Genomic DNA, 55,658 nt, shown 5'->3' with positions numbered 1-55,658 from the left:
ATATATATTTATCGAAGATACGCAGCGCTGACCTGAACAGTAATCGCAAATTAATCAAAACCTTTCTTTAAAAATAATTAAATCTTATCTGCTAATAACTCCTCTTATAATCATCTTGAAAGAAAAGCTTATAAGGAGAAAAAAATGGCGATTAAAGATATGATTCAAAAAAATACTGTCATCATAAATTCCAATGCGACTTTGAAAGACGCTGCTAAGCAGATGTATGAGAAACATGTGGGCGCTATCGTTGTTGTGGATAATGTTACAGGAAAGAAGAACACGCCTATTGGAATTTTAACCGATAGAGACATCGCTATTTCATTTGGCAAAGAAGGAAAGATTGAACCAAATTCAAAAGTGAGTGAAATCATGACTCAAAATGTTGTTCTATGTACACCAAAAGATAGCGTGGTCGATACGATTAAAAAAATGCAGGCCAATGGTGTGAAGCGCCTTCCAGTTGTTAATGGAAGAGATCAGATTGTAGGAATTATTTCGTCTGATGACATTATTCAAACAATTGGCAATGAGCTCTATGACTTATCTCAAATTGTGAAATTAGAAATTGAGAAAGAATCTGCTATCCAATGTCCAATCGATGAAAAGCGACAAGTTAAGATTGCCTAAGAGGAAGTGAAGATGTTCAAGAGTCGAAACGAGGCAGGCAAACTACTTGCTGAAGAATACAAAGATAAAATACTCGCAGATAGTAATACTGTGGTGATTGCACTTCCTAGAGGCGGTGTTCCAGTTGCCTATGAGATTGCAAAAAGATTCGAGTTACCTCTCGATGTGTTCTGTGTAAAGAAAATTGGGGCGCCAAGAAATCAAGAGTTGGCAATTGGTGCTGTTACTGAGTTAGGTGATATTTATTACAATAAAGAGTTAGTAAGTCACTTTGGCCTCAATGATCTACAGCTACGACGATTAACTAATGAAAAAAAGCAAGAGGCAATTGAGCAAGCGAAGTTATTGAGAAAGAACCATACGCCAATGGATCCTTCCGGTCGCGATATTCTCATCGTCGACGACGGTATTGCAACTGGTGCGACAGTAAGGGCCGCGATTAAATTGATCAAACAGCACCAACCGAACAAAATACAAGTTGTTGCTCCAGTGTGCTCAAGAGAGGCATGGAGTAATATCACAAATTTAGTAGACGATATGCTTATTCTTGAGACACCTCACAATTTTCTTTCAGTTGGTGAATTCTATCTAGAGTTTCCACAAGTAACCAATACACAAGCTCGAGAGTACTTAGATGAGATTTACTCCTTAACTCAAGAGAAACGCAAACAAGAACAACTTGAGAGATTTGAAAATGAGGGTGGGCCAATAAAGAAGAGCAGGAATTAATCTTTACTTCTCGCTAATGCAAGGCCAAAAAATAAAAAAGCTGAACCGCTTAATATTTCAACAATGCGCTTAGTTCTCCCCTTTTCAAAATGGCCCTTAAAGAAAGTAATAAAGCTTCCAAATAGGAAAAGCCAAGCTAGATTTAAGCTAATATGAACTAGCGACAAGCCTATTGATTGAGTAAGTGGATTTGAATTAATATCAATAAATTGAGGAAGAAAAGTTAAATAGAAGATTGCAACTTTTGGATTCAATATATTTGTTAAGAGTCCTTTACGGAATTCACTTGAGACAGAGACTTGTCTCTCTTCACACCTAGAACCGAATACTAAGTTTGAATTACTACCAGTAAACCATGCTTCATATAAAGCACGTACACCTAAATAGATTAGATAGCCTGCACCAATCATTTTAACAACGTGAAACAGTTCAGCAGATTGTTGTAAGATTGCAGAGAGCCCGAGAGATGACATCACAGCGTGAATAAAAAGCCCTGAACAAATCCCCAAAATAGTGGCCATAATATTTTTTCGATTACCACTTATTGAACTTTTTAAAACTAATGCGGTATCTGAACCAGGAGTAATAGTTAAGATAAAACACAAAAATAAAAAAGCACTAAAAGAGTTTTCCATTTGGACATACTACATTCGATAAAGTGTTAGAGTCAATATCTTACAACTTTGCCTCATACTCCTTTTTTGGTGTTTCAATTGTTCTCATCCACTTAACTGAACGCACTTCCCAATTGGGATCGTTTTCTTTTAAAAGTTCAAGAACACCTGAGAAATGTTTTGCACCGTAAGTGATGAAAATCTTTTTATTAGAATCATTGATAATTCTTTTAGCAAGTTCACGATTTCTGTAGTCCAAAATAACAGGCTCAATACTTAACACTTTTCCAGATTCCGATTTCCCCATATTCTTAGACATAAAACCACGGCATACAATTCCAGCTAATTTCTTTTGACCTTCGCTTCCAGATTTTAAAAATGATACAAGTGCAGCACTTGGATCATCACCACTTCCCTGCTCAGCAACTTTAAAGAAGTCTTTATTGTTCTTTGCAAATTGTTTATCAGTTTTCATTAAACGTTCAAACTCAGCTTTTAACTCAAGTGCATCAACATCGGCAGTAATATGCCTTTCAGGATGCTCTTTCTTATCAGCTTCAAGAAGTTGAAAGTAATCCAATTGAAATTTTAGACCACAAGCTTTACCAATTGCAGAGTATGTTTCAGCTAAGTTTTTTTGCCCACCGGTAATCCCGGCTGTCATCTTCTCAAAGAAGTCTTTTGATTCAGGCGAATTAGTTTGAACGCCCTCATAGTAAATAACAAAGCCATTTGCGAGAGCTTCTTCAACATCATAAATAACAGATTTATAAAAATTTTCAGAACCAATATGTTGCATCCCTTGGAATGTAACTGTTTTATCACCGTTAACTAAAACAGTCTGTGGCTGAAGAGCGGGATTAGTTTCTGTTATGACAATTGAATAATAGATTGGTAATGAAACAATCCCAGTAGAAAAGAAAAATAGCCCTAGCGAACAACGTAGCCAATTTGTTTTAAGAGTATGTGAATTACAAATTTTTGTCATTAGCCAGCCGAGTGGTAAAGCTAAAAAGAAACTGGCTATCAATATATAGATATACATTGTAGGCCAATTTAGAATTACAGGTAGACTTGAAAAAAAGCCGAGAATTAGCACAAGCCAAATTATAGTTTGTAGACGAATTTTCCAAAATACTTTTGTATGACTTTGCATTATCTCTCCCGAAGTTAATTCAGGAGAGATTAAACAATATTAAACGATATTAGTAAAGCTCGTTACTATTCATCGTCAGCAAGATATTCAGTTCCAAGGTGAGCAAAACTCGTCCATGGGAAAATATCTGAAGCGACCTCTTTAACACTTTCGTTAATACTTTCAGTATCTTCGATAAGAATTTGAGTATTCTTTAAATCAAAGAATGAATTCTCTACTTGTTTTGAAACGATACCAAATACCGATAAGCTTTTCTTTCTTGAAGATGTTTTTGAGTTAACAGCTGCAAAATGATTCTTGAAGTCGCAAATATAGACAGCGTTATTCACAACGGTAGTCAGTTGAGAAAAGACTTCAACATTTGGAACAGACTTAAACTCTTCACTAATCATCTCGAGGAAATTTCCATTACCTTCAAAGAATAAGAATGTTGGCGGTTGATTTCCTCTTAATTCATCAAGAGTTGCAACGATCTTCTTCTTATCACTAAAGCTTCCAACAAAGAAGCGCGCCTTCGTGTCTGGTGACTTAATATCAAAGCTCTTTTGGAATGAGCGGTCAATGCGAGTCATCGCTGTTCCAGAGTTAAGGAATGACATTTTAATTTTGTTCTTAATCTCTTCCGCTCTTTCAGAAAGATTATTAAGAGCAGGTTTTTCAACAAAGTCACATGCACCATTGTTAAGAGTTTCTTGGGCGTAGCGAGTATCTTCTCGACTGGCACTTGAAACAACAATGACATTTGGGTGACCCATACGATAGTTCTTTTTAAGGTATTCAACACCATCCATCTCAGGCATGTGAATATCAAGCGTCATGGCATCGACCTTATTACTTCTAAGAAATTCTTGTGCCTCAACACCATTAGCGGCCGTTCCAACAACTTCAAAGTCCTCGTCTTTTTCAAAGATTTTTGTCAGTAGCTTCACAACTGAAGAACTATCATCCACAATTAGCATACGAATAGGCTTTGGAATGGATGAAAGAATTGAACTCGGTCTTGAAGTCGTTCTCGTAATTGGTGTACCACCATCTTTAACAAGGCTAAGTGTTCTCTCAGTTTTAGCTGGTGCTGACGGATCAAGACAGTAAACACTAGGTGCTAATGTTTGAACTTTTAAGCTAGTCCCTTTAAGAGACTCACTAATCCCCGTGACAAATAGAGCATCCTTATGAAGATACTTCTTAAAATTTACGACGATATTTTCAATTGATTTTTGGTCGAAATAGATAAAAACGTTGCGACAAAAAATCACATCAAATTTCTTACTTCCTAAGAACTTCTCAGGTGAAAGTAAATTCATAACACCAAATTGACAGTTATCCTTGATATTAGCATTCACTTTTGCGAACTTTGAGATTTCACCAGAGCCACGCATCCAATTTCCAGTTAAGTATACTGTAGGAATTGATTTAATTTCACGGTAGCGATAGACACCATTCTTAGCAATCTTTACACTTTCCGGATCAATATCAGTTCCGATAATTTCAAAGCGCATACCTGGGTAATTCTTTAGGTGGTGATTGAAGAACATTCCAAGAGAATACACTTCTTGTCCACGACTACAAGCGGCCGAAAGAATTCTAATGGTTGAATCTCCACGCTTCTTAGCATTTGCAACAATGCTATCAATATTTTTTAGGAGATATTCAAAGTGTGAAAACTCTCTAAAGAAGTAAGTATGGTGAGTCGTCAGCATCGAAATGAGATGAGACGATTCCTTATTATAATTCTTCGTAAGGTAACTATAGTAATCTTCCGGAGTCGAACAACCTAAGGTCATCATTCTCTTTTTTAGACGACTTGTTACCATCGATTGTTGTGCTGGCCCTAAAATGTTTCCACTTTCTTTTGAAACAATTTCTGACACATAATTAGCAAGACTGATAATATCCCACTCAATACCTTTCTTAAAAGCTTCGCTCACATAGTTCTCCGAAATATAAAAAATCCCCATAGATGAAAAATCTATATCTCTACTTATCGACAACTATTACAATTTCTTAACAGTAATTTCAGATAGTTAAATTATAAAATGTAATCGGAACAAAATTTATATCAATCTCGAACTAAGATACTGAAAACTCACTTTTGAATTTAAATTAACCTGTCAGATGTCATGATTTCAACTCCACTTTCTCCCTCAATTGCGGCCATTAACATGGCATTTGCAATTGATGAAGCAGGGTTAATACGCAACTTTTTTGGTAAGACATAGTGTAGTGACTTTAAAATTATTTTCCCAAGGAGCTCACCAGGACGAAACTCTTTTCTCTCTCCACCAATGAGCCCAGGCCTTATGAGATAGAGAGATCTGAACTTTAATTCTTTTAAGGCATTTTCTATTCTCCCCTTAACTTGGTTATAGAAGAACCTTGAGTTTTCGTCTGCACCCATTGCTGAGTTTAAAACAAAGATTTCAACGCCGGCCTCATTTGCACATTTTGCAAATGAGAGAGGGTATTCATAATCGACTTTTGAAAAAGCTTCCCTACTCCCGGCCACTTTAATGGTTGTCCCAAGAGCACAAATGACTGCATCAATATTCCATTCCTTAAGCATAGCTGTCGTTATATGATCAAAGTCGATAATAGGTGCACTTAGTTTAGTGTGTGAACCAATTTCTCGGCGTACGGGTGCAACCACAAAATCAACACTTTGATTCTCTAATGCTTGTTTTAATATTTGGCCGCCAACCAGTCCTGTAGCACCTAAAAGAAGTATTCTCATAAACTATCCTTATCAGCATTTCGTTTACATATTCACGACAATAAAGTTTAATTTATATAAATAAAATTAGACTTAAACATAGCGAGACATTAATGCAAAGATTTGCGCTTTTAATTGCCTTTATATTATCAACTTCTTTTCATACATTGGCCCAACATAATTGGGCAAATACTCAAAGCCCCCCTCAAAATTGGTCAACGGTAGAAAATGAGTTTGTTCAAGTTATCTATCCAACAGGCTTTAAAGATAATGCAATTTATATGGCAAATCTTATGGAGCACTACTCAAAATATGTTGGACTTTCATATGGCCTACAAAAACCAAAGCAAGTTAGCTTAATTTATCGTCCACAGATGGGTGACCCAAATGGTTTTGTTACTCTTGCACCTAGAAGAACAGAGTGGTTCGATTCAACGAACTTTTTTGCTCACGTTAGTACAGTTGAATGGCACGAAAATTTATCCATTCATGAGTATCGCCACATTATCCAACAAGATATTTTCAACAAGAAAACGGTTAAAGCTTTTGATGTACTGATGGGAGATTCTGGCCAAGCGATATTAAGTTATGTAGCTAGAAAACCATGGTATATGGAAGGTGACGCCGTTTACGCTGAAACAAAGTATACTCAGTCAGGGCGTGGACGCTCTTCTCGCTTTATGGCAAGACTTAAGGCAATCCTCTTAAAAGGAGAAACACCAACATATGACCAATTTGTAAATGGTACATACAATGACCAACTCGTGAGTTGGTATATTTATGGTTATGTTCTTATTTCTCATGGTTACAAAAAGTACGGTGATAATTTTTGGGACGTTGTTATGGACAATGTGACAGCAAGGCCATATCCAAATGGTATTGTTGGTGCAATCGAAAATGCTTCTGGTGTCGACTTTTACGACTTCTACTACGAAGCATTTGAAGAACTTAGAAAGAAGTGGAAAAAAGACAGCTTTCCAGAATTAAAAACAACAGAATTTAAGATTAAGACTAACCAATTTAAAAATGGTGATGATTTATATTACTTAGAATATGACCTTAATAGCTTCTATCGTTTAATTAGAGAATCTAATGGGGAAAAAGAAGTTCTTACAGATATCCCCTACAGCGAAGATTTAACACGACTTGATTATAGTAAGACTCATGCTATTCAGTCTCACTTTTTACCACATTGGCGCTATGGATTTAAAAGCTATTCTGATTTAAGTATTATCGATTTAAAAGATGGCAGCAAAAAATATATTACTTCAGGACAGCGATTATATAACCCTCATTTTAATAAAGCTGGAGATAAAATCACTGCGATTAATTTTGACTCAAAAAACAAGTGGCTTGTCCAAGAGATTGATCTTGCGGGAAATATGTTACGTCACATTAAAAATGAGAAGTATAAATTTCTTGAAGCAGTGGCCATTAACAGCAATGAAGTTATCGCTCTAGTAACAGTCGACACAGGTGGAAAGGGAATTGTAAAAGCAAATTTTGAAACACAACAAGTAACACCTTTAATACCAATTAGTTTTAACAATCTATACTGGCTACAATCAGATTTTAAAAATAATATTTTATTTGAAGGGCAATACAACGGTGCGGTAGAAGTTTTCAAATTCAATTTTGATACCAACTCATTAGCGAAGTGTACAACTTCTAAAATCGCGGCCTACGCACCGACAATGACTAATGGTGAAATTCTATTTTCTGAACAAACAATCAATGGAAAAAGAATTAGTAAAGTGACAACAGATAATTGCCAGTCCATTCCTATTTCATACCTTACAGATCCCAATAAATACTACTCTAAAGATAGTCCTAGTGATCGTTTAAATAACTTTGAAAGAGTTGATTTTAAAGATCGTAAAGAAGTCGCAACTAAGAACTATGAACAATACAAAGAAAAAGATTACTCAGGATTTGATTGGAGGGCCTTCACACCTCACTCATGGAGCTTCTTTGTTGGACAAGGTTATGGCCTATCCCTGTGGGCAGACAACTATCTAAGAGACTTTGGTTGGAATGTTAACCTTGGCTATGAAGCTTCTGAGAATACACCTTATTCTTCACTACAAATAGACTTTAAGAGGTATTGGCCAATCTTTAGCTTACTTGCTGACTTAAGAGAAAGAGAAGTAAGTCGTCTCGGTACAGATAATGATGATTACGGTTGGGATGAGAATGCTGTTGGAGCTCAAGTACAACTCCCATTTGTTTCTCGCCATAACTTATACAATCTAAATATCACATTGGGTTACAGTGCAGAGTACGTGCAAACAAAAGACTATAATTCAAATGATATTGATATTAGTGGTGACGCCGATTTAATTCGTCAAACGACATCGCTGAATATTGAACTTTATAAAGACTTCACTGCAAGATCAATTATTTCTCCATGGAGTTTCTCGCTACTAGGTATGTATCAAGATGCAAGCACGGATGATACGACTGGACTTGTTGGAGATTATCGCTGGTTTGGTGATATCACACTAACAACGCCAGGCCTGTTTAGAAATAACGGATTTAAATTTTCAGTCACTGGGGAAGAATATGGAAATGGAACGAGTTATCGTTTCCAACCAACATCACAAGAGATTATGGGATATGTATTTTCTCGTGGATATGATTATTTCGCATCAAAGAGATATATTAAAACAAGTTCAAATTACCTATTCCCTCTTTTCTATCCGGATTACAATATTGCAGCTCTTATCTACTTTAAGCGTATCTATATGAATCTCTTCTATGATAATACGAAAGTCTATCCAATTTCAGCGGACAATGGATTTCATATCAGTAGCTATGGGGCAGAGATTGTCTTTAATACGTCTATCTTTAGGGCAATACCTGTCGACTTTGGGTATCGTTTTGTTAGAACACATGAAACAGAAGAAAGTATTAATGAAGTATTCTTAGGAATTGGACTTACATTCTAAAATAAAAAGGCCCTCTTTTGAGGGCCTCTTTTTTATCGCTCTTCTAATTTATGATTTAGTTTTAGCTTCTTACGTACACTCTTTTTAATACTTGATTCAACAAGGGCCCCCATCGAAACCATTAGTTGTCTAACAACATATGGTGGCATTGCCTGTAGTTCATCAATCGACTCTTTTGCTTTTTCGTACTCAGTACTTGTAACAACAAGAGAAGAGTCATATGGAATGTAGTTAAAGATTAATTCTTCAATTTTTTCAACACGAGTTGATGATTTTGGGTGACTCGAAGTAATTGCTTGAAAGAAAGTCTCATCATAATCAGGAACCGATGAGAAGTACTTTCCAAGCCCGTAAGGAGAATATCCTGCTTTATACGCATATTGAACACCTAGCTTGTCGGCCTCGAGTTCCTGAATACGGCTAAATCCCATAAGTGGAATATCTTCTAACTTGTCATAGACATAGTAAGTTGCAGCTCCACCAAGAATTCCGAAGTTTGCCCAAACAAAACCAGCTCCAACAAACTTAGTAGCAATTGACTTTAAGTTTCTTGTCACAGATTCTGTACCGTGTCTTTCAGTTACGTGCGCCCATTCGTGTCCTAAAACACCTGCAAGCTCTGCTTCTGTTTCTAGAGAATCAACGAGACCTCTAAAGACAAATACATAACCACCAGGAAGAGCAAAAGCATTTTCGATTGGTGCATTAATAAAGAAGACCTTTGGTTCAACTTCAGGCATATCTGATGCCTTAGCAATTTTTGTGATCATTGTTTTTAAGTATTCCGCCATTTCACCATCTTGATAAATATAGCGCGAAAAATTATTTACGATTTCATAAGCCGCTTCTTTCCCAAACTGAGAGTCAGTTGCAAACTTAAAGAAGTTTCGTCCAAAACCATTGTGTAGACGACCTTCTTCACCAATACGATTATAATTTTTGTACTTTCCTACAACTTTACAAGATGCAAGACTTTTGAATTTTGACATATCAACGATAAGCTCACTTCCATCAACTTTGAAATCAACTGTATTAGTACAATTTGTTAATTTTAGTTTATCGCCTTGAAGTTTTACAGATCCTGCTTTTCTAAGATCTACACTTCCCTCTTCAGAATCGTAGTTACGTACTTCAAATTCCATATTAATTTCAGTTGCTGAAAGCTTATTAAGCTCAGGCCCATGATTATAGTCTAGCTTTAGCTTTAACTTTCTTGGATACATCGGCTTCACTTCAAATGACTCTTCAGCTGATCCAGATAGATTTAACTCTTGCCCGTTAATTTTCATTTCACCAGAAAGAGATTCCCCCTCTAAAGCATGGACAAATTTAACCTTTGATATTTTCTCGGCATTACATGACACAAGTAGTGCAAGTGTCATCAACGTCGCAATATTGACCATTTTTTTCATACGCTTCTCCCATTTTTGTAATAGTCATTACTACCAATGAAAGCCTGTATATGTCATAGAGTGTGTAATAATGAACACAATACTTAGGCCACATAATTATTGATGAGGAAATCTTGTCTCCTAAAGGCCCTAACCCCTTATAAAATGGTATAATTCGAGTGGTAATAAGAGGACTAGTATGATTAAGATTTCAACTATAAGTATCTGTAAAGTGGTGGCGATTTTAGCTCTTCCAACAATGGTAATGGCCGCTTCAGCAAACGACTTCATCTCCACGATGAAAAAGCACGTTGGTGAATACAAAACCCTAGTAAGAAACTCTGACTTTTGTGACGCTTCAGACATTCAATTTGTTGATGAAAAATCACCAAAGAAAGGTCTTAGAATTGGCCATCGAATTTTTATCGGTCCCCTTACAGATAAGAAAGAAGTTGAGAAATCGGATTGTACCTATACTTCAACTTTCGCTTATACAAAGACAAAAGTAACTCAAATTAGTGAATTAAAGAACTGTAAAGCTTCTGCAAAACAGAAAGACTCAATCAGCACACAATCTATAGAAATCAAAAAAGATACGATCAACTATGAATCAAAAGAAAGTGGTATAAAGTGCGTCTATAAGAAAGTTCAAAAGAATAAGGAGGCAAAATAATGAAGTCTCTCATTCTTCTTTCGACTCTATTTTTAAATTTTAATTCTTATAGTAACGATCTCAATTCAAGAAAGACCGATTTCTTGAATGAGCTCAATAGTGTTATCAATAGCGTCACGAACCCTCCCGATGGAAATTGCCACAATTGCCAGGTGGAAGACAATACGATCTCTCAAGGAGATCCTCTTCCTACTGAACACCGCAGAGATGGAAAGTACTTCAACAAGGGCTGTGAGATGTTCATTACTGAAGATGGTAATGAAGGTGTTTGGGGACAGATGATTACGGAATATATCGATAATGAAAAAGGTGCTTCAGAGATGTTTCTCTATGATGAAATCAAGGGAATGACTGCAAGGCCATATACGTGTCCAAATTGGTATAATCTTAATAAAGAACAAAGAAAGAGATTTTGGGTTTGGATGTTCGCTTCCATTGCCCAAGTAGAATCTTCATGTGATCCAACGAAAGTAAATACTGGACGAGTACCAGATGCTACAGATCGCCCTACTGGCCTCTTCCAATTAAATCGAAAAAGAGATGCACGTTATTGGCGCGGAAAGAATTGTCAATTTGCCTCAGGATATGAAACGACAATCGAGCCTATCAATCAAATTCGCTGCAGTATGGATATTATGTACAACATCCTTCTTGGTAAGAAAGGTATGTATAAGGCGAATGGTAAGATTTTTCCAACGAACTCTTATTGGGAAAAGCTAAGACCGAATCATAGCCAGACTGGTGGGCCTATTGGAGAGCTTGCTCGTATGTATCCACCATGTAATGCAACCCCTTAATAATTGGAGGGTAAGCCCAATATAATTGGCACCTCCAGGCCCTAAATTGGAAATATTGTCCACTTAACTACCTAAATTTCATTTCTTTAATGTTTCGTAATAATATGACGATATGCCACTGTAAACACAGGGGAACTTTGTTGTACGTTAGTAGAATCTTTACATACATTTTAGCGTTTAGTTTAAGCTTCTTATCCTTAAACCTGCACGCTTCGACAAGTAAGCTCGGTTACTCGGGACGTCTTGTGCAAAGTAATGGAACTCCTATTACAGGAACTCCTAATCTTAAATTTGAACTCTTCTATTCAAATGATCTTCCTACAGTAATTGCGACTCAAACAATTAATAGCGTTCCGCTGTCTAATGGGATCTACACTGTTGAGTTAGACTTCGATAACCTAGGGTCGTTTGACCCACTCTATTCGAGTACAGCAGATGTTATTGATAAAATACCGGCAGGACAAACACTTGTTATTCGCGTAACGGACATTACAGATGTTGGAAACCCAATCGCTTATGATTATCAAAATATCTTAGCTAACCCAATTTCAGTTTACGCCAATCACTCTGCAATTGCAGATAACTTAGTTATCGCAGCGGCTTGTTCTCCCGGACAAGTTGTCTCAGTAAATGCATCAAACAAGCTCGAGTGTGTGGATCAAACGGCAGCAGTTAGTGTTGATTCCACTCTTGTTGATAATGCCGGAGTTATTGGTCAAGCAAACATTGGATCTGCCGGAACTTACACATCGGTAACAGTTGATAACTTCGGACGTGTAACCAGCGGTTCAAGTCCAGAAGTTGATTCAAGTGGAATCCAAGATGGCTCGATTATGGATGCAGATATTAATGCATCGGCAGCTATCAGTTGGTCAAAAATCAATGCACCAACAATTGATAAAACTTATGTCGGGCTTAGTAATGTTGCCAACGTTGCGCAAATTCCAGCAAGTGATCTTGATAACTCAGGAACTTTAGATTCTGCAACTCAAGTTCCAAGTGAACTTGCAGTAAAAGGCTACGTCGATACGACGGCACAATCCATGGCCGATGCAAAAGTTGTTAACTCGATGGCAGGAACACAAACGGATACTGCTCCGTCAGTTGATTCAGTAAAAAATTATGTAACGGCCCAAACTGGAGCTATCACGTCGTCTCAGTGGACAACTAGTGGCAGCGATATTTATTACAATACTGGAAATATTGGAGTTGGAACAAGCTTGCCCACAGGACCTCTACACATAGTAGGAGGTGCAAACGACGTAAACACAATGCGCTTTGGTGCCACTGATGCTGATGTTGCCGCCATTACAGATTATGCAAATATGGCAGGTCTTCTTATTGCTTCAGAGGGAGTTTCAAATAGCTATCATAGTCTTAGAATTGTAAGTGATATTGATGGAACAGATATTGAAAGTTTAGCTGTGACAAATGCTGGACGAGTTGGTGTTGGAGTTCTTAATCCAACTGCAAGATTAGAAGTTGCCGGTAATATCAAAGGAACAGGACTTTGTATTGGGGCCGATTGTCGTGCCGCATGGCCAACAGGTAATGCTGGAACAGTTACTTCTATTACAGGAGGAACGGGACTAACAGGCGGAACGATCACCTCTTCTGGAACTCTTGCCGTAGATGTAGGGACAACTAATGGAAAGATTGCTCAAGTTGGAGCAGGAGATAAATTAGCAGATTCAATTATTAATTATAATCCTGCCATTGATGTTGCCTTAACAGGGTTTACAACAGGTGCAGCTTCAAGTGTACTTGCGACAGATACTGTCCTTCAAGCATTTCAAAAAGTTCAAGGTCAACTTAATTCCCATGCCTCAAATCTTGCAGCAATTTCAGCTTATGACACTGATGATATTCCAGAAGGTTCAACAAACCTCTATTATACTGACGCTAGAGTAAAAACAGCAGCTGTTGTGAATTCGACAGTAGGAAGTGAAACAGACCAAGCACCTTCAGTAGCTGCGATTAAGTCATATGTAGATAATCGCGCAACTCAATGGACAACAGCAGGAAGTGATATTCACTATCCGACAGGAAATATTGGAATTGGTGTAACAACACCGTATTCACTTCTTGATATTAATGGTGTGGATAAAACCGTAAGCCTTGCAGCAGGAAGAGATTTTCCTGCGATGCTACGCTTAAACTCGACTGATCCAGCAATTGGCGCTGAAACTAATATTCTTTTTACATCTAACTACTCGGGATCTTCAAAAGTTGCCAACGCTTCCATTGCTTCAATCCAAGAAACTGATGGTGCGAATGCAGATTACGGGCAAGCGGCTCTTGTTTTTAGAACGAGTGGGCCACTAATTGCAGATCTTAATAAAGAAAGAATGCGAATTGATGGTGCAGGTAATGTTGGGATTGGAACAGCTTCTCCGACAGAAAAACTTGATGTTTTAGGAAAGGTAAAAGCAACTGAGCTTTGTATCGGTGCTGACTGTCGCGCGGCATGGCCTACAGGAAACGCAGGAACAGTAACTTCAGTAACAGCTGGTACAGGATTAACTGGTGGTACGATTACTTCATCAGGAACGATTTCAATTGATGTTGGTACAACTAACGGAAAAATTGCTCAAGTAGGTGCTGGTGATAAATTGGCAGATTCGATAATTAACTACAACCCTGCCATTGATGTAGCGTTAACAGGATTTACGACAGGAGCTGCTACGACAGTCCTGGCCACAGATTCAGTTATACAAGCATTTCAGAAAGTTCAAGGACAACTTAACTCACATGCATCTTCTATTGCATCCATCTCAGCTTATGACACTGATGATATTTCAGAGGGCACAACGAACCTTTATCACACTGATGCCAGAGCAAAAACTGCAGCAGTCGTTAATTCAACGGCAGGCAGTGAAACAGATCAAGCTCCATCAGTAGCAGCAATTAAAACATATGTTGATGATCGTGCAACTCAGTGGACGACAACGGGAAGTGATATTTACTTTAATTCTGGGAATGTTGGTATTGGAAACATTACACCTTCAAGAGAATTAGAAGTAAGCGGTACGGTAAGAGCAAAGAGCTTTGAGCGAGCTATTACAAATTCATACTCTGTTCCTAATGCAACTTTCCAAGCAATTGACTTGATAACGGGATCACAAAACCTAGCTAGTGGATATGCCTACAGAATAACTCTATCTGTTTCTGCGACAGCGACTCGAACTGGTTCAGTGTATCTCGTATGGGAAGAGAGTGATGGAGTTTGGCAGTCCAAGCTTGTAAGTGTCAGTGGGACAAATTCAAATCATCCACTTCTAAGACTTACTGGTGATACTGTTGAGGTTTATCATAATCACACTAGTACTTATACGATTAATACCATTCAAGATGTGATCAAACACGATAATACATCGGCCATCTCTTCTACTCTATTTGGTTTAGAGTCAGAGATAAGTAATTATGCAGGAAATATCGGAATTGGCGTGCAGAATCCGGGACATAAGCTGGCGGTTAATGGTGGTGCAAATTTTGCAACTGGATCTGGTACACAACCATTCTATATTTCAAGAGCAGGTGCTACAGTAGAAACCTTTTCTCTAACTGTTGGTGATACAGCATCTTTCTTTGATTTAATTGAAGATAATGGTGAACCTGACTTTCAAGATATGAATTTCCGCCTAATCTATGAAGGTGGTGATACTCATACATATCTTAGGACATTTGCCTCAGGACCTAATGCTGGTGATGTTGATGTTTATCTACAGTCTTCCGGTGGAAATGTTGCCATTGGAAATATCGCACCAACACAGAAGCTTACAGTTGATGGTGGGATGAATGTCACAACAGGCAATGATATCTGTATTGATGGTGCAGGCTGTTTATCAACAGTTGTTGCAGCAAGTGGAGAACAAAACACGGCCTCAAGTGCAGGTGGGACTTCTCTTTATAAGACGAAGACTGGAACTGACTTAGTATTCAAAGGCCTAACAGCTTCTAGTGATCTTACTCTAACGGCGAACACTGATGATGTGAATATAGCTGTTAATACTTCAAATGGTGCCAATGAGCTTTTAAGACTCGATGGAAGTGGACGTGTACCAGCTTCAAATGTGATGAGTACACCTCTTACAGGATATACCGTTGGAGCAAATTCGGTGCTAGCACCTACGGATTCTATATTAAGTGCCTACGGTAAACTTCAAGCACAAATCAATGCCAACTACACAGCAATTACAGGTCTTGCTGATACTGATGACCTAGCTGAAGGTGCAACCAATTTATACTTCACAAATGGCCGTGCTCAAACAGCAGCAGTTGTAAACTCGACAGCAGGAACTGAAACGGTACAAGCTCCTTCAGTTAGTGCGATGAAAAGTTATGTAACGACTCAAATTGGTGGAGTTAATCAATCTCAATGGACAACGACAGGTAGTGATATTTACTATAACACTGGAAAAGTTGGAGTTGGAACGACGACTCCACTTGCAAATTTAGATTTAAGAATTGGCTCAAATTACAATAGCGTGTTGTCGATAAGTGAAGATAACGCAAATGGTTTCTTATTAGGTGGTGACTTTGCTCCTAGTGGACTCTTAAATCGATTTTTTATTGGTAGAACTGATTATACAACTGGAGATGGGGCTACGCCATCTGCTCCAACTGAGCTTTTATCTGTTACTGTTGCTGGAAATGTTGGAATTGGAACAACAACACCATCAGAAAAGCTACATGTCTCAGGAAACGTTCTTGCAGCAGCTTACCTTTATACTTCAGATGAAAGATTTAAAGAAAACGTGGAAACGATTATTGATCCACTTCACAAGGTAAACTCTCTACGTGGGGTAACTTTTGATTGGAAAACGGATGAATTTCCAGAAAGAAATTTTCCAAAAGAAAAGACTGTAGGTTTTATCGCTCAGGAAGTTGAAAAAGTTCAACCAGAGTTAGTAAAGACAGGACAAGATGGCTATAAATCTGTTCAGTACGGAAATATCACGGCACTTTTAGTCGAAGCAGTAAAATCAATTTCGAATAAAATTGATAAGCTCTTTAGTAATGATGAAGAAGTTAAAAGAGAGATTGCTTCACTTAAAGAAGAAAACGAGCAACTTAAAGCAGATATGCAAGAGATGCGCAAAGCAATTAAAGAGTTACAAAAAGCAAATAAGAAATGAAAATTCAAATAGGTTTTCTATTTACTCTACTCTTCTCGCAAGCTGTTCTTGCGATCAATACTATTGATACTGGTTTTAAACTAGCAACCAATGAACTTAAAACAATTGTGGCCCATAATACTTGTAAGAAAGTATGGAATACATCAACAACAAATGAACACTTTGTTTCAACAAAGACAAATCCAGAGTGGATGAATTTCTATGCCAATGCACCATCTGATATTGTCGTTCGCGACTGTCTGGTTTCTTGCTCGACTTTAAATAAAACAGGATCATATCCAAGTGGACTTTATACAATCGATATAGACGGCGCAGGACCTCTTGCTGCCTTAAGTGTTTACTGTGATATGGATAATAATGGCGGTGGCTGGACGAGAATCTATAAACATGATGTCGCCGGTGGATTCTTCCCTACTACGAATTCAGCTCTACTCTATAATCAAGCAGCACCGACTGGTGACCTCTATTCTATCGTTCAGTATATTGATGAATTTGAAAATCTTAATCGCTTCACTTTTTGGATTAACTACCCAAATGAAGGTAAGAAAAATATTTGGTCACAATTTACAAATCCAATTTACGACACTCCTGTACGTGGCTATCGAGGAATTGATATTGAAATGAATAGTCAAAGATGGGGTGGCCTAGAGCTTGGGAATAATAGTTTTGGTTACTCAAATGGCGATGCTTCATTATTAGATGGCTCAGTTAATCATTCAAATTGGTACTTTGCAATCGGTTCAGATCAAGTTTATAAAACAGGAATTCCTTCAGATCATAATAATGACGTGGGGACACAATTAGTAGAGCTCTATCTTCATGATGAAGGGATGAGACCGATGTCATGCCAACATCTCGTTGAGCTTGGTGAGTCCAAAGGCTCAGGTCTCTATACAGTATACCCTGATCAAGTAACAGCTACTCAAGTTTACTGTGAAATGGATATTGATAATGGTGGCTGGACTCTTTTCTATGCCAACGCAGCAGATCCTACAATGACGACAAAAAAGTCATACAACACGATGAAAAACGAATTTGCTGGCATCAATATCAATAGTACAAATTATGCGGATATGAATACAATCGGTATGCATAATTTCTATAATTTCTCGGCAACCCAAATGATGGCCCGTGATATCGGTAACTGGGGAGCAACTGACTACTCGACAGTTGAGTTCTTTAACCCAGAGGACTTTAATCTTGTTGTTGATATTAAAGCAGGACCAAGTAGGACTACTCCAGGAGATTGTGACATGTTAACTGGTGGCTCACAATTTCGTTTTAGAAATAGCAATGGAACAAATTACTATTTAGATAGGCAAACGAATTGGGCCGGCGTTGGCTTTGGTTGGGGAGACTGTCTTCCTGCATATACTCAAACAGGAACATCTGACGTACACGATCAACCACGACACTATATATATCATACAAATGGTAGTGATGACCTTAACCGTGTTCGTGGCGTTGGAGGTTTCAACACAGGACAAGCAACTGTTAAGGCACGCTACTTTTTAAGAGAGAAATACGACCGACCAAAGAACTGTATGGATATTCTCTTAAGTGGTAAGTCACGTGGAAACGGTTCTTATACGATTTATCCAGAAGGAACGGCAGTTACAGTTGACTGTGATATGACGACAGAAGGCGGTGGCTGGACAAAAGTATGGCATGGCTACCCGACTCACGCTGCACGAGGAGAGACTTCAGCAGAAGTTTACTCAAAATCAAATTCAATTGCTTTTAATCAAATGCGCATCGAAAGTGTAAATACTGGATTTAGTATTACAGATAACACTTGGGAGACAGCTTACCTCGATAAGACTATTCCAGATTATTTTCAACAAGTAATTTCACAGGCAGATGCGACAAGTCCTCAAGTTAAATTTGCAGATATGGATGGTACAGAAGATGTAGAACTTGTTGGGAAGTATTTCTTCCATGGTTATGGAAACAACTGGCGTGTCTTTTATTCATGTGTAAATGTGGATCCAAATACTACAGACAGAATCTTCATTGGTGGAGGTTACGGAAAGAGATGTACTCCTAGAGACTCAATGGTTCGAAGTGATATTTCCACTTGTACTTCTAGCGATAATAGCTATTGTACGAATGCTTATAATAGTACAGAAGTTGAATCAGGCCTTGGGCTTACTCTTAAACAATATCAAGAGACACGTGTTTGGGTACGCTCACTTCCTTCCATGAAGTCATGTCGAGAAATTCTTGATCGTGGCTATTCAAGTGGAACGGGTATTTACATAATTGATCCAGATAGCCCACTTGGCGCAACTCCTCCTTTTCCAACAATATGCGATATGACAACTCATGGTGGAGGATGGACTCTTGTTTGGGGGAATACTCGAGAGGGAACAAATAAGCCAACGACAAATCTTACATATGCTGATTCAATTAATACGACTCCGCGTTGTTCATATGATCGATCAGCATCAAATGACTTCACGGGAAAATGTTCACCAATCTCTAGGCCAGGAATGCCAGCGGCACAAACAATAAATTATTACTTAGAATATTTCAATTACTTCGTAGGTCTAAAACACTGGGATTCGATCTCTGGAAATAATGACTTTCAACTCCTCTACTCTTGGTCACCTGATTACGAACAACCGATTTCACAACAGGCCATGATGACAGTAAAGAATTTTGATCCAGCTGATAGTTACCGATTAAATATCGAATCCTACACTCAATTAATAGGAACAGTGAATGCTGCAATTGCTACAAGTCATGATGGGATGATGTGGTCGACTTCAGATCAAGATAATGATAATCACACAGGAATTTGTGCTACCTTCTACACTGATACTCCGTTTTGGTATGCAAATTGTTGGAATGGAAAAATAAATGGTGGTGGTGAAGGAACTGAAGGTGGCTATTTTAACGGTGCCTACTGGAATGGAACGGCCAAACAATGGGCAACAGATCCAGCGACAGCAATTGGTGCAGGGAACGCTTGGTTTATGATTCGTGAATCAAACTCATACGGAAATTATAAATCCTCTTGTAAGCAAATCCTTGAAGAAAATCCAAATGCTCCTTCAGGAAATTACACGATCAACTTCTACCCAGGTCAAAATGCCCTACGTACAGTCTATTGTGATATGACAACAGATGGTGGTGGCTGGACTTTAGTCGTGCGCTCAAGTGGTGTTACTGATCTTGATAATTCAATCATGGTGAGCACTATCGCCGACAATCTCTTAATAGAGAGAACTCTCCCTAATACTAGAGCATCGATTAATCCGGAATACTTCTCTCGTGCTAATGGGACAACAGATGCGATGTTTATCTCTCCTTCTTATAATGGTGGTGCTCCAATAATTGAAAATGGCAATGGAACTTGGGATTACGACTATGAGGATTGTACAGGAAACCTACGCCACACAAGCCGAACAGTAGGCTGTTCAGGACAAAATGCCAACGATAATTACAATTCCGCAGATGCATATAATATTGCAATCAATAATGGAAACGAAGGTGTTGTGCCGGCCTATGGAACAGAAGTTTGCTACTCAGGAAAAGGTGCCTGTAGCTTTGAATTCTACCTACGCTAATCTAATCAGCTAAAAGCTTTGCCAAGAAACAAGTCTTACCATCAGAGTGTCTAACTCCTTTATAGACGATATCGTGACTTAACTCCCCTTCATCATTTCGAGCTCGATAGATATCGATCTCATCCCCTAGATGAGTTTCGGCCATGAAGTTAATTTCAAATTCATTAAGCTTTGCCGTTTTATGAAGTTCGATTGGAATCGAATCAAGAATCCACTGTGAATACTTCGTATTATTCACATGCATATTTAAATCAAGATCACTATTTCGTACTGTAATGGTATTAACTTTTTCAAAGTTATCCCTTACCTCAACTTTATGAGCAATATAATCTAAATGATAATCAGTGCGAGGATTTATTTTATCCATTGGAAAGTCAGGTTTTTTCACCTTTCTTGTCACACCATCTAGAATCATCCATACCGTTGAACAGTCCCCAATCTTCTCACCATTAAGGAAGATCTCAAATTCGCGAAAGGCATACATACCCTCAGGTGCTCGAGACCACGTCTTAATCTCAATAACCTCATTCCAATGAGGAAACCTGTCCATGCGAAGCTTTTGTCTAACCAGTACCCAAAAGGATTGATCCTTAATCATATCTTCGATACCAAAACCTGCCTCTTCGCCGTGAACAGTCGCAATATCTTGCAGATAGCCGAGCATTCCAAAGAGCCCAAGGCGCTTGTTGATATTCACATTATTGATACTGACCTGATAAGTCTTTTGATAGATTGGATTTTTCATAAAGATATTAAAGCAAAAGCGCATTCGTTTTGGCCAGTGTCTAAAAGATGAACACTATCCATGGCATTTTTGCATGGTTTTTGGCCTTTTTCTTGGCATAGCAGTTGCAACTAATAAATTGAATCAAATTCTTGGGAGGAATTTATGAAAGCTTGTTACAAGAAGCTATTTATTATGAGTGCATTATTTCTATCGAGCACTTATGTGCAAAATGAAATGTTAGTTTCTGACAACTCATACCATAGTGGCCACTACCGCGAGATCGCAGGTGAGAAGCAAATTTCTGTAACATCTTATCAAGTCCACCAAAAAGGTATTTTTGATCTTTGGTTTGATACTGCTAAGCTATTTGGCAAGGTTGAAAATATTGTTAAAATTGAAATTAAAGACGTCGATGAAAAGCTTGTTAAAGACTTCAAAGACTTATCAAAAAGATATGAGGACCTACAAGGTAAATCTGACACTCTATCACAAGAGCTTGCAAAAAGCAGTGAAGAGATCTCTAGCCTAAAATCAAAATTAGCAAACGTACAATCATCTGATCCAGTTGATGATAATATTCGCCAAGAAAAAATTAAGGCACTCGAAGAATTAATCGAGCAAAGAACGGCCGAACTTGATACGGCAAAAGAGGCAATTTCTAAATTTGATGAAACAAGAGAAAAGCTTCAAGAGATTAGTGAGAAACTATCAACACTAGAATTAGAGAATGAAGAATTAAAGAAAGAGAATGCGATCTTAGTTTGTGAACTGGAGAATGCAAAATCAAAAGTCGATACTGATGAAATAAAAAAGCTTCAAGAAGAACTAGCAAAGATTACGGCAGAACTTGAAGACTACAAGAATGATTCAGCTGATTTAGAAGAAAAGGAAGTTATCGCTGAAGCAGATAGCAAAGAAATTGATAAAGATAAGCTAAAAGCAAAGAAGAAAGATAAGAAAGAAGATAAAAAAGAAGACGACGAACTATCAGAAGCTGAGCTGGCCCTAGTTGAATATATCAGAGAGATGAAGGAGCAAGCTGAGTACCAACGCCAACAACAGCAAGAGGCCATGGCCATGCAACAATTTGTTAGCATGCTTACTTCTCAGTTTACGCAACCACAAGTGAATTCATACTTTGGTACATACGATGCTCTTAACCAAAGACAAGAGAGCTTCTCAAATATGGTGCGCGATTTTAGAGAGCAATCTTATATGATGCAAGATATGAATCGTCTCAATAATTGGAATTATAGTTACAATGATTACTACGGTGCGAATGCACCAATGCTTAGAGTAAGTGAATCAATGCCTTGGGGTAACTACTACACTCCAGAGCAATCAATTCAGGTACAAAATTTTGATTACTCTCGACATGGTTATAATTGGGGTAGCGATATTCCAAACCAGAACTTTAATATGGGAATCAATACTGCAAGCAGTAACCCAATTCTTAATAATTTCACGACTGCTTTAGACGCTACTAATAGCGCTAATATAAAGCTTTTTTAATACCCTTCCCCCCTTTTATTTGATGACAAAGGCCGAGTTACATACTCGGCCTTTACTTTTTTTCGGTAATTATTGCCGATTTCTCTAAACTTATTCACCTATCTTTCGAAGAGGTATGTACTACATCTAAAGGAATTAAGGTTAGAATGATGAAAGAAATTAATATGGAAGTTGCTAAAAAAAGAATTATTAAAAAGTGTCATGTTTGTGGCCACGTGCACGATACCGCAACAGAAGTTCAAAAATGCCAAAGCTGCAAGAAATCATTCTTACCAACAAAATACTTTGATAAGGTCCACGCAAAGAACTCTTCTGACTTTAAGCTACTGTTTTCAGATGTTAACGAGCTGCACGAAGAAGATATTATTAAGGGTATTACCGTACTTTGGTAAGACTTTATTAATTCTCGATCAAGTTCCAACGTGATATCGTTCTCTAATGGAGAACACAACACACGCAACTCAGAATTTTAATTTACATCCAGTCGTTCAAAGACTCTTTCACAAAAGAGGAATGGGCGTTGAAGAAATCCAAGAGTTTCTTTCTTGGGATCTAAAAGCATTGCCAAATTTTGGTGAGCTCATCGATATTGATATTGCCGCAGATGAAATCATCAAGGCCATCGATAATAATGAAAAGATCGCTATCTATGGAGACTACGATGTAGATGGAACGACGTCTTGTGCTCTCTTCTACCAATTCTTTCAAAAGCTAAACTTAGAAGTTGATCTTATTCAACCTTCTCGCTTTGTCGAAGGATATGGCCTTCACAATTGTTCAATTGATCGTGCTATTGAAGAAGGCATTGATCTAATGATTACAGTTGACTGTGGTATTTCAAATGTTGAAGCTGCAGCTTATGCAAAAGAGAAAGGCCTAAAGCTTATTATCACAGACCATCATAAGGATGGACGTGAGACGATGCCAGAAGCGGTTGCCGTAGTTAACCCTTCTCGTCGCGATGAGCCTGTTGACTCTGCAATGAAACCTCTTGCAGGTGTTGGAGTTGCCTTTGCTATTTGTGTGGAAATTAGAAAGAAGTTATTAGCGCGTGGACAAGAGATTCCATCTGTTTACGATCTCCTTCAATATGTGGCCATTGGTACAATTTGTGACCTTGCACCACTTAGTCCAATGAACTTAAAACTCGTTCGTCATGGAATGAGACTGATTAAGAATACCCAATACGAAGGGATTAAGGCCTTCTTTGACCCTACAGATCGTGGAAAAGATATTATTCCAAGTGAGAAATTATCTTTTAATGTTGGGCCACTAATTAACTCAAAAGGTCGACTTGACCACCCTGAGGTGGCACTAAAACTTCTCATCTCTAAAGATTATAACGAAGCTCGTGAATACTACCACCAGCTTGTTAACTGTAATACTGAACGCAAGGCCATTCAAAGAGAAGTTTTTGAAGAGGCCAAAGAACAAGTCATTGATGAACTTAAAAGAGATGGTGAGTTAGATATTGCAATTGTCTATGCTCCACACTTTCATGAGGGTGTAATTGGTATTGTCGCTTCAAAGCTTGTTGAAACTTTTAAAGTTCCGGCCATCGTATTTAGTGACGCTGAAGACGAAGGTGTAATTAAGGCATCTGCTAGATCTGCAGGCGAGCTTGATATTTATAAACTCCTAGATGAGCACCGTGAACTTTTCTTAAAGTTTGGTGGCCACAAGGCTGCGGCCGGTCTTTCAATGCCAGTTGAAAACCTTGAGACATTCAAGGCCTCAATGAATGAAAAGCTTCAGGCCATTCCATTAATTGAAAGAACTGTGCAAGATTTCTATGATCTTGAGATCACACCAGATGAAATTGATCCAAATCTTCTTAGAGGACTTGATGCTCTTGAGCCTTTTGGAATGGGTAATGCGAAACCTATCTTCAAATTAAAAGGTGCAAAACTTAAGAGCTTTGATCTTTTAAAAGATGTTCACGTAAGATGGAATTTTACTTCGATGACAAATCAGAAAATTAATCTTAAAGGGATAAGTTTTAACTATATGTCTAAGTGGGGAGCGCTTACGCCAAATGAAATCTTTGAGCGCCAAAATGATCCAAGTGTTGAAATGGATGTTTTCTTCACGCTTGCTCTAAACTACTTCAATGGAAATAAGTATATTCAACTTATGGTTGAAAGAGTGGACCTTAACTAAGGTCCACTTAAGATTATTTCTTATCTTTCGAATTATCTTTCAATCGTCACTTTTTCCATAACGATATCGTGCATTGGACGATCGTGCATACCAGTGCGAACTTCACCGATTTTTTCAACAACATCCATACCTTCAATAACTTTACCAAAAACAGTGTGGCGTCCATCTAAGTGTGGTGTTGCACCAAGAGTGATAAAGAATTGAGATCCATTTGTTCCTGGCCCAGCATTTGCCATTGAAAGAATCCCTGCACCATCGTGACGAAGGTCTGGACGACACTCATCTTCAAATTTATAACCTGGTCCACCCATTCCTGTTCCATCAGGGCATCCACCTTGAATAACAAAACCAGCAATAACTCTGTGAAAAATTAAACCATCGTAGTATGGCCCTTCTTTCGCTGGAGTCTTTTGTCTACCTTCAATAAGGTTGGCAAAATTCCATACTGTTTCTGGACATTCTTTTGCATAAAGTTCTACTTTGAAATTTCCCATATTTGTTTCAAAGTTTGCGTATAGGCGATCTAGATCCTCTTTGTGGGCATCTTTCTTAGTTCCAAAACCGAACATAATTACTCCTTAATAATTGATATATTTAAAGCGTCCCTTTATAAAATCTGGGCGTTTTTTATGAGAATAGACACGACGTCTTTTTACACCTGAGCTTAGATATTGATCTAAGTAGAAATTCTCTTCTGAAGACAACTCTCCTTTAGGTGTGTAATAAGTTAAATAGCGATAGTCGACAAAGTAAGCACCTTCAAAATTAACACTCGCCTCTTTAAGCGCAGCTTTTACTTCATTGTCTTTAAGGCATAGAGAAACAAATACAGGCCTTCCTTCTAGCATTGATTGTGAAGACATGAGTTTTTTCAGTTGGGCCATATTATCGCGGTAGCTATCAAACCAAATGATATTAACTTGCGAAAACTTTGGTTGTTTTAGATAACCACCAGTGGCGGTAACAAAGTCGTTAGCACTAAAGAAGATTTGCTCAACTTCTTTTAGAGTTGGACTTCTCTCCATATTTTGAGCACGCTCTAAGTACAAGCGATTAAAAGCAAATTGAATTTGAGAAGCACTTTGGTGATCAATTGAGAAGCTATCCATAAGGTTTAAAATATTCAAATACCTCATGTCACTTGTGCGTTTACACTGCCCTTCACCTGAGAAATTTCTCCACTCAGGAAGAATTGGAAGCATATAAACAGCGGCACCAGAATCGCGGTAGTACTCATCTGTTTGCACTCTTTTGTACTCGCGATCAACGGCCGTCGTACAAGAAAGAAGTGCTAATATGAATACGATATAAAGTAGTCTCAATATAAAACCTAGTTTTCAATTATTGCTTAGAAAAATATTTTAACATATTTTCTTTAATTTCTTCTAACGCCATCTCATGAAGAGAATAGAATCCCTCTTCATCACTCGTTAGACCTTTTACCTTACTAGACTCAACACTCACGCCTTGATCGACGCAAATACGGTCGCAGGCAAGAGTTTTAAGCTGTTCAGCACCACCCAGTAGATCACTTCCCTCGATCGTTACAAATAAACCTTTACGATCTAAGAGCTTATCGACAGATGAAACAACAGCGCTGTTATAAATCATAAGCCTTGGCTTCGGCTCAGCAGGCGTCGGAGTCTTTGCCTTAATATGTGGCTCAAGAGCTCTCCACTGCATAATCTTTTCTTCGAATTCTCTTTTCTCATCGTCAAATTGCTGGCGATCCTTCGCTAAAAGGTCACTAAATTGAGAAATTTCATCTTTATATTCTTTAACTTGTGCTGAAGTTAGGTTTCCAAATGGAACTTCTTCAGAAGTGATAATCTGTAGGGTCTTAGTTAGATCTTCAAGATAGTCTTCTTTTATTAAACTTAGAAGCTTAAGGTTTTCAACTCCTGTTCCTACTAAGCACAGGTTTCTCGCGGCCTTAATAGCAGAAAGAGATGCTTCGTGCTCACTGTGATAAGTGATTCTTTCATCATCAGCAAGAGCAAGTTCATTTAAAGCATGAACTTGAGCGGCACCCATTGGGTTTGCCATCGTTAATTCGTTTGAATAGCAAATGAAGTCAAAGTCCTCAAAAGACTCAATTGAATTCTTAAGGGAATCAAGAACATCCTTACCAAGCTTTTCAAAGATCTCAGGGTTCTCTAGTTTTTGGCGCTCAATTTCAGGTGTTGCATCTACCTTAAACACAACACGAAAAGTATCGGCCACGCGAGAGCGATTTTCTAAAACAGAAGATGGTGCAAGGAAGCGTTTATGAACGCGAATCACCTCCACATTACGATGGGCAATTTCTCGAAAACCCTCAAGGGATTCACTTGGAATTTGACCAATAATCTTAACGTGGACACCTAAGTCTTCAAAAAAACGATAAGCGGCAAGGGCCTGCTTATCACTACCTAAAATCGCGATTTTCATGGCCCGATCTTATAAGCTTAAAGGCTTAATGACAATTAGATACCATTAAATAAAAAGAGATTTCATCTCTCCATTATCCACTACTGAGTACTCAGAGAATGTATAAATGAAGTTGATAAATTGCTCCATGGCCTTGAATGAGTGCATCGACTTATCGAACTCACAACCATATTGCATATAAGTGACACCGTCGGCACCTTCAACTAGTGCACTGTGACGAATATTAACGATAACAGGGATATATGATCCTTTTGTGAAGTAGAATTTAAGCTTTAGCTCATCCCCTTCCTTAAGCTTTGCATCTGTCTTATCTGTCCACGGAACATTAAATGATAGTCCATCGTGAGAGATATCAACCATATTGATTGCATAAGAATATCCATCTGACTCAATTACCGAGTAAGCTCCCATAAAGTTATTAAAGCAAATACGCTCAAAGCTTCTACGCTTCTTCTCGATATTCTCTTCTCTCTTTGCTTGGAAGTTAATTACTTTGTTATCAGACATTATTACCCCTTATTACAGATATTTTAGCTGTCTGACTTATCGTCAAAAGAGCAGAAATCATGAGGTAAATAAGAGATAAATCTCGCGCTAGGCAAGAAGGTCCAAATGTTAAAAACTAAATAAAATTGAACACTTAGCGGTATTTCTTCTTTTTCTGCCAAAATGGCGTCGAAGAAATTTCAGAGTGAATAAGCTGATAGCTTTCAAGCCTTGAGTGAACCATGAGCCCCTCTTCAGTCTCTGGATCGTATTCCTCAGAATAGAAGGCACAACCTCGGTTCTCTGGCTCGTGGTTACAATTTGAAAATTGGCAGTGGCGAGCAATCTCTTCAAGATCAGGAAAAAGCTCTAACAAATCGTCTGGATCAATATCATCAAGAGAGAACGAACGAATTCCTGGAGAATCAATAAGATAGAAGTCACCAAGATCGACAATTTCTGACCAAGTTGTCGTATGTGAACCTTTACCTACTTTTCCAACCTGCTTCGTCTTAAGCTCGACTTCTCCCTCTGAGAGACATGAAATCGTTTGTGACTTTCCTACCCCAGACTGGCCAACGAAAAGAGCAGTCTTCCCCTTAAGGGCCTCTCTGAACTCACTCATTCCACCCTTTAGGTATTGAGTCTCGTAATCTTTATCCAGAGCGCAGATCTCAAAATACTTAACCCCTAGCTCTTTAAGGCGTAGAACTTCGTATTGAATATCAAATTCATCAGGATCGTATTGATCCATTTTATTGAAAACAACAATGGGCTCCACTCCCCACTGGAAGGCACGCACAAGAAAGCGATCAATAATCCCACGCTTAAACCTAGGCCTTGCAGCTGATGAGAGGATCACAAGGTAGTCACAATTAGCGGCAGTTACCTTGCGTTTTGAAGTTCTCACTAGAATTCGAAAGATTTCATTGTGACGAGGCATGGCCTCCTTGATGATAAATTCCCCTGTTTCAGCTATCGTATCTAAATAAACATTATCGCCAACGACCAGAGTTTCCCCCTTCTTAAGAAGATTCCCAAGCGCCGTGGCCTTGACTACTTCTTTAGTTTCGTCGATGAGGCAATCGAAGTCGCGTTGGTGCGAGCGAATAATTTTAGCTTTTAGTACGTTATCTGACATAGAATTCCACTGTGTAAACTTTCTATAAACTTTACCATCTCTTCAACATTTTTACATCTTATATTGACAAATGTGGCGTGTGCCATTATTTTAACTGAACACAAAGTCCAAGTACGCACTCGTAGCTCAGCTGGATAGAGCATCCGCCTTCTAAGCGGACGGTCTCAGGTTCGAATCCTGACGAGTGCGCCATTTTCTCAACGACTTTCTATGAAACAACAATCTCTTAAATTTACAATTATCGTGGGCAGCTTCTGGATGCTTATCATGGGTATTATAAACCTTGTGTTTAAGCCATATGGAATTGATTATAATTCAGGCTGGGCCCCGACATCTGCTTTCTTCATTGCCAGTGCTCTGATCTTTAATTACATCACAAGTTCAATAAAAATATCTAAAGAGCATATAAGGTCTTACTTGGCTGTGTGTATCACCTTTTTAGCAATGGCCGTTTCAATTAATTACTTATTTCCTATTTCATTGATTAAGAGATTTGAAATTATTAATTCAGAAATTCTCTTTCCACTTTTTAATTGGAATGTATTTATTTCGAAGTCTGCGGATATTATCTTTCAACAGCTACTAATTAATATTCTAATTGAACACTATCTGAAAATTTATAACCGAAGAGATAGCGTGAAATACTTTGGGATTTTTTTCGCTATCATTCACCTTCCTCTATTTTATATATTTGGAATGAATGCACTTTACTTCATCCTGCCATCAATTGCAGGAGGACTGCTCTTTGCTTATCTCATTTCTTATTTCTATCGTGGCTACCTTCTATCTCTTGGTTTTCACTTCGCATTTTATTTAGCTTTAGGTCTATTTTTAAGATATTTAAATTAATTTAATCGTCTAAACTATTTAATTTACTTAAATAAAACTTTGACAGTTAAAGGAATTTTCATGAGCTGACGATAAGTAGGACATGAAACGAATCACTCTAGCGCTACTTTCAATTTCCTTCCTGGCCTCGTGCTCACCTAGCTATCACGTAGCATATGATGTGGATACATGTGTGAAGGAAGTGGATAATCGCTATGCAGGAACAAACCGTTCCCCTAGTTCGATCTACAGAGTTGATGACGTGACAATAAATCAAAAGAGTAAAGAGCCAGAGATCAAGGTAAGCTCGTGGTCTCACTCCCAATGGTTTTACCAAGGTAAGAAACCACACTACTTTTTCAAAGATACAAAATTATTTTCTTATCAGGAAGTTGATTGTCCAAAGAGATTCGGTGAAGAATATCGTAAGAAGAATCTTGGTATAGATAAGCGAATCAAAAAGATCGACCTGTAGTCGACCTTTTTAAAATCCTTATTCAATTCGTTTTAATAATCTATCGTATGCTGTTTTCTTATAACGAACAGAGATTGCTTTCCAAATATCAACATTTGAATCTTCAATAATCTCACCTTCGCCTTCTTCATCCATTGCTGCAACAGCATCTGCATTTGCTGCAAATTCTGAATTCTTTTGAAGCGCGTATTGATCAGCACCACTCTCACCAAAGTCAAACTTAAATCCACTATTCTTAGCACCAGATGCATCAAGACCTTCTCCACCTTTAGCATCAACAGCTAGGCCATCTTGTAATTCCTCTTCATCTTCATTCTCATCAAAGCTTGAACCTTGATTTGGTTGAGAAAGATATGGCAGAGCTGACATAAGTCCACTTGAACCACCAGCTCTCTTGTTTAAGTTTCCAAACTTCCTACCAAATGAAGCAAGTAAACTCTTAGCTACAGGTTTCTTCTTATTTGCCTTTTGTGCGCGCTCAAGTGTTTTCTTCATAACAGCATTTGCTTTCTTATTAAGAGCATTAGCAGATGAACCAAGAGCATCGAATGCCTCTTGCGTTGTTGGTGAAACAGAAGTTGTATCTTGAATACCATTAGCTGCATTAACAAGTGATCCCACTAAACTATCTGGCATCTTAAATCCAGCAGCATTTAATTTATCAGTTCCACTTACAATATACTTCTTCGCATTTGGACACGCTTTAGAACCATTATTTGTCGCAATCTTAGGAAGGCCACCAATACACTCAAACTTCTCACCAATTTGTTGAGGCGTATAAGCACTTAACATTGTCGTCTTCTTCTGCATTGTTTTTGCTTGGGCACTTGTTACTGAATCAGCAGATCTAAACTTCGCTAAAATTGCATCAATCTTATCGATATTTTTTTGAATCGCATCTGCTTCCTTATCCATTGCTTTCGATGAAGCTAAAGAAGTCCCACTCATGGCAAGCCATAGAGTTCCTCTTTTCATACTTGAAAGCATAAACGTATCCATTGCTGTTCCAACAGGTAGTTTATAAGCAGCAATCAATCCACCTAGGGCCCCTATAAGGCTTCCATAACCAGCGTGAGCTTTATTAATAAGTAGTGTAAGAATCGATGCATAGAAACCAGCTTTAGTACTTGGTTTTGCATCTGCTCCTGTTCCTGTCTTAAGCCCGTCAGACTCTCCTGAGTTCTTCACTGTTTCTTCAGTATGAACTAGACAAGCTGTCTCTACTACTGCCTTCGTACCGGCAAGAGCGCCAGTCGCTGCTTCAATCTTGCCTAAAGCAATAGAGAGTTTAGCTACAAGTGGTGCAGAGTATGGTGATGCAGCTTTAGCTTTAGAAAGATTAGTTTTACAGACAGTCGTTGCCTGAGTCGCTTTTGCGTCCGCTCCTAGCTCACAAGCTTGCTTATTTGATTCCTTAGTTTTAATTAGGCTCACTAGCTGTTTATACTGGATCTTTGATTCACCTGGTACTAACTTAAGAGACTCAATTGCCTCTGTTGTTACGGCCGTTGCCTCACAAGCAGTCGTATAAACTTGAGTATCTGTGGCAGATGGATCCATACAGGCGACAGAACCCGCTTGTAAACCCATTAGAGCTTTCGCTCTAGCGTTTACGGCCGTAGCACATGCTTGTGCCTGAACTTGCTCGCCATTGCCTTGAACAAATGCAATTCCAGAAGCTACAGCAAATGCCGCAGCAGCTGCCTTTTGATATTTTGACTTATCTTCTGCCGTACCTTTGATTTCCTCTAGAGCAGCTTTTTCTTCTTCAAGCATCTGCTTTTGAGAAACATCAATCTGCCCGTCTTCATCAAGACCTTCATATTCAATTCGATCCTTACGATCTTTAAGTGACTCGTTTTGCTTAAAGGCACTCATGACTTCATTTAGTAATAAGATACCTGCACCTAGAGCTGCAGCATATACGTCATAAGGCTTACTTGGTTTAAAGAAAAGCCAGATCTTTGCAACTAAGAAAGCAATTGTAAGCATAATAAGAGGTGCAAAGAGTTGATTACTGAAGATTCCAAGTAGTCCCCCTCCACCTTCTTCCTTAGTGTAGGTCCCACTATTTTGCTGACGCTTACGGGCCATACTATCGCTATCAGATTCTTGAGCATTCTTTAACTTGAATGACCCATCCCCTGACATCGAACGATCTTCTTTAGGAAGTGTACTTTGTGCCATGGCCTGCTGGCCTGTGATATTAAAACGCGCCTGCTCGATATTGATGGCAATATTGAGGTTGATCATCGTGAAGATGATGGTCGCCGTTAATAATTTATTGAGTACGTTTAAGCTTCTCATAAGAATCCCTCTTTAATAATTTATATTTTATTATAGGGCCTTAAGAGTTCCTAAAAAAGCCGGAACTTAAGTGCATTCTCTTTAATATTAAACACTTAGCAATATCTATTGATGCCAAAAAAATGGGTTATTTGAGAATAAAAGAGCGGTTTTTCTTCTCTCTTACCAGAGCGACTCTCTGCTTATCCATTTTTCGTCCACGATATGTCGGAACATTGGGATCTGAGGCGATATCGATTTGTTTTTGAACCATGGCCTTGAACGCATCAATCATCGAATCTTCATTACCATCGAGTTCTTCAACTCCATATTTCCCGAGTTCTTTGATTAACACATGAACAGACTCAACAGTTGAAAGGGCCTGCTTATGGGGTTGGTGCTTAATGAGAAACGCTGATTCCTTGTCAGATGAAAATGAAATTCGAGGAAGTTCGTTAATATTTGTCGATAACTTCATCATCTTCTTAGCACACGGCCAAGTTCCATCAATGACAAAAATCAAAGGGACTTTATTCTTTAGTAATTCCACTTCGTCGCTTGAAGGAGCAGAAATATTAAGTGCGTCTTCACCTGGGTAAAGAACCATTGGATAGTATCTTTCATTATTTAAAAGTTCATTTACCTTCTTATCATTAGTAAAATCAATTCCCATGATTAATTCACTATTTGCTAATCCAGTATGAGTAATTCGACCTGTTCCGAGTTTCTCTTTCTTCGCTTCCATTGGATGAATCAGAATCACAATCTTTGAGCGAATTTGAGAAGTCTTAATTAGGCTGCATACACAAAGTGTTTTGGGCCTAGAGCAGCCCATACACTTTATGCGATATGAATTTGTATCTTTTAAATCTTTAAGCATAAATTAGAATAACTGATCCCACTCTTCTTGTGTGAATCCTCTAAGAGTTTTCTTACCTTTTTCAAGAATAGGTCTTTTGATTGCAGATGAGTTTTCAATTAAAAGAGAAATTTGTTTTGCTTTTGTAGCACCTTCAAATTCTTCTTTAATCTTTCTAAAAGTTGGACCGCGCTTATTTGCAGGAAGCTCACCAAACGCCTCATCCCATCTCTTTAGATCATCTTTTGTTGGAGGTGTTTTCTTATAATCAATGAACTCATAAGTTGCACCTTTTGTTTCAAGGTACTTAAGAGCTTTTTTTACAGTATCACAATTTTTAATTCCGTAAATTTTCATGATAAATCCTTTTTTAAAATAACAACTTGGCGACTCAAGATCTCTAAGCTCGCCCCTAATTCCTTAGCAATATAGCTAAAGACTGCTTCGTTGTAAAAACCTACATGAGTCTCATCACGCAGATACCACCAGTTTGAAAACTTCTCTTTATCTTCAGGGATAAAGTAAGTCATCACTCCGAGGTGTCCACCAGGTTTCACGAGATCCCAGCACTTCTTAATATCTTTTGCTGGTTCGTAGAAATGTTCCCAAACTTCTGTTGAAGTAACAAAGTCGTACTGCTTTTCTAATAACTCAGGTTTGTTGGCGTAATAAATATCGTAGTCTTCAACATGATGACCACGCTTCTTCATTTCTTTAGAAATTGTAGGCCCTGGGCCACAACCAAAATCTAGGCCATAACTATTTTCAGATAGTCTTTCACTCAACGGTAAAATAAGTCGATTTAAGAAATCAACGTAACCCTGATCTTCACTATTATTCTCATGAGTATCATAGCGAGATTTTTCAATATCACTTGAAAGTAGTTTAGTGCGATCCTTAAAAACATAAGAGCAGTTCTTACATTCAAAGTAGTCACTACCTAATGTATTGGCATACAGATGAATTGAGTTACTATGACATAATGGACAGTGCATGAAGTATTTTTATTACATCGCACTACTAATGAAAAGCTCTTTTAGCCTTTTAAAGCTATTCTTTTTGAAGTTCTTCTTCATTGATTTAGATAATTTTTGTTCCCCTAATTTATTTAGAGACTCGACAAGCATTAAAGGTAATGCCCCACCTTTTGAGCTTAGATTAAAGGCGGCCATTGTCACAAAGTCGGCCTTACTTGTTTTTAATATTCTAATGGTCTTGTACTCACCATTTGATGTATCACAATGTCTGGCATCACTTATGACATAATTTGAACGACAAACACTTGGACGGTCAGAATAAACTCGACATGCACCCTTATCATCTAAGAAGACACAGCCTCTTTGTTCATATGGAATTGCAAACCATGCAGCAGAGTCATTACCAGCAGCAAATTGTGTTGCCAATGAATCGATATCAATCCTTATTCCATCTTCTAAAATACGAGTTGCCAAAAGCTCCGCCTCGTCTTGATTTACCGACACCTGAGTATGACAACAGGCCGAGCACCCTTTGCGACATGAAATCATGGATTCAGCAGTAGGATCTGACTTAGCTTCATTAGTAAATTGATCAACAAGTTCATGAGCTAGTTGGGCCCTTTCAACAGGATTTGCCCTTTTCTGAAGGCGGTCGTAGAGAGCAAGATAAAACTCTCTAAACTCATTTAATTGTGAGTATTTCTTAAAAGTTTCAAGTGCTCTTTGTGGATAATTCAGCTCGACCTCCGGTCACGGCTTACTCTCAAATACCATTATATCTCACTCTCGAACTTTATCTTGGCGATAGGCAACAATGTTCATTTATAAAGAGAAACCGTTCGGCCATAAAAATGTTTGGCACATAAACCAAACTGTAGTAAATTTCAAACAAGCGTTTGAATCAAACAATCGTTTGAACATATAAGGGAGTAATTTAATTATGAACAAGTACTTACGCCACGGACTTAAATTCTCTGTCCTCATGGTACTAATCACTGGCACTTCGTATAGTTGGGCCAATTCCCTTCCCGTCATGCTCAATGAAGATCAACTCATTCAGTGGGCCGAGGAAGAAAACTTTAACCAGTTAAGAATCTCTTTAGGGGAGCTTGCTAAGAAGCAAGAAAGAGCAATGTATGATGAAAACTTTGGTTTCAAATTAGATGCTCAAGCTAATTACCAAGAAACCAAAGAGAAATCTTTTGCACAATTCATTCCAGTAACCTCACCTCTAGCAGACTTCCAAATGAAATTAAGTAAGAATTCTAAATACGGACTTTCTTACGGAGTCATGGTTAATTCAAACCAGTACTCAAATAATTTCGTTAAGGATGGAACGACTTCTTCTGCAGGAGCCTTTCTAGCTCTAGATATCTACAAAGACTTCCTTGGTTCGACTTCAAGAGCACAGGATGCAAGCCTTATGGTGCAAGAAGAAATTGCTAAGAGACAAAGAACTATTTCTTCTCATGCCTTTGTTCAAGAAGTAAGAAAGCTATATTGGAAGATCGTTGCTAATAATGAATCGACTAAGATTGCCAAGGCCCTTTTAAAAACAACAAAGGAGCTACAAAAAGATACAAGAAAGCGTTACCGCAGCAATATTGCAGACAAGGGTGATCTTTCACGTATTAGCTCTCAAGTAGAGGCCAGAAATGGGCAGCTTTATCTTTTAGAATTTGAAAGAAATGAGCTTTTAAAAACACTAAAGTCTCTGTTCCCACAAAAGCTTGGTGGAAAAACTGTTCAACTAGCAGCGTATAACCTCGATCGTACAGTTGATGATGTAATGGGATGCACACAAACAATTGCACAACACTCATCATCACTACCACTTGAGTACACAGAATATGATGAAGTATTAGGACTTCTTCAAAAAGACTTAGAGCTTTCTCAAAAAGTTAATAATAACTATGATAAGTCGGATCTAAAACTAACAACTCAATTCGAAGTTGTTGGAAAAGAGTATAGCTATTCAAACAGCTTCCAAGAGCTGACTGATAATGGAGACAATCGCTTCTCAGTTGGTATTCAATGGACAATGCCGATTGGTGGAGAAAAAGATAAGACTAGAGAGATCCAAGACCAGATCATCAAACGTCAAAATCTTGCACAAGCTCAAGAAGTAAAAGGTAAACTTGATGCCTTCCATGCCCAAACACTTAGATCAGTTCTAACTCTACAAAATGTTATTAGAGCACAAAAGAGAAACGAAGTTCATTTAAGAGATACTTTAAAAGATTCAAAGAGAAAGTTTAAACAAGCACGTGTGACGTCACAAGACCTACTTATTGATGAGAACCAGCTTCTAAACTCAAATCTTGATGAAATCAGCACAAAGTATCAAGTAATAGAAACTATTATTAATTACTTCACAGTTTTTAACCAAACACCGTGTAAGTTAAATAGAAGAGCGAAACTATGAATCAATTATCGAAATTCTTTATAGAGAATCATAAGTTTACAATTGTTGTAACGTTTTTCCTTTTAATCTATGGATTAATGGGACTTAATAAAATGACGTCTGAGTCATACCCTACCGTTTCATTTGCAACAGCTGTTGTAACAACTGTATACGACGGTGCTTCGGCAAATGATATCGAGATTAAAATTACCAAGCCAATAGAAGATGAAATTAGAACTGTTTCAGGTGTGAAAGATGTTAAGTCAACTTCACAAGCAGGGCTTTCAAAAATTATCATTCGTGTCGATATGGATAATGTCGACAGTGTTGATGATGTTATGAGTGATCTTCAAAAAGCAGTTGACCGAGTATCAGATCTTCCACAAGACCTTCAAGATGCTCCACTTTTCCAAGAGATTAACTCGGATGAAATTCCAGTATATCAAATTGCACTAGTTGGCCCTAATACGATTCGTGAAAGAGATGAAGTTGCAGATATCTTAAAAGAAGATATTGAAGACATTAAGGCCGTAAAAGGTGTTACTCTTGATGGTTTTGCTAAGAGAAAATTTGAGATTATTCTCGATTTACAAAAACTTGAAAGACAGCATATTGGTATTGACGAGGTATTAAATAAGCTACGCCTAAGAAATGTAAACGTTCCTGGTGGAACTTTAAAAACTGTTGATGATCAAAAGCTTGTTCGTATTGAAGCGAAAGTTAGAGATGTTCAAGAACTTAAGAATATTCTAATCCGTTCAAACTTTTCAGGAGCTAATATCTTCCTAGAAGACGTTGCTCAAGTAATTGATGGAAAAGAAGAGAAGAAAGTCATCACATCATATAATGGTGAAGAAGCAACACTCATTACGATCTCAAAAAAATCAGGTGAAGACACTATTGCCATGGTTGAAGAGATTAAAGCTCACATGGAGAAGTTTGAAAAACGTTATCCAGAGTATAAATTCTACGTCTACAATAACGAAGAACTTAAAGTTGTTAACAAACTAGAAGTCCTAGCTTCAAACGCTGTTTCAGGACTACTTCTTGTTATTTTCTTCTTATTCATCTTCCTACCAGGACGTATTGGACTACTTGCTAGTATGTCGCTACCACTTGCAGTATTTGGAACACTTGGTTTCATGCCAGACTATGGACTTACACTGAATGCCATGACTGTTCTAGCTCTTGTAATTGCGCTAGGTATGCTTGTTGATAATAGTGTTGTTATCAGTGAGAACTTCACACGTCTAATGAATGAAGAAGGATATAGTGCAAAAGAAGCTGCCCTTTCTAGTGTTAAGTCTCTGTGGCTTCCAATTACTGGTACGGCAATGACGACAATTGCGGCCTTTATTCCGATGCTTGTAACAAAAGGAATCATGGGGCAATTCATTATGGCCATTCCTATTATTGTGACAATGTCCCTTATTCTTTCTCTAGTTGAATCATTCTTCCTATTACCAATGAGACTTGCAAAATACTCAGGTTCAGCGAAGAAAACTGGAGCAGAGAAGAAGGCCGATTGGTTTACAAAATTTCAAACGAAGTTTGAATCTCTTATGAGAGTTGCGATTAGACATCGTTATATCTCTGCATTTTTCTTCACAAGTATTATCATTGGTTCTCTTGTTTTCATGGCCGTTGGTAATAAGTTCATCCTCTTCCCAGCTGACCAAACAGAAATCTATCTTTCTCGTTTTGAAGCAAAGAGAGGAACACCAGTTGAGATGACAGAAGAGTATATGCTTGAAGTAAGTCGCAAGATCAAAGAAAAGATTGGAGACCAAGCTAAGCATATCGTAGGATTTGCCGGAAAGGCTGCCATTGGTTTCTCTGACCCTAAAGACAAAGAAGGTAATAACGTTGGCCTTCTATTCATTTACGTAAACGATTACGCTAAGTTTAATATTGCTGAAACGCAAATGCTTAAGAAGCTACGTGAGATTAAAATCCCAGAGCTTAAGTCGTTAACATTCGAATCTCAAGTTAACGGCCCGCCTGTTGGTGAAGATATTCAAGGTACTTTTAGAGCAAATAGCTTTGAGCAGCTTGATGCTATTATCGGAGAGATTTCAGGGGAACTTGGAAAGATCGATGGTATTCTCGATCTTAAGACAGACGATGTTTATGGAGACGAAGAAGTTTACGTTGATATCGACTACGTTCGTGCAGATCAATTAGGTGTTTCAGCATCACAAATTGGTACGGCCATTAGGGCAGCTATTGCAGGTAGTATTGCAAGTACAGTGACACTAGATAATAAGGACGTTGACCTAGAAGTGCGTTTTAAGAAAGCACTGAGAGGAAAACCGAATGATATCCTTAATATTCAAGTCATGGATAATCGTGGAAACCTTATTCCATTGAAGTCACTTGCTAAGATTCGTAAAGAAAATGGGACACCAAATGTAAAACGTTATGACTTCAAAAGGTCTAAAACATTAATTGGCTCTGTTGATAATATTAACGCTACATCTGCCATGGCCAACTTTAAGCTTAAGCAAATCTTTGACAAGGTATCTTCTAAGTACCCAGGTGTTTCACTTCGTTTTGGTGGGGCCGCAGAGAGTACGAAAGAGTCTCTTGAATCACTAGCACAAGCAGGGGTCCTAGCGGTTATTGCAATCTTTGCAATTCTCGTATTCCTATTTAAGAGTTTTCTACGTCCAATGATTATTATGATGACAATTCCTCTTGGATTCATCGGTTTCTCAATTGCCTTTGCAACACCGATTCTAAGTGGTTATCCAGATCGTTCACGTCCGATCAGCTTCCTTGCCCTAATTGGGATTATTGGTCTAGCTGGTATCATCGTAAACTCTGGTATTGTCCTTATCAGCTTCATTGATGAGCTTAGAGCAGAAGGGAAACTTAGTTTAAATGAGATCCTTGTAAAAGCTTCAGGACTAAGGCTAAGAGCCGTACTTGTAACATCTCTTACAACAGTATCAGGACTTCTACCTACTGCTTACGGAATTGGTGGATCAGATGCCATGCTTGTTCCAATGACAATGTCGATGGCCTGGGGCCTTACATCAGGGACAATAATGACTCTGATCTTTATTCCTTGTGCCTATGCGATTATCGAGGATTTCGTTGAGTTCACAGATAAGATTACAAATAAAATCTTTAAAAGAGATGCTGCAAATGCTTCAAATAATGAAGATGAAGCTCCTACTGAGATCGTGGAAACGAAAGAGGTAGAAGCATAATGAGCAAAACAACAAGAGATTTAATATTAGCAACTGCGAGTCGGCTATTTGCCGACCGCGGTTATGATAATACCTCAATTCGTGACATCGCCAAGGAAGCAGATGCGAATGTTTCGGCCATCAATTACCACTTTAAGTCGAAGGCCGGGCTTTATGCAGAAGTATTAAATGAAAATGTTTTACGTATGCGTGAAAAGTTAGACGAGATTAAAGGTAAGATTACTTCAACAGAGGACCTGGCCATTGAAATCTACAAGTACTTCATGGATGAAAGTAATACCTTCTTTAATTCCATGAAGCTCTTTCTTATGAATACACTACCGCTCGATGAAGCAATTATGCCTCCAACGTGTCTTGAGGAACCAATGGGCCCTCCTGGGACGCATGTTTTAATGGAGCTCATTCAGAAAGAAATTGATTACACTGGTGATGAAGAGAAGCTTATTTGGGCCGCCAGAAATATCATGCATAATATCATTATTATTTCTCTTGTTGCCCAGTCTTCTTTTATAAAACTCATGAAAGAAAAGGTCTGCAACTTCTCTGAAGAGGAAAAAATTGAGTCTATCAAAAGAAATGTTCGTTCAACTTTAAATTTTATTAGATAAAACCGATCAGACACATAGAAGGAATATTTTCTATGTGTCGATTATTTGGATTTAGATCAGTTATATTAAGTCAAGTTCACCAAAGCCTTGTTCAAGCAGACAATGCCCTTGAAGTTCAAAGCCGAGAGCACCCACATGGTTGGGGTGTTGCCTATTATGTGAGAAACTCTCCCCATATCATTAAATCGACTTGTGCAGCCCTTGAGGATAAGATCTTTAAAAAAGTGTCAGGTGTTGTCTCATCGCAAACTGTCCTTGGGCATATCCGTAAAGCGACGGTTGGGGAAACAAATATTCTAAATACTCACCCATTTCAATATGGCCATTGGACTTTTGCACACAATGGAAATATTAAAAACTTTGATGAATGTCGTGATAAGATCCTAGAGCATATCCCTGAATATTTTCAGAAATTTATTCTAGGAACAACTGACAGTGAAGTTCTCTTCTACTTTCTCCTTTCAAAGATCTCAAAAGAGATCAATTTAAGTGAAGAAGAAATTGATATCGAATTTGTCACAAATATTATCAACAGTGCGATTAATGAGCTCATTGAAATTATTGGAGATCTCAACTTTGATCCCAAAGCACCACCAACAGATAATTTTATTTCATTTATCCTAACAAATGGGAACCTAATGCTGGCCTTTAATGGCGGTAAAAAGCTCTTTTATTCAACTTACAAGAATAAATGTCTCGATCGCGATACTTGTAGTAGCTTCTCTCCAGAGTGTGAGGCGCCAACACAAACAGGATTCGTCAATCACCTGATCTTTTCAAGTGAGCCACTATCGGGAGATAATATCTGGATTGATCTAAAACCAATGGAGATCATGGGAGTTGATTTTAAGATGAGATTATTTAATAAGAATCTTAAATAGCTCGATAGAACTTCCCTGAGTTTAGATACTCATGGTAATCATCCATTTTATAGACTTTCATTTTACAGATTGAATAATCATAAATAACAGATTGAAGCATTTGTGGGTTTAGACGAGATGAAGCAAACGCTTCCCACAATGCCTTATACTCATTTCCGTCAATAGTTTCATCGGCAAAAAGGATATGACAAATGGCCAAGTATTTTAGCTTTGAGTCCTCCTTCTTAATCCCTTTAAAAACCCTTTCAATATAGTTCTTATTTAAGAAACCATTTATTTTTTCAAGATCATAGCGATCGTTTAGAACGAGGTTGATGATCAGAAGAATCTCCTCCTCAACAACTTTTCCAGAATAGATCTCATCAATGCCTTCAACGATCTCTTTTTTTCGTCCAGATTTAATAAAGTCCGCGAAGGTTGTTAACCTATTCTCATCTAACCTTAGAAAGTGTTTGGCAAATGTTAAAAATAACATATTGGCCATATCATAGAGCGGTTTTTGATCATGCCACACTTTACGAATGAATGAACGATTCTTCTTAAAGACAGTTGGGACTTGAATTAAGACACTGAATAACCAAAAGACTTGCTCAATATTATTAACAATAAAGTTTTCATCGTAGTGTTCAAAGAACCACTTCTCTTCCTTTTCCGTTAACTCGTGATCTGCAAGTAGGACAATGAGAGAGATAAATGGTGAAACAACTTCCCAGCTGTCATCATGAAACTCCCCAAGGTGCATCTTCTTAACAACTGATTTCACAGCTGCAATTTCTTTCTTATTTACCTCTCCATCAGATTTCACGGCCTCCACAACTTCACTTCTCATTTTCAGAATTTCTTCCTTTGAGTAAGCATTTACGGCCAAGACATTTTTTATATCAAATGAATGGATTGGAACCTTCGGCATATGTCCGCTAATGTGACGTAAGATCTTTCTTAAGCTCTCAAACTCGGCTTGATCGAGAATGCCGTCATTTGAATATGAGATCATTAATGAAAACAAAAGCGCATTAGAATAATCTCTTAGGCCCGCTTGATTAAAATATTGAGTGCGATAAAAGCTATCTCTAATATATTCAAGATCAGACTCTTCGATCTCTAGATGTTCATAGGCTTCACGTAAAATATGAGGCGCCTTCTTATTTCTTATCTTAGTACTAAAGATATCAAATAGACGAAAGAAGACCTGCTTCTTTTCTTCATAGCTAAACTTAGCATTCATATACTTAAATGAACTCTTCCAACGATTAAAAAATGATTGATCATTATCGATATCGCTAATAAGTTTTTCTACTTGATTATATGAACTAAAAGACCATGAGTAGAAATAAGCAAAGAAGTTCTTACGAAGTACCTTATCAATATGTAAGTCTTCACATATCTCATGGCACATCAATAGGATGACATCTTCTTTAATCAACGCTTACCTCTTTTCTTTCCGTTGAAAATCTTTATCTTCGGAACATACGTATAACAGGCCCCTAAATAAAAGGAACATATAATATAATAAACCCAAATCATCGCCACGAGTAGGTTATAAAAACTTCCGTAATCACTAACTAAATCATCTTTAAAATACTTAAGATAAACCCAATAAGTCGACTTCCCAATGAAGAAGCACATAACGAAGACACATGCTCCACAAAGAGCATCTTTATAACTTACCTTGATTTGCGCTGAAACCTTATAGACAAGAGCAAAGGTTGTGATGGTAAAAGGTAGTAAAAGTAATTCGATAAGGTAATAGAGTTCATTAGAATGATTGGTTATATTTGATAAGAGGCCAACGATGACATTCTTTTCCATAAGAAAAGACACCACTAGAAAAAAGAGAGCTAAAACGATGCCAAAAATAGCAGACCTAAGATCGTCTTGAATCATCCCACCGTCGATATCGACTTTTGAAAGAGTGTTAATTCCAAAAATAAATGAGGTGCTAATCCCTAGACAGGCAAAGAACCAGAGTCCTAGTTGGTGCCAATCGACGAATGAGCCCTTCACCTGCTCTTCAACTAAATGCTTAATTGCATTTAAAACAGACGTATCAATTTGTGGAAAATTTGAGAAGATCATAGAGATAATATGTTCTTTGGCCGTATCACTATCTCCTAAGTAGGCACCAATAATAGAAATTAAGATCATGATGGCCGGGCCAAAACTTAAGATGGTAAAGAATGTTGTCGCCCCAGCAAGAACCTCGCCCTTCCTCTTCTTAAATAAGAAAATAGAAGCAATTAAGCGAAGTACGAATGTCTTACAAAATTCAAGAAAGTCTTTTTCAATTTTGTCAGGATCGAGCCTAACGGCGTTCATATACTTTTTCATTTTCTATTCAGGCACAAATACCCGACTCCCTATCTCTACTTTTCATCGATTCCTATATATATTCATCGGTTATAAATCCCTGAATTTTAGTCTGTTCATTCTTTTTTTTAGCGCAATTTTAAGTACCTATGAAAATTAGCCGATAAGTAAGATTAGCTGATGGTCAAAGATTACCATCTCAAACTGCCTTTAAAATGGTGGTAAAATACTAAGGTGGCCATCGCCACTTCTAGGATGGAGAAAATAATGGGTAAGTTAGTAATCGCAATTTCATTAATGTATTTATCGTCACAATTTTCTTTTGCAAGAAAGCCAGCGGTAGAAGATACATACTCTTCTTCAATTGAAGAATATAAAGAAGTTGAACCTTCAAAAGCTAAGGGTTACGATTTTTCTCCAACAAGGAAGCCTTCGACAGCAAAGACTGAAAGAGTCCATAGCCCAGAACTTTTAAAAGTAGAAAGCTATACAGAAAGTAATGCTTCAGAAAGTCTACTCTACCTTTTCTTTATTCTTCTTCCTATTGCTGTTAGTGCCTATACATTCTTTAGAGCGAATAAAGACTCTTACGCAAATAGTTTAAAACGTGAAGAGTCAACTGATCACTCTAATGTAACTCACCTATCAGATAAGAGAAGTTCTAAAGAATCTGATGAAGTTAAAAAAGCTTCATAGAATCATTCCAAAGATTTCAATTTTATTTTTTATATGTTTGAGACCACTTACTCCCATTAATATGGGAGTAAGCTTTATAGACTGAACCACTAGAGATAACGACATCCAGTTGTCCATCCTTGTTAACATCCATGAAGTTTACGAGATGTGCTCGTTTATAAAGGCCATAATTATCTTTATTCTCTTGCCAGATTTGGCCAAAATTATGAATTTTAATATTATCTAGCTGACCATCTTCAACAACAATTCCCCATAAATTGGATGAGCCATAAGTATTGATATAATTAGTGCTGCCGTTGAATTGATAAAAGAGAGTTGCTGTCTTATTATCAGCAATCTTTCTTTTTTTGATTCGATAGAGATGAGAGTTAAATCCTGAGATTGGAAATTTATAACTAAAGATAAGTCGCTTCTGTACGTCATAGATCTGAAGAGTGGGTATTCCATCAACAATTGATGTCCCAATATACTCTCTTACGATATCCCCATTAATATCAACTTGATATAAGGCCGAATCTTTCTTGTAATGTACTTTCTCTTTTTTCTGCTCAACTTCCTTAGTCCCTTGAGTATAGAAATCATCGAGAAGCCAGGCATCCTGAGCAATACTATTTGTTGAAAATAATAAGATCGGGCAAAGGCCAATCATCCACTTTAATGACAACATATGTTAATTATAACATTGAGTTCAAATATCCACAGCACTATGCTCTTTTATTCCCCTATTTAACCAAAAACAGCTACAAACCTTGTTCCTGCGGGCATACAGCATTGACGTATGCTCGACTAATTCGATAATATTTTGCAATAGGACACACAGAGGGGACATAATGCAACGCCAGATTGGTTTTATTAAAAATCAGAATCAAATTATTATCAGAGATCTAAACAGCACGACTAAGAGCAAAATTGCTGATGTATCAGAAGTGTCTGAAGAGAACTTTGACTGTATTTTCTATTCTCCTGAATTATTAGAAGAAGAGAGCGTCCATAACTTTCTAAAGAAAGAATCAAAATATACTCCCCTTCATGAACTCGGTACGTTCTTTGAAAACTCTGAACAATTTGAAGCGGAGTCAAATGAGAAGCTTGAACAAGTATTTAATAAGATCTCAAGTAATTGGATCCTTCAAAATAATATCGTTCTCTTAGAGGAACTTTTTGAAGTTGTTGATCACCTTAAAGCTTTATGGCCAAATGATAGAACTGCTTTCTTTGAAGAGCTATGGCATATCTTTAAAATCAACCTTGGTGCTAACAAGTTAAAGCTTATTTATAATGATATTGAAGACGTTTCAAAAAATAGCGACAAGAAAGCGTTAGTTCACATCACGATTGATGGTGACAAGAAGCCAAATCCAGTCAAAGGTAAAGATTTTGAAGCAAAGCTTATGAAACACTTTGAAGAAGAATTCGTAAATGCTTTCCAAATAGTCGAGTATAACGAAGATAAGGGTGAGCTAACAATTTGCGGAAATATTCTAAAAAGCCCTTTTATAATCATGGCAAATATCGGCCAAATTACAAAGCTTCAAGAGTCAGTTCTTGCAACACTAATCAAAGCATTATCAAGATAAAAGAAAAGGCCCGTTTAACGGGCCTTTTTTATAATAATTTACAAAGATCAACAACTTTAGAATTCTGAATCTCAAAGCTCACCTTGTGTGGCACAGAGCTCTTTGAGTCTTTAATGACGACTTCATACTCTTTTGGAACACTATCACCTTGCGAGTTCATACCTGTCGCAAAAGGAATTCCCGGAACAAAGCGAATTGGTAATTTTTCTTCTCTTTGCTCTCCAAATAATTCAAAGCTAATCGATCCACGGATACATGCAGAGCTTGTCTGTAGGTAACCATAATATGCCTTGGCCATCGACTCAACTTGAATATTGCGAGACTCGCCTTCCTGAACAGAAATATCTTGTGCTATAAAGTGCTCACGTCCTGTCTTTTCAACTCGAATTGTCAGTAGTTCATTTGCACGAACTTTTAATCGGTTTAGAACATCGACACTTTGTTCAACACCATTGATATATAACTTATCTTTATTTCTACTGAAGTTTTTAAGCGTAATCGTTCCATTTTGATTACTTGTTGGAGCACGCTTAGTTTTCGCTTTTTCACCTGGCGCCTCTACAACCTCTGTCGGAGCTGACGACGAGTCTTTTAAGAATGGAATACGATCCTTAGCGAAGTAAACTCCTGCTGCAATCGCTGCAATAGAAGCAACATGAATGAAGTAATTCTTCTTCTTTGTTTCAACTTTCTTCTTTTTCTTTATACGCTTAATTTTTGTACTCGCACTTGTTTTATTAGAGCGAATATCAATCTTATTAATCTTTGTTTTTGCCGATCTTGATGCCATATCAAGCTTAGGTATTGAACCTTCAACTTGGATATCTGTTTGTTCATCAATATCAAGCTCAAAAAGGGCCTCTTTCTCTTTTCTCTTCTTAGCATCAGAAGGTTGAGTTGCATCAACGCTAGCATTTGAAGTAGGCTTGCCTTCTGTTTCATTCTTATAGTCTCTAATATATGGGCCTAGTTCAATTTGACCAAACTCATACATTCTTTCGCGATCTACTTTAATCTCGTCTTTAAATAGTTCTTTCGCGAAGTACGAAAGATCTGAAGAGTTAAAGTCTGGATACGTTGAATATAGGAACTTATTAAGAGCGCGAGCAAACTCTTCAAGAGATTGATAGCGCTTATTACGATCTTTATGAAGTGCTTTTAAAATGATCTTATCAAGTTCTTTTGGAACCATTGGATTGATTGAAGAAGGAACTGGAATTTTACATTCCTGAATCTTCTTTAAAACAGCTAGATCATTTGAAGCTTTAAATAATTTTCTTGAGCACAGCATTTCCCAAAGAGTAATTGCCGTTGCAAATAAGTCATAACGTGGATCAAGGTCTAATCCATCTAAGTATTCAGGAGCAAGGTAAGATAACTTCCCTTTGATTGTTCCCGCTTGAGTCGCTTCAGAGTTTGTTTCAGACTTTGCAATACCAAAGTCAATAACCTTAACAGAGCCATCAAAAGTTAACATGATATTGTGAGGTGAAATATCACGGTGAATGATATTAGCAGGCTTCCCTGTCAGCTTGTCTGTAAATGTGTGAGCATAGTGAAGACCTTGAGCGGCCTGAATCGTAATGAAAGACGAAATTTCTACTGGAAAAACATAATTATGTTCCTTCAGTTTATCGATATATTGTTTTAGGTTTCTCCCATCACAATATTCCATTGCAACGAAAAGCTGGCCATTATGAAAACCATAGTCATAGGTCTGAACAATATTTGGATGTAGTAAACCAAAGGTCGTTTTAATTTCATCCATAAACATTGTCTGAAATGCTTCATCAGATGAGAATTGTGGTTGAACCATTTTAATGGCAACAATTTTATCGGCCTGCTCCCCCAGAAAGCGCGCTCGACAAATCTTGGCCATACCACCATCAACTAAGTGATCTAGAATAAGGTATCGACCAAATCTTTCAAATTTCTTTTCTTCACTCATTACTAAAGCTCCTCGCATTTTTATCGGAGCTTTTAAGTTCAAACTTTAGATAAGTTTTTGACTAAAAATGCAGAGTTCTCGTTCTGAAATTAGGAAATTTGATCTCTAAATCACCGATATCAGATGTCGCACAGAGCGTTTTACTCTTGTATAAAGACAAAAAGAATTTATTGAAGTCAGGATGATTAGCAATGGCCAAATCAAAGTCATTTGTTACGACTGGCTGAAGCTCTTTCGATAAAACTTGATTATAAAACATTGCATGTGAAATTCGGTCAGAGTCTAAACTAAATGTAATGGAAACATAGACCGCTTTACATTCTTTTAGACGTCTTGATTCACTTTCAGAAAACCACTGCCAAAATGGAGAGCTTGGTTCCATTTTTGTTAAGAAAACATCATACATAAGATTTAGTTCTGAGTACCAAGATAGACGTTGAAATGTTAGTGCTTCATTCCAAGGCTTAGCGCCAGCAGTACCACCCTTGATAATTGATTCACCACTTTTGACAAAGTTCTTTGTCATATTTCCGCATGAAGTTAATAAAAACAGGGCAAAAAGAGCTAAAATTTTAGTTTTCATGTATCCAATTATAAGTTTCTTTGAAAATAATGTCTTGTTTTTTTATGGTCTTTACAGAATTAAACTCTGGGATCTCTATTTCATCTCTAAACTCACTCATAATCGTCTCAAAGATAATACTATCCTTATTACTACTAAAGATTAAGTTTCTACATTCCATGAAATAGACGTCTAATTGAACTTTTTTCAAGATTTGGTTAAGAACGATTAAGGTTCTCTTTGTAACAAAGTTATTAGCTGTTAAATCATTACTCTGCTTTGATAACTTAATATGAGAACGTGACAGAAAGTTTGGTTGCCAAGGTATTTTGGAAATCAATTCATTTTTAAGATTCTTATTAAACTCTGTGCGAATCTTTGGATTTAAAAAGATATTACCTTTTACATTATCGAATAAAGTAGAAAAAAGTAATGATATCAATGCACCCTGATTAACGGCCAAAGTATAGACCTCATCGCCTTGAGCAAGTTTACTATGGTGATAAAGTTCATTTAAAAAGTTCTTAACTTGATTGATACTTTCAAAGTGTCCACGTGTCCCAGAGCTTAGTCCATGGCCAAGATAATCAAAGGAAACAACATTAACTCCTTCTTCGACAAGCAAAGGAATCAAACTATCATAGGTATAGTGGCCACCACCAATATCATGAAAAAGAATGAGGGTTTTAGCACCCTCTTTATCACAGCGATACTCACGAATATAGATCGAAGTATCCATCTGAGATTAACCGATATAGCTTTTGATCGAGCTTTCTGCTTCATCAGATAAATTAACAAAGCGTAGAGCAAAACCTTGGTTTTCATTTAAGTGACGAACCACAAGTCCAGAAGCAATAAAGTGGTAATCAGTATTTTCAGGGTGAACATTTAACGTTACTTCATCCCCTACATTGAATGGAAAGTTTGAAACAAGAACTTGCATTCCACCAATTGAGATATCGCGACAAACACCTTCAAACACCTGTTGAGAATCATGGAAGAACATACGTGCCACAAATGGCTTGCGCTGATTAAGTCTTCTTTCATCGTCAGTAATTAAAGGAGGAACAGAGCCCATGACTCTTTTTGCAATTGGAGTTTCAGCAAGAAAAACCCATTCATTCTCACCTGGAATATAAGCGAGAGTTTTTTCATTGATACGATTTTGTTGATAGGCCTTTTGTAAATCAATCACACTAAATGGGCCATACTCTACTTCATCAGTACCGCGATCAAGTCCAATTTTTATCGTAATGATTTTTTCATCATCTTTGATATCGTCCCATGAATAGAGAACAACATGCTGATCATCAATAACAGGAGGCATATCAAGCTCAGGAGGTAGCTCATCGACTACTCTTTTATTTAATAAGTGTCCTAGTTCAGTGGCCTCAGAAATTAACTTCCAATTATCAAACCCCTTTGTCCAAACATAGCTATCAGGTGTGAGCTTCCCCTTTCCAAATAGAACTTCAACCTCTTCCAATTCGACAGGTCCTACTCTTTCACCTTTTTCAACGTAATACCATTGTGCCATATTCTTCTCCGTTTGCTTTGACCTTCCTATTTTAACCTGTTGATATCATTAACAAAATTAATGAAAAATATTGCCCCTAAGAAGCATTAAATGGGAATAATACTTTAGTAAAAAAGGCCGAATTATATTTAAGTTTTATTTTTTCTTAACCGAAGAGTTAATTGATGAAAAAGATCTTAATCGTTTTGACATTATTATTTATGGCCTCATGTGCGAAAGAAGAATTTGCGACTCGCAAGAATTCAGACTCATTTGGGACAGATCCTACTCAAACAGTTAACAGTGAAATGTGTTCTAGATTTACTTATATTAGGCCACCTGTTGATCTTCTCTTTGTATGGGATAATTCAAAAAGTACGAGCTTTATTAGCAACCAAACGAAGACTGCATTAAATAATGTTGTTAATGATATCGCGGATCGATTCGACTACCAAGTGCTTATGGCGCCACTTATCGGCTCGGGCAATAGTGAAACCTACTTCTTTTCTCGTGAAGGAATTAGTCCTTCAGGGGTGACGACAGTTTCTCGCTATGCCGCTTCAAATGTTATCTCAAATTTCAGTCCGGGATCAGGGACTCGTGAAGGTGGACTTTCACGAATTAATGAATTAGTAAAACTTAATCAATTAAATGGTGCTCTTAGAAAGAATGCCCATACAATTATTGTCATCATGTCTAACGAAGATGATAACTCTTGGAACACAACAGGATCAAATCTCTCTAATAATACCATTTTTTCTGTAAGGTATCGTAAGGCCATGGCCCACGACCTTCTTTGTATGCGTGGTAATTATAATGGAGCTCTCTACGATCAATCAGTTTATACGTCATCAGAACAGCGAGACCTTGGAATAAGCCGTAGTACATATGCTACATTTAATAAATCATGTAGTAATGTAGGAAGCTATGAGCTTAACTCATCAATGCTAAGACTTATCTCACTTGCACCATCTGTTGACCCAGAGTCTTATAGCTGTCCACAGATCTCTAAAGGTGAGAAGAACTTTAATTATCATGGTGCTAGTGACCTGATCTATAATCAGCCTTATGAAAACTTAAGTGGAAGTAATCCATATCCATTCCCACGTTCTAATAATTCATACAATGGCTTTGGTTACAACGATAATGTCGATGTTTGTACTCAAAAAACAAGCTTCAATAATGTTTTTGACCATGTCTATAACTCAATTCAAGATGCAATCTTACACCATAAGTATAACTACTGGAAAGTTGCTGAACCAGGAGCTCGTATTGATACGAACTCTCTTATTATTACAAAGTATGTAAGAGGGAGCTCTCAAGCTGGAACACCAATTCTTGAAGGTACAAGTAATGGCTATACATATATTGGAGAGAGAGGAAATTTTGCGACGAGATACTCTCCTTCAGTTGGAGAGGAGCATTCTGGTCACTTCATTCGTCTTAATGGGAATGCCATTGTGGAACATCCAGAATGTTTAGTTGTCAGTTACCAAACACCACAAAACTTCTATGGATATGTGAAGCTTAATAGTAAGCCTGTTGAAAGCTCGATTACACTTAAGATTAATGGCCAGACTATTAATAAGAGTTCAACGAATGGTTGGCAGTTAATGAAGTCAGGATCAAATCCTGCTTACTACTCTAACTTCAATATTAAGATTACAAGTCCGACTGATGACACACCAGCAATTCCAGTCATGAATGAGACAGGATATTTCCTAAAACTTTTTGGAAATGCTGTTTACAGTGATGGGGCAAATGTTGAAGTAAACTTCTATCCAACTGGAAATTAATAACTATTGCCGGCCTTTTCTTCATTGATACGTTGCCAAGCAACTTGAAAGATTAGGCCCGGTAGAATTTTAATTAATTTATCGATATCTACCATATTCGTCATATTGCCTTTATCATCCACAAAAATATCTTCCACAATTCCAGCGAGAATAGCTGGACGAATATCTTCAGGACTTACAATGGCCTCACCTTCTTTTAGCTCAGCTATAATTGCAGTTAAGTCGGCAGATGCTTTTCCTTTAGTAATACCTTTAGCAAGGAGTTGATTCTTCATTCGAGAAAGAATGAGATTACATTTCTTTGATGTTTTTGTTTTCTTATCATCTGTTTTTATTTTTTCTGCATTAACAAAAGCAACAATACTTCGAAGATTTTCTAAATTAGGAATCTTAACAAGTTTTGGTTGTCCATCCTTATCATCTTCCATGCTAATTAAGCCTTCTCTTTTTAGAAGTTCAATCATCTCTTCAAACTTGATTTCTGAAACACCAAAAATATCGAATAAGTAATAACGAATAGAGCTGATATGAATGCGGTGGGCACCGTCCTCACCTTTTTGAGCGTGTACTTTTGATGAAAGATAAATTCCTGCAAGAATTCTTAGTACATCAGTTGTATGAAAGAAAACATACTCACCAACTTTACCATCTTTACCAAAACCAACAGAGTTGGTCTCAAGTGCTTTTACACGATCATTCGTCTTCCTCAAGCGTTCAGCAAGAGTATTAACGATTGTTTTAAACCACGGATTAAGTCCCTGCATCGTCTTATCGAACGCAGAAAATGTGACACGAACAACATCTGTAGGAACAATAGCGGCAGCAGAACAACTTCTTCTTGAACCTTTATTATCAAAATAGGCCATCTCACCAATTACTTCACCGGCGCGAAGAATAGCGATTTCAACAAAGCCCTGTCCTTTTGGGATATAGAGTCTAATTTGTCCTTTTTGAATAATATAGAGAGAATCTGCTGGATCGTTTTGGTTGAAAAGAACTTCACCCGCCTTGAAACGTACGATACCAGATTTATGTTGTTTTTGTGTTTGAGCTTGGGCCATCCATAGTCCTACTTAAAAAGCAGGACTACGAAAGTCCTGCTTATTTATTTAATTTTTTCTAATATCAATGATAACGCTTCACCGCCACCGATGCAAATAGAGGCCAAACCGTACTTTGCATTTTGGTTTTTCATGGCAGTCATAAGAGTTACAACAATACGAGTCCCTGAAGTTCCGATTGGGTGACCAAGAGATACACCTGAACCGTAGATATTAAGTTTTGCGTGATCAATTCCCATCTCTTCCATTGCGGCCATTGGTACAGCTGCGAAAGCTTCGTTGATTTCAAAAACATCAATATCTGAAAGTTTTAGTCCAGTTTTCTCTAAGTTCTTTTTCATTGCTTCGATTGGAGCAGTCGTAAACCAAGTTGGCGCTTGAGCGTGTGATGCCCAACCAACGATTTTAAAATCTGCTTGGTCTTTATACTCTTCACCAGCAAGAACAACAGCAGCTGCTCCATCATTAATTGTTGAAGCGTTAGCAGCAGTGATTGTTCCATCTTTTTTGAAAGCTGGTCTTAGACCTGGAATCTTATCAAATTTTGCTTTGAATGGTCCTTCGTCTTCAGAAACAACAGTGTCACCTTTACGGCCTTTGATTGTTACTGGAGCAATTTCATCTTTAAAGATCCCTGCTTCAATTGCAGCTTGAGCTCTTTTAAAAGACTCAATTGAGTATGCATCTTGTGCTTCACGAGTAAGGTTATATTTTTCAGTACACTCTTCTGCACAATTTCCCATTGCTTGGTCAGAGTAAACATCCCATAGTCCATCCCATTGCATAGCATCTTTAACTTCTGCTGCACCAAATTTTGCAACACCAGTTCTAGAATTCATTAGTAAGTGTGGAGCTTGTGACATATTTTCCATACCACCAGCAACAACAACTTGGTTGTCTCCTGTCATAATTGACTGAGCACCAGAGATGATTGTTTTCATTCCTGATCCACAAACTTTATTAATTGTTGTACATGGAGTTGCTTCACTTAGACCTGCGAAGATCGCAGCTTGGCGAGCTGGCGCTTGTCCAACACCGGCCTGAACAACGTTACCCATAAATACTTCATCAACTTTATCTTTAGCGATTCCTGCTTTTTCAACAGCAGCTTCGATTGCAGTTGCACCTAAACGAGTTGCTCCAACTTGAGAAAGTGAGCTTAGAAAACTTCCACTTGGTGTTCTTGCACCTGATAAAATATAAACGCTCATTATTTACTCCTTTTATTTAGTCTTAATTAAAGTCCAGATATATTGACACACAAACGGTGGCTTGTTAATTATCTTCTACTTCTATATAGATTTTCACAGCGTTAAAAAGGATATTGCGAATGCTTTCAAGAACAAACGGGCCATTTTTAATTGATCTTCCAAACGAGTGGGCAGATTCGGTACTTGAACTTCTTCAAGATACATATCGCAATGAGTTATTTGACGCAAATAAAGTGTTCGAGATCTATGGAAGACTCTATAAAGGTGAAGTTCTTGTTATGGCCTCTCTTGTTGATACATCGAACGAAGCGGCTGCAGCAACAACTTACTTCGCATCAATGGACCTTGAAGAAAATGGGGACCACACAAAGCTTCTTGAAGGCCTAGTAGACTCAATCGGTGCTTTCTTCGATCAATTCTTTGCAGACGAAAACTGGGATGATTACCAGGATATGTGGAAGGAAGAAACTTTCAAGGGAACAACTCTATACTGCAAAGTGACAAGAGAGAATGTTGGCCTCACAATCCAGGCCGATAGACTTCTCAATCAGTAACACACAGCATCCACAGCTTAACTCACGTTAACTTGCCAGAGCCACTTATCTCTAATAGCATTTTTATATAAATATTCATTAGAGAGGGATTTTTATGAAGAAGCTACTTTGTTTAGCGCTGCTACTTTTTCTAACTCAAAAGATTTGGGCACAAGAAGAAAGACACCGCACAGTGGAAGGTCAAATTAACTGGGGACCTTTTGTTAATTGTGAGATCTACAATAACTCACATCGACGTATGACAGTTCTTGATTATCAATACACGATTACATACACAAATGGATTTCAAAGAACTTTTAATTACCTTTGCCAGCATGGCTGCAACGTTAGAAGTTTTGACTTCACAAGGTTCTCGGGGCCAACGAATCATCCAAATATCATGGCGGCAACTTGTCGTGCCCATGTTTTTAAAGAAAGAAGAAATCGTCGTCATTAAAATAACGAAAAAAGAAAGCCTCCATAACGGAGGCTTTTTTATTTAAATAATTTTGCTCTGTACTTAGGCTTAATTAAGTTTTCAACAGATAAGATTTCATCAAGCTCTTCTTCAGATAGTAGTTTCTTCTCAAGAACTAGCTCACGAATTGATTTTCCAGTCTTAACCGCTTCCTTTCCAATAACATCACCCATATGGTGACCAATAAATGGATTTAAATACGTAATGATCCCAACTGAGTTAAGAACCATATTTGTCGTATGCTCTTCATTGGCAGTAATCCCCTCGATACATTTCTCTTTTAACGTCGTTGCCGCATGGCTTAGAAGATCAACTGATTCAAAAAGAGACTGAGCAATTACTGGCTCCATTACATTTAGCTGAAGTTGGCCCGCTTCTGAGGCCATCGTAATTGTCATATCATTTCCAATAACCTTGAAACAAACTTGATTAACAACTTCTGGAATAACTGGATTTACCTTTGCTGGCATAATTGAAGAACCGGCTTGAAGCTCAGGAAGATTGATTTCATTAAAACCACAACGAGGTCCAGAAGATAGAAGTCTTAGGTCATTACAAATTTTTGAAAGCTTAACGGCAGTTCTTTTAAGTGAGCCCGAAATCATGACATAAGCGCCACAATCTGA

At 37.7% G+C, this 55,658-nt stretch carries 47 protein-coding genes and 1 tRNA gene; 22 read left to right on the top strand and 26 right to left on the bottom strand.

From position 1 onward, the window contains the following. The first annotated feature begins 144 nt into the window (after window positions 1-144). Both ABMA79_RS00730 and ABMA79_RS00725 read left to right on the top strand, forming a co-directional pair. On the top strand, window positions 145-630 hold the full coding sequence (locus tag ABMA79_RS00730; RefSeq protein ID WP_392857313.1) for a cyclic nucleotide-binding/CBS domain-containing protein: 486 nt from the start codon (window positions 145-147) through the stop codon (window positions 628-630). 12 nt (window positions 631-642) lie between these two features. Further along, the gene (locus ABMA79_RS00725; RefSeq protein ID WP_393089454.1) at window positions 643-1,359 is read left to right on the top strand and encodes a phosphoribosyltransferase; all 717 of its coding nucleotides are present in this window, start codon (window positions 643-645) and stop codon (window positions 1,357-1,359) included. On the opposite strand, the gene ABMA79_RS00720 is transcribed toward ABMA79_RS00725, so the two are convergent. From ABMA79_RS00720 to ABMA79_RS00705, 4 genes are all read right to left on the bottom strand, one after another. Beyond that, on the bottom strand, window positions 1,356-1,994 hold the full coding sequence (locus ABMA79_RS00720; protein ID WP_393089451.1) for a LysE family translocator: 639 nt from the start codon (window positions 1,992-1,994) through the stop codon (window positions 1,356-1,358). The two genes, ABMA79_RS00725 and ABMA79_RS00720, sit on opposite strands and share 4 nt — an antisense overlap. Window positions 1,995-2,034: 40 nt before the next feature. Next, window positions 2,035-2,961, bottom strand: coding sequence for a hypothetical protein (locus tag ABMA79_RS00715; RefSeq protein ID WP_393056605.1), 927 nt, complete (start codon window positions 2,959-2,961; stop codon window positions 2,035-2,037). A gap of 233 nt (window positions 2,962-3,194) precedes the next feature. Continuing rightward, window positions 3,195-5,057 carry a CheR family methyltransferase gene (locus ABMA79_RS00710; RefSeq protein ID WP_393089448.1) on the bottom strand — a complete coding sequence of 621 codons (1,863 nt, stop codon included), beginning with the start codon at window positions 5,055-5,057 and terminating at the stop codon, window positions 3,195-3,197. Between the two features lie 170 nt (window positions 5,058-5,227). Then, window positions 5,228-5,860 (bottom strand): NAD(P)H-binding protein, encoded by a 633-nt coding sequence (locus ABMA79_RS00705; protein WP_393089446.1) that lies wholly within the window; start codon window positions 5,858-5,860, stop codon window positions 5,228-5,230. 92 nt (window positions 5,861-5,952) lie between these two features. Between ABMA79_RS00705 and ABMA79_RS00700 the strand changes: the two genes are divergently transcribed. Beyond that, window positions 5,953-8,787, top strand: a complete 2,835-nt coding sequence (locus ABMA79_RS00700; protein ID WP_393089443.1) for a hypothetical protein — start codon at window positions 5,953-5,955, stop codon at window positions 8,785-8,787. A gap of 32 nt (window positions 8,788-8,819) precedes the next feature. Here ABMA79_RS00700 and ABMA79_RS00695 read toward each other — a convergent pair whose 3' ends face one another. Beyond that, on the bottom strand, window positions 8,820-10,199 hold the full coding sequence (locus ABMA79_RS00695) for a M48 family metallopeptidase (RefSeq protein ID WP_392857321.1): 1,380 nt from the start codon (window positions 10,197-10,199) through the stop codon (window positions 8,820-8,822). A gap of 178 nt (window positions 10,200-10,377) precedes the next feature. Between ABMA79_RS00695 and ABMA79_RS00690 the strand changes: the two genes are divergently transcribed. From ABMA79_RS00690 to ABMA79_RS00675, 4 genes are all read left to right on the top strand, one after another. After that, entirely contained in the window at window positions 10,378-10,851 is a 474-nt protein-coding gene (locus tag ABMA79_RS00690; protein WP_393089441.1) for a hypothetical protein, read from the top strand. After that, complete coding sequence (locus ABMA79_RS00685; protein WP_392857324.1) at window positions 10,851-11,648, top strand: hypothetical protein; 798 nt, start codon at window positions 10,851-10,853, stop codon at window positions 11,646-11,648. Before ABMA79_RS00690 ends, ABMA79_RS00685 begins: the two co-directional genes overlap by 1 nt. A 140-nt stretch (window positions 11,649-11,788) precedes the next feature. Further along, a complete protein-coding gene (locus ABMA79_RS00680) occupies window positions 11,789-16,786 on the top strand; it encodes a tail fiber domain-containing protein (RefSeq protein ID WP_393089439.1) in 4,998 nt (1,665 codons plus the stop codon). Then, window positions 16,783-20,358, top strand: coding sequence for a fibrinogen-like YCDxxxxGGGW domain-containing protein (locus ABMA79_RS00675; protein WP_393089436.1), 3,576 nt, complete (start codon window positions 16,783-16,785; stop codon window positions 20,356-20,358). Before ABMA79_RS00680 ends, ABMA79_RS00675 begins: the two co-directional genes overlap by 4 nt. Window position 20,359: 1 nt before the next feature. On the opposite strand, the gene ABMA79_RS00670 is transcribed toward ABMA79_RS00675, so the two are convergent. Continuing rightward, a complete protein-coding gene (locus tag ABMA79_RS00670; protein WP_393089433.1) occupies window positions 20,360-21,103 on the bottom strand; it encodes an acyl-[acyl-carrier-protein] thioesterase in 744 nt (247 codons plus the stop codon). 144 nt (window positions 21,104-21,247) lie between these two features. On the opposite strand from ABMA79_RS00670, the gene ABMA79_RS00665 reads away from it, so the two are divergent. The 3 genes from ABMA79_RS00665 (at window position 21,248) to recJ (ending at window position 24,757) form a co-directional block, all read left to right on the top strand. Further along, window positions 21,248-22,597, top strand: coding sequence for a hypothetical protein (locus ABMA79_RS00665; protein WP_393089430.1), 1,350 nt, complete (start codon window positions 21,248-21,250; stop codon window positions 22,595-22,597). 146 nt (window positions 22,598-22,743) lie between these two features. Beyond that, window positions 22,744-22,989 carry a hypothetical protein gene (locus ABMA79_RS00660; protein WP_021265840.1) on the top strand — a complete coding sequence of 82 codons (246 nt, stop codon included), beginning with the start codon at window positions 22,744-22,746 and terminating at the stop codon, window positions 22,987-22,989. 46 nt (window positions 22,990-23,035) lie between these two features. Further along, window positions 23,036-24,757, top strand: a complete 1,722-nt coding sequence (gene recJ, locus ABMA79_RS00655; protein WP_393089427.1) for a single-stranded-DNA-specific exonuclease RecJ — start codon at window positions 23,036-23,038, stop codon at window positions 24,755-24,757. 32 nt (window positions 24,758-24,789) lie between these two features. Here the strand turns inward: recJ and ABMA79_RS00650 are convergent, their stop codons facing one another. The 5 genes from ABMA79_RS00650 to rsgA all read right to left on the bottom strand — a co-directional run bounded on the left by ABMA79_RS00650 (window position 24,790) and on the right by rsgA (window position 28,814). Next, window positions 24,790-25,326, bottom strand: coding sequence for a peptidylprolyl isomerase (locus tag ABMA79_RS00650; protein ID WP_392857338.1), 537 nt, complete (start codon window positions 25,324-25,326; stop codon window positions 24,790-24,792). A 9-nt stretch (window positions 25,327-25,335) separates the two neighbouring features. Then, window positions 25,336-26,079, bottom strand: a complete 744-nt coding sequence (locus tag ABMA79_RS00645; RefSeq protein WP_392857340.1) for a hypothetical protein — start codon at window positions 26,077-26,079, stop codon at window positions 25,336-25,338. Between the two features lie 19 nt (window positions 26,080-26,098). Next, entirely contained in the window at window positions 26,099-27,187 is a 1,089-nt protein-coding gene (locus tag ABMA79_RS00640; RefSeq protein WP_392857342.1) for a hypothetical protein, read from the bottom strand. 45 nt (window positions 27,188-27,232) lie between these two features. Beyond that, window positions 27,233-27,694 carry a PilZ domain-containing protein gene (locus ABMA79_RS00635; protein WP_392857345.1) on the bottom strand — a complete coding sequence of 154 codons (462 nt, stop codon included), beginning with the start codon at window positions 27,692-27,694 and terminating at the stop codon, window positions 27,233-27,235. A gap of 133 nt (window positions 27,695-27,827) precedes the next feature. Beyond that, window positions 27,828-28,814, bottom strand: a complete 987-nt coding sequence (rsgA, locus tag ABMA79_RS00630; protein ID WP_392857346.1) for a ribosome small subunit-dependent GTPase A — start codon at window positions 28,812-28,814, stop codon at window positions 27,828-27,830. Between the two features lie 115 nt (window positions 28,815-28,929). On the opposite strand from rsgA, the gene ABMA79_RS00625 reads away from it, so the two are divergent. From ABMA79_RS00625 to ABMA79_RS00615, 3 genes are all read left to right on the top strand, one after another. Continuing rightward, window positions 28,930-29,006, top strand: a tRNA-Arg gene (locus tag ABMA79_RS00625). A gap of 18 nt (window positions 29,007-29,024) precedes the next feature. Then, window positions 29,025-29,663, top strand: a complete 639-nt coding sequence (locus ABMA79_RS00620) for a hypothetical protein (protein ID WP_393089424.1) — start codon at window positions 29,025-29,027, stop codon at window positions 29,661-29,663. A gap of 82 nt (window positions 29,664-29,745) precedes the next feature. Further along, a complete protein-coding gene (locus tag ABMA79_RS00615) occupies window positions 29,746-30,117 on the top strand; it encodes a hypothetical protein (protein ID WP_392857351.1) in 372 nt (123 codons plus the stop codon). An 18-nt stretch (window positions 30,118-30,135) separates the two neighbouring features. Here the strand turns inward: ABMA79_RS00615 and ABMA79_RS00610 are convergent, their stop codons facing one another. The 5 genes from ABMA79_RS00610 to ABMA79_RS00590 all read right to left on the bottom strand — a co-directional run bounded on the left by ABMA79_RS00610 (window position 30,136) and on the right by ABMA79_RS00590 (window position 34,788). After that, entirely contained in the window at window positions 30,136-32,424 is a 2,289-nt protein-coding gene (locus ABMA79_RS00610) for a hypothetical protein (protein WP_393089421.1), read from the bottom strand. Between the two features lie 127 nt (window positions 32,425-32,551). Continuing rightward, entirely contained in the window at window positions 32,552-33,283 is a 732-nt protein-coding gene (locus tag ABMA79_RS00605) for a tRNA-uridine aminocarboxypropyltransferase (RefSeq protein WP_393089418.1), read from the bottom strand. Between the two features lie 3 nt (window positions 33,284-33,286). Further along, complete coding sequence (locus tag ABMA79_RS00600; protein ID WP_393089415.1) at window positions 33,287-33,619, bottom strand: arsenate reductase family protein; 333 nt, start codon at window positions 33,617-33,619, stop codon at window positions 33,287-33,289. After that, window positions 33,616-34,257, bottom strand: coding sequence for a class I SAM-dependent methyltransferase (locus tag ABMA79_RS00595; RefSeq protein WP_392857360.1), 642 nt, complete (start codon window positions 34,255-34,257; stop codon window positions 33,616-33,618). The genes ABMA79_RS00600 and ABMA79_RS00595 overlap by 4 nt, the downstream gene beginning before the upstream one ends. A 12-nt stretch (window positions 34,258-34,269) precedes the next feature. Beyond that, a complete protein-coding gene (locus ABMA79_RS00590) occupies window positions 34,270-34,788 on the bottom strand; it encodes a YkgJ family cysteine cluster protein (protein WP_393089412.1) in 519 nt (172 codons plus the stop codon). A 391-nt stretch (window positions 34,789-35,179) separates the two neighbouring features. Here ABMA79_RS00590 and ABMA79_RS00585 point away from each other — a divergent pair, with 391 nt between their 5' ends. From ABMA79_RS00585 to ABMA79_RS00570, 4 genes are read left to right on the top strand one after another with little or no spacing between them, the layout of a single operon-like run. After that, window positions 35,180-36,664 carry a TolC family protein gene (locus tag ABMA79_RS00585; protein WP_393089409.1) on the top strand — a complete coding sequence of 495 codons (1,485 nt, stop codon included), beginning with the start codon at window positions 35,180-35,182 and terminating at the stop codon, window positions 36,662-36,664. Next, window positions 36,661-39,858: an efflux RND transporter permease subunit gene (locus ABMA79_RS00580; RefSeq protein WP_393089406.1), complete on the top strand. Its 3,198-nt coding sequence runs from the start codon at window positions 36,661-36,663 to the stop codon at window positions 39,856-39,858. Before ABMA79_RS00585 ends, ABMA79_RS00580 begins: the two co-directional genes overlap by 4 nt. Then, window positions 39,858-40,466 (top strand): TetR/AcrR family transcriptional regulator, encoded by a 609-nt coding sequence (locus tag ABMA79_RS00575; protein WP_392857369.1) that lies wholly within the window; start codon window positions 39,858-39,860, stop codon window positions 40,464-40,466. The genes ABMA79_RS00580 and ABMA79_RS00575 overlap by 1 nt, the downstream gene beginning before the upstream one ends. A 32-nt stretch (window positions 40,467-40,498) precedes the next feature. Continuing rightward, a complete protein-coding gene (locus ABMA79_RS00570; RefSeq protein ID WP_392857371.1) occupies window positions 40,499-41,347 on the top strand; it encodes a class II glutamine amidotransferase in 849 nt (282 codons plus the stop codon). Here ABMA79_RS00570 and ABMA79_RS00565 read toward each other — a convergent pair. Next, on the bottom strand, window positions 41,340-42,770 hold the full coding sequence (locus tag ABMA79_RS00565; protein ID WP_393089403.1) for a hypothetical protein: 1,431 nt from the start codon (window positions 42,768-42,770) through the stop codon (window positions 41,340-41,342). The two genes, ABMA79_RS00570 and ABMA79_RS00565, sit on opposite strands and share 8 nt — an antisense overlap. Then, window positions 42,767-43,675 carry a YihY/virulence factor BrkB family protein gene (locus tag ABMA79_RS00560; protein WP_392857376.1) on the bottom strand — a complete coding sequence of 303 codons (909 nt, stop codon included), beginning with the start codon at window positions 43,673-43,675 and terminating at the stop codon, window positions 42,767-42,769. Before ABMA79_RS00560 ends, ABMA79_RS00565 begins: the two co-directional genes overlap by 4 nt. A gap of 246 nt (window positions 43,676-43,921) precedes the next feature. Between ABMA79_RS00560 and ABMA79_RS00555 the strand changes: the two genes are divergently transcribed. Beyond that, window positions 43,922-44,350, top strand: a complete 429-nt coding sequence (locus ABMA79_RS00555) for a hypothetical protein (protein ID WP_392857379.1) — start codon at window positions 43,922-43,924, stop codon at window positions 44,348-44,350. A 22-nt stretch (window positions 44,351-44,372) separates the two neighbouring features. Here the strand turns inward: ABMA79_RS00555 and ABMA79_RS00550 are convergent, their stop codons facing one another. Continuing rightward, window positions 44,373-45,017 carry a hypothetical protein gene (locus tag ABMA79_RS00550; RefSeq protein ID WP_392857381.1) on the bottom strand — a complete coding sequence of 215 codons (645 nt, stop codon included), beginning with the start codon at window positions 45,015-45,017 and terminating at the stop codon, window positions 44,373-44,375. A gap of 163 nt (window positions 45,018-45,180) precedes the next feature. Between ABMA79_RS00550 and ABMA79_RS00545 the strand changes: the two genes are divergently transcribed. Next, on the top strand, window positions 45,181-45,927 hold the full coding sequence (locus ABMA79_RS00545; protein WP_392857382.1) for a hypothetical protein: 747 nt from the start codon (window positions 45,181-45,183) through the stop codon (window positions 45,925-45,927). Window positions 45,928-45,955: 28 nt separating this feature from the next. Here the strand turns inward: ABMA79_RS00545 and ABMA79_RS00540 are convergent, their stop codons facing one another. The 4 genes from ABMA79_RS00540 to ABMA79_RS00525 form a co-directional block, all read right to left on the bottom strand. Further along, complete coding sequence (locus tag ABMA79_RS00540; RefSeq protein WP_393089402.1) at window positions 45,956-47,875, bottom strand: serine/threonine protein kinase; 1,920 nt, start codon at window positions 47,873-47,875, stop codon at window positions 45,956-45,958. Between the two features lie 61 nt (window positions 47,876-47,936). After that, a complete protein-coding gene (locus ABMA79_RS00535) occupies window positions 47,937-48,458 on the bottom strand; it encodes a hypothetical protein (protein ID WP_392857386.1) in 522 nt (173 codons plus the stop codon). Then, window positions 48,448-49,176 (bottom strand): alpha/beta hydrolase, encoded by a 729-nt coding sequence (locus tag ABMA79_RS00530; RefSeq protein WP_393089399.1) that lies wholly within the window; start codon window positions 49,174-49,176, stop codon window positions 48,448-48,450. The genes ABMA79_RS00535 and ABMA79_RS00530 overlap by 11 nt, the downstream gene beginning before the upstream one ends. A 6-nt stretch (window positions 49,177-49,182) precedes the next feature. Beyond that, window positions 49,183-49,974, bottom strand: coding sequence for a GYF domain-containing protein (locus ABMA79_RS00525; RefSeq protein ID WP_392857390.1), 792 nt, complete (start codon window positions 49,972-49,974; stop codon window positions 49,183-49,185). 164 nt (window positions 49,975-50,138) lie between these two features. On the opposite strand from ABMA79_RS00525, the gene ABMA79_RS00520 reads away from it, so the two are divergent. Next, on the top strand, window positions 50,139-51,749 hold the full coding sequence (locus ABMA79_RS00520) for a hypothetical protein (RefSeq protein WP_393089397.1): 1,611 nt from the start codon (window positions 50,139-50,141) through the stop codon (window positions 51,747-51,749). Here ABMA79_RS00520 and ABMA79_RS00515 read toward each other — a convergent pair. Both ABMA79_RS00515 and ABMA79_RS00510 read right to left on the bottom strand, forming a co-directional pair. Beyond that, window positions 51,746-52,810, bottom strand: coding sequence for a Crp/Fnr family transcriptional regulator (locus ABMA79_RS00515; RefSeq protein ID WP_393089394.1), 1,065 nt, complete (start codon window positions 52,808-52,810; stop codon window positions 51,746-51,748). The two genes, ABMA79_RS00520 and ABMA79_RS00515, sit on opposite strands and share 4 nt — an antisense overlap. Before the next feature lie 44 nt (window positions 52,811-52,854). Next, a complete protein-coding gene (locus ABMA79_RS00510; RefSeq protein ID WP_392857397.1) occupies window positions 52,855-54,021 on the bottom strand; it encodes a thiolase family protein in 1,167 nt (388 codons plus the stop codon). Window positions 54,022-54,140: 119 nt separating this feature from the next. Between ABMA79_RS00510 and ABMA79_RS00505 the strand changes: the two genes are divergently transcribed. Further along, a complete protein-coding gene (locus tag ABMA79_RS00505) occupies window positions 54,141-54,575 on the top strand; it encodes a hypothetical protein (protein ID WP_392912048.1) in 435 nt (144 codons plus the stop codon). A gap of 94 nt (window positions 54,576-54,669) precedes the next feature. After that, complete coding sequence (locus tag ABMA79_RS00500) at window positions 54,670-55,011, top strand: hypothetical protein (RefSeq protein ID WP_392857399.1); 342 nt, start codon at window positions 54,670-54,672, stop codon at window positions 55,009-55,011. Between the two features lie 38 nt (window positions 55,012-55,049). Here the strand turns inward: ABMA79_RS00500 and ABMA79_RS00495 are convergent. Further along, window positions 55,050-55,658: lyase family protein (locus tag ABMA79_RS00495; protein ID WP_393089391.1), on the bottom strand; the 609-nt coding region annotated here is incomplete at its 5' end.

The sequence above is a fragment of the Halobacteriovorax sp. HFRX-2_2 genome, from assembly GCF_043196705.1.
Taxonomy (GTDB): Bacteria; Bdellovibrionota; Bacteriovoracia; order Bacteriovoracales; family Bacteriovoracaceae; genus Halobacteriovorax_A.
Note: the sequence above shows the minus strand (reverse complement) of the source record. Positions and strands in the feature narration are given on the sequence as shown.

Coding starts and splice junctions, on each gene's coding strand:
- ABMA79_RS00730 (WP_392857313.1), top strand. CDS start 145: ATGGCGATTAAAGATATGATTCAAAAAAATACTGTCATCATAAATTCC.
- ABMA79_RS00725 (WP_393089454.1), top strand. CDS start 643: ATGTTCAAGAGTCGAAACGAGGCAGGCAAACTACTTGCTGAAGAATAC.
- ABMA79_RS00720 (WP_393089451.1), bottom strand. CDS start 1,994: ATGGAAAACTCTTTTAGTGCTTTTTTATTTTTGTGTTTTATCTTAACT.
- ABMA79_RS00715 (WP_393056605.1), bottom strand. CDS start 2,961: ATGACAAAAATTTGTAATTCACATACTCTTAAAACAAATTGGCTACGT.
- ABMA79_RS00705 (WP_393089446.1), bottom strand. CDS start 5,860: ATGAGAATACTTCTTTTAGGTGCTACAGGACTGGTTGGCGGCCAAATA.
- ABMA79_RS00700 (WP_393089443.1), top strand. CDS start 5,953: ATGCAAAGATTTGCGCTTTTAATTGCCTTTATATTATCAACTTCTTTT.
- ABMA79_RS00695 (WP_392857321.1), bottom strand. CDS start 10,199: ATGAAAAAAATGGTCAATATTGCGACGTTGATGACACTTGCACTACTT.
- ABMA79_RS00690 (WP_393089441.1), top strand. CDS start 10,378: ATGATTAAGATTTCAACTATAAGTATCTGTAAAGTGGTGGCGATTTTA.
- ABMA79_RS00685 (WP_392857324.1), top strand. CDS start 10,851: ATGAAGTCTCTCATTCTTCTTTCGACTCTATTTTTAAATTTTAATTCT.
- ABMA79_RS00675 (WP_393089436.1), top strand. CDS start 16,783: ATGAAAATTCAAATAGGTTTTCTATTTACTCTACTCTTCTCGCAAGCT.
- ABMA79_RS00670 (WP_393089433.1), bottom strand. CDS start 21,103: ATGAAAAATCCAATCTATCAAAAGACTTATCAGGTCAGTATCAATAAT.
- ABMA79_RS00665 (WP_393089430.1), top strand. CDS start 21,248: ATGAAAGCTTGTTACAAGAAGCTATTTATTATGAGTGCATTATTTCTA.
- ABMA79_RS00660 (WP_021265840.1), top strand. CDS start 22,744: ATGATGAAAGAAATTAATATGGAAGTTGCTAAAAAAAGAATTATTAAA.
- recJ (WP_393089427.1), top strand. CDS start 23,036: ATGGAGAACACAACACACGCAACTCAGAATTTTAATTTACATCCAGTC.
- ABMA79_RS00650 (WP_392857338.1), bottom strand. CDS start 25,326: ATGTTCGGTTTTGGAACTAAGAAAGATGCCCACAAAGAGGATCTAGAT.
- ABMA79_RS00640 (WP_392857342.1), bottom strand. CDS start 27,187: ATGAAAATCGCGATTTTAGGTAGTGATAAGCAGGCCCTTGCCGCTTAT.
- ABMA79_RS00635 (WP_392857345.1), bottom strand. CDS start 27,694: ATGTCTGATAACAAAGTAATTAACTTCCAAGCAAAGAGAGAAGAGAAT.
- rsgA (WP_392857346.1), bottom strand. CDS start 28,814: ATGTCAGATAACGTACTAAAAGCTAAAATTATTCGCTCGCACCAACGC.
- ABMA79_RS00620 (WP_393089424.1), top strand. CDS start 29,025: ATGAAACAACAATCTCTTAAATTTACAATTATCGTGGGCAGCTTCTGG.
- ABMA79_RS00615 (WP_392857351.1), top strand. CDS start 29,746: ATGAAACGAATCACTCTAGCGCTACTTTCAATTTCCTTCCTGGCCTCG.
- ABMA79_RS00610 (WP_393089421.1), bottom strand. CDS start 32,424: ATGAGAAGCTTAAACGTACTCAATAAATTATTAACGGCGACCATCATC.
- ABMA79_RS00605 (WP_393089418.1), bottom strand. CDS start 33,283: ATGCTTAAAGATTTAAAAGATACAAATTCATATCGCATAAAGTGTATG.
- ABMA79_RS00600 (WP_393089415.1), bottom strand. CDS start 33,619: ATGAAAATTTACGGAATTAAAAATTGTGATACTGTAAAAAAAGCTCTT.
- ABMA79_RS00595 (WP_392857360.1), bottom strand. CDS start 34,257: ATGCACTGTCCATTATGTCATAGTAACTCAATTCATCTGTATGCCAAT.
- ABMA79_RS00590 (WP_393089412.1), bottom strand. CDS start 34,788: ATGATTTCATGTCGCAAAGGGTGCTCGGCCTGTTGTCATACTCAGGTG.
- ABMA79_RS00585 (WP_393089409.1), top strand. CDS start 35,180: ATGAACAAGTACTTACGCCACGGACTTAAATTCTCTGTCCTCATGGTA.
- ABMA79_RS00580 (WP_393089406.1), top strand. CDS start 36,661: ATGAATCAATTATCGAAATTCTTTATAGAGAATCATAAGTTTACAATT.
- ABMA79_RS00575 (WP_392857369.1), top strand. CDS start 39,858: ATGAGCAAAACAACAAGAGATTTAATATTAGCAACTGCGAGTCGGCTA.
- ABMA79_RS00570 (WP_392857371.1), top strand. CDS start 40,499: ATGTGTCGATTATTTGGATTTAGATCAGTTATATTAAGTCAAGTTCAC.
- ABMA79_RS00560 (WP_392857376.1), bottom strand. CDS start 43,675: ATGAAAAAGTATATGAACGCCGTTAGGCTCGATCCTGACAAAATTGAA.
- ABMA79_RS00555 (WP_392857379.1), top strand. CDS start 43,922: ATGGGTAAGTTAGTAATCGCAATTTCATTAATGTATTTATCGTCACAA.
- ABMA79_RS00550 (WP_392857381.1), bottom strand. CDS start 45,017: ATGTTGTCATTAAAGTGGATGATTGGCCTTTGCCCGATCTTATTATTT.
- ABMA79_RS00545 (WP_392857382.1), top strand. CDS start 45,181: ATGCAACGCCAGATTGGTTTTATTAAAAATCAGAATCAAATTATTATC.
- ABMA79_RS00540 (WP_393089402.1), bottom strand. CDS start 47,875: ATGAGTGAAGAAAAGAAATTTGAAAGATTTGGTCGATACCTTATTCTA.
- ABMA79_RS00535 (WP_392857386.1), bottom strand. CDS start 48,458: ATGAAAACTAAAATTTTAGCTCTTTTTGCCCTGTTTTTATTAACTTCA.
- ABMA79_RS00530 (WP_393089399.1), bottom strand. CDS start 49,176: ATGGATACTTCGATCTATATTCGTGAGTATCGCTGTGATAAAGAGGGT.
- ABMA79_RS00525 (WP_392857390.1), bottom strand. CDS start 49,974: ATGGCACAATGGTATTACGTTGAAAAAGGTGAAAGAGTAGGACCTGTC.
- ABMA79_RS00520 (WP_393089397.1), top strand. CDS start 50,139: ATGAAAAAGATCTTAATCGTTTTGACATTATTATTTATGGCCTCATGT.
- ABMA79_RS00515 (WP_393089394.1), bottom strand. CDS start 52,810: ATGGCCCAAGCTCAAACACAAAAACAACATAAATCTGGTATCGTACGT.
- ABMA79_RS00510 (WP_392857397.1), bottom strand. CDS start 54,021: ATGAGCGTTTATATTTTATCAGGTGCAAGAACACCAAGTGGAAGTTTT.
- ABMA79_RS00505 (WP_392912048.1), top strand. CDS start 54,141: ATGCTTTCAAGAACAAACGGGCCATTTTTAATTGATCTTCCAAACGAG.
- ABMA79_RS00500 (WP_392857399.1), top strand. CDS start 54,670: ATGAAGAAGCTACTTTGTTTAGCGCTGCTACTTTTTCTAACTCAAAAG.